We start from the raw sequence: 54,079 nt of genomic DNA, 5'->3' as shown, positions 1-54,079 counted from the left end.
CTAAATTAAAAGAAAAAAAAGCAAAAGCGAAAGCAAAAAAGGCGAAAAAAGCTAAGAAGAATAAAAATAAGAAAAAATAAGACACTTTATGTCATTAAAAAAGTCCCAATCCGAAATATCAGTTGGGACTTTTTTATTAGTTAAAAAATAAAATTATTTTTTAGCAAGTGTAGCGCTCATTTCCATAGAAATTGCAGAACGCTCCATTTTTAATTTTCCAGACATTGTTTCAATTACAACTGTAGTATCTGCAAGCTCCGAAACTTTACCGTGAAGTCCACTTTTAGTGATGATTTTATCACCTATTTTTAATGCGCTTTCAAATTCTTTTTCGTTCTTAGCTTTTTTCTGTTGTGGTCTGATCATAAAGAAATAGATCACTACAAACATTAATAAGAAAGGTGCAAATTGAGTTAACTGTTCCATAATTTTAAATTCTTTTTTTATTATTAGTGTTACATTAAACCGCGACCGGTTTTGTTTAATTTTTTATTGACTTCTAGCTCTTTAACTAAATTATCAAGAATTCCGTTGATAAAAATACTACTTTTTGGTGTAGAATACTCCTTAGCAAGTTCTAAATATTCGTTTAGCGTCACTTTTACTGGAATTGAAGGGAATTTTAAAAATTCACAAATAGCCATTTTTAAAATGATTGTATCTACTTCAGCAATCCTATCACTATCCCAGTTTGGCGTTTTGTCCACAAACTCTTTTGCAAGCTCTGCTTCATTCAAAATTGTTTTTCTAAACAAATCTTTAACGAAAGCCTTATCATCACTATCCTTGTATACTTTAGGCACGCTAAAATTATCATCCATGATAGGTTTCATTGCTTTTAACTGCTTAATGATTTGAGTGTTTACCAATGGTATATCATCAATCCAAGTCAGTTTATCATCTTCCAGATATTCGTACAATTTTTCATTAGGTACAATTACTTCAATGAACAAATCTACAATAAGCTGCTTGTCTTCCTCGAAAGAAGATGCTGGATTACTCATGTAATCCGCATAAAACTTACTTGCTTTTATAGCATTAAGCAACAACAAAATATAGTCGTCATTTAAAGTCCAAGCGTCAATCTTACGTGTTTCCATAGCAATGCTAAGAGAATTGTTTTCGGCAAGAATTTGAAAGATGCTGTTCTTAATGAATTTTTCGTTGGGTTTACGCTCCTCAGGAGTCGCAAGATGCTTAAGACTTGATTTATGTAAAAATTCGGATTCTTTTTTACATATTTCCGATAAGGAAGAAATCATTGTAAGGTATAAATCTTGAATATTGTCGATACTATAAAAAAGAAATTTTTCTTCTTTTTCTAGATTATCTGAACCGTTTTGATGCATTGCATAAATGGACTGCATGACTTTAACGCGAATGTGTCTTCTATTTACCACCTTGTAAGAACTTTTATTAAATTAGTTTGCAAAAATAAGCATTTCCTTTTTCAAAATAAAATTAAAACATCAAATAAAGATTTTGCTGCTAATTTTGTTTCCTTTATACTAAAAAAGTCACAGTTTCCGATGCTATCCTGAAAACTGTGACTATTAACATATTAAAAAAAATTACTTTTTACTGTTCTCTATTTTTCTTTGATCGATGCGGTTTTGGGCAATGGTAAGCGCCGCATGATGCGTCGTAATTCCATTGGCAACAGCATAATCTATAATTTCTAAGGTTGTATTGTAGATGTTTTCTGTTTTGCGCATGATTTCTTCTTTACCATAATGCGCTAATTCAGCATAAACATTAATGATTCCACCGGCATTAATCAAGAAATCCGGAGCATATAAAATACCACGCTCTTGCAAAATCGCACCATGAACATCTTCGTTTGCTAATTGATTGTTAGCAGCACCCGCAATTACTTTTGCTTTTATTTTATGAACTGTCGCGTCATTAATGGTTGCTCCCATTGCACAAGGCGCATAAATATCTACATCAGCTGTATATAAATCAGGTCCTGTGAAAATTTGAGCTTTGTACTTAGTTCCCATTTCATAGAGTTTCTCTTCATTGATATCTGCAATGGTGACAATAGCTCCTTCTTTAGTCAGATAATCTACTAGCGTTTCCCCAACATGACCAATTCCTTGAACCAATATTTTCTTTCCCGTAAGTACATCAGATCCAAATTTATGTTTCGCAGCCGCTTTCATTCCCATGTAAACTCCATAAGCAGTAACAGGTGACGGATTACCTGCTCCTCCTCTTTCTTCAGAAATCCCTGTAACGTAAGGCGTAACATCGCGCACGATATCCATATCCTTCGTCTCCATTCCTACATCTTCTGCAGTGATATATCTTCCGCTTAAACCGTGGACAAATTCTCCAAACTTACGCATCAATTCAGGTGTTTTCTGAGTTTTGGCGTCGCCCATAATAACAGCTTTTCCTCCTCCAATGTTCAGCCCTGTAATTGCTGCTTTAAAAGTCATTCCGCGAGAGAGACGTAACACATCATTCAATGCTTCCCACTCATTAGCATAATTAAACATACGAGTTCCTCCTAAAGCGGGTCCCATAACCGAATTATGAATACCAATAATTGCTTTTAAACCCGTATCTTTGTCGTTGCAAAATACAATTTGTTCGTGATCATCAAATGATAATTGTCCAAAAACGGGATCCATTTTTTGAAGTTCCTTTCCTGTTGTGAAAGTTGCATCCATAGTATTAATTTTTATAGTGATAAAATTATGAATTTGTCAAAAAGACAAGTCAAAATTACACAAAAAATGAATATATATTAATATTATTAATAAAATTTACTGATTCAATAATTCTCCGCAATAAAAGCAAATTGTACAATTAGTAAAAAATTAAAAAAAATCATAAAAATAAAACGATTACCATACAGAATATCTTAAAAAAATGAAAGAATTACTTTATTTAAACAAATACTTCGTCAAATATAAATACAGTTTTTTACTGGGTATTATATTCACAATCATCGCACAAATTTTCATGCTGTTCACCCCTAAATTGATCAGCAGTTCATTTAAAGTAATTGAAGCATTTTCTAAAGACAAGAACATCTCGGCATCTGTTATTCGGGAAGAGTTAATTTCGAACATTCTATTAATCATTGCCACCACTATAATTGCTGGTTTCCTGACTTTCCTGATGAGACAAACACTAATCGTTATGTCCCGTCACATTGAATTTGATCTAAAAAATGAAGTTTTTAGGCAATATGAAAATTTATCCCAGAATTTTTATAAGAGGAACCGCACTGGAGATTTGATGAATCGCATCAGCGAGGATGTTTCAAAAGTGAGAATGTATGTTGGTCCCGCCGTCATGTACTCCATCAATACGATTATCCGTTTTACTATCGTTATTGTCTACATGTATAACGTCTCCCCTCGATTGACATTATACACAATACTTCCGTTGCCTTTATTGTCGTATGGTATTTTCAAACTCAGTTCAGAAATCAATAAAAGAAGTACCATTTTTCAGCAATATTTATCGAAAGTATCGAGTTTCTCCCAAGAAATATTTTCAGGTATCCGAGTAATCAAAGCCTATTCACTAGAAGACCAACACCAAAACAACATGGTGTCCCTAGCTAAAGAAAGCAAAAGTAAAAGTTTAAATTTAGCCAAAGTGCAATCTTTATTCGGCCCATTAATGTTGGCTCTTATAGGAATTAGTAACCTAGTTGTAATTTACTTTGGAGGTTTGATGTATATTGATGGTACAATTAAAAGCATCGGTACAATCGCTGAATTTATTTTGTATGTCAACATGCTTACTTGGCCTGTAGCTTCATTAGGATGGGTTTCATCAATGGTTCAAGAAGCAGAAGCTTCCCAAAAGCGTCTGAATGAATTCCTAAAAATTGAACCGGAAATAAAAAACAACAATCCAAATAAATCAATCATCAACGGTTCGATTTCATTCGAAAATGTAAGCTACACTTATGAAGACACCAACATAAAGGCACTTAAAGGCATCTCTTTTACGGTAAAAAAAGGGGAAACATTAGCAATTCTTGGAAAAACAGGTTCGGGAAAATCAACCATTTTATCATTGATATCACGACTGTATGATGTAACTGATGGGAAAATTACCGTTGACAATCAGGAGATTAGCCTTTTAAATCTTAATGATTTGAGAAACAGTATTGGGATCGTTCCACAAGATGCTTTTCTCTTTTCAGACTCAATTAAGAACAACATCAAATTTGGCAAAGAAGACGCTACCGATGAAGAAGTTATGGCTGCCGCCAAGAGTGCTGTGGTACATGATAATATCGTAGGATTCAAAAAACAATACGATACTGTTCTAGGTGAACGAGGGATTACACTTTCCGGTGGACAAAAACAAAGGGTTTCCATTGCAAGAGCAATCATTAAAAATCCACCAATCTTACTTCTTGATGACTGTTTATCAGCTGTCGATACAGAAACCGAAGAAACTATCCTGAATAACCTAAACGAGATCTGTAAAGATAAAACAACCATTATTGTAAGCCACAGAGTTTCCTCTGCCAAGAATGCCAATAAGATTATCATTATAGACGAAGGTAAAATTATTCAACAAGGATCTCATAACCAGTTAGTAAATCAAGAAGGCTATTATGCTTCTTTATATTTAAAACAACTTTCAGAAAAAGAATTGCTGTAATTGTTGTTTAATACATATATTTTTATGATTTTTGATTGCGATTTAACAACCATAAATTGAGAGAAAGGATTATGAGAGAAAATGACATGTTAGAAAAAGAAGAGATATTTTCTAAAGTTTTACGTGCTGGAAGAAGAACCTACTTCTTTGATGTAAGAGCGACAAAAGCAGATGATTATTATATTACGATTACGGAGAGCAAAAAATTTACGGAAGAAGATGGATCGTTTCACTTCAAAAAACATAAAATATATTTGTATAAAGAAGATTTTTCTGCTTTCGCCGAAATTCTTGCAGATATGACTTCTTATGTTTTGAACCATAAAGGTGAAGAAGTAATTTCAGAGAGACATCAGAAAGATTTCAAAAAAGAATACGCTACTGAAAAAGTAACCGCAGATGAAGCGTTGCCAAACATATCTACTTTTACAGATATTGATTTTGATGATATTTAATTTATAAATATGAACTAAACACTTTACTTACTTAAGCAAAAAGTCCAAAAATCAAACGGTTTTTGGACTTTTTACATAGTTACAAAACCCTTTTACAACTAAAAAATTATAGTATCCATGCAGGAGATTTTAATGAAATACACAGACAAATACGCTGAACTTATCATCCCATGGCTATTAACCAGCGGACTTAAAATCGTATTTATTATCATAGGTTCTTTAATTCTAAATAAAGTTATTATAACCTTTATCGAAAAAGCAGTGCGAATTGCCGTAAGACCTGATGGAATTTCTTCTAAAGATGCCGAGGAAAAAAGAGAAAATACGCTAATCCAGATCTTTACCACTACCTCTAAAATTGGATTACTGACCATTTCTGGTTTGATGGTCCTTCAAGAATTTGGAGTCGAGATCGCCCCTATCTTGGCCGCAGCCGGAATTGTCGGCTTGGCATTTGGTTTTGGAGGTCAATATCTTATCAGAGATATTATTTCCGGTCTTTTTATTATTCTCGAAAATCAATACCGCGTGGGTGATATCGTGAAGTTTGACAACGCAGGTGGTACTGTTGAAGAGATCAGTTTGAGAAAAACAACTTTAAGAGACTTAGACGGAACCGTTCACCACATTCCTCATGGCGAAATAAAAAAAGTATCAAATCTTTCCAAGGATTTCAGTCGAATAAACTTAGACATTGGCGTGGGATATGGATCTAATTTAGAACACGTTATCGGAGTAATAAACAAAGTCGGAACCGAACTTTCCACTGATCCTTTATGGGAAAATTACATTATCCTCTCTCCCCAATTTTTACGCGTTAATGATTTTGCAGATTCTTCCATTATGCTAAAAATATTAGGAGAAACATTACCAAGCAAGCAATGGGAAGTGACCGGAGAGCTGCGCAAAAGACTAAAAATTGCCTTTGACAATGAAGGAATAGAAATTCCATTTCCGCAAGTGGTGATGCACCGACCAAAAGGTGTTGAAGAAGCCAAAGTTAAAAATGACGCCAACGAAATTCAAAAATCGTAATCGCATTCATTTAGGAAACTAATTTGACCCAATAAAAGCATGATTTTAAAAGTCTGAAAGTCTTATGATTTTCAGACTTTTTATTTACATTTATGCAACATAACTTTCAATCTCTCCTGTTTTGAAAAACATCAGTCGCACCGTCTGGATTTTATCTTTAATAAGCTTATTTACAGACACGGCCAGTGAAATGCTATATCCCATAATGCCGATTTATTTAAAGTCAATTGGTTTCTCCATTGTGCTTATTGGGATTCTTGAAGGTGTTGCCGAAGCTACTGCTGGATTAAGTAAAGGCTATTTTGGAAAGCGTTCAGATGTGAGCGGAAAAAGAGTTAAGTTTGTTCAACTAGGTTATACATTTAGCGCTATTTCAAAGCCTATGATGGCATTATTCGTTTATCCGCTATGGATTTTCTTTGCGCGAACAATCGACCGTTTTGGAAAAGGAATCCGAACTGGAGCAAGAGACGCCATGCTTTCTGACGAAGCAACTGCGCAAACCAAAGGAAAAATATTTGGTTTTCATCGTTCTATGGATACATTGGGCGCTGTCTTGGGTCCATCATTAGCATTGCTATACCTCTACTTTTATCCTGAGAATTACATTGCCCTATTTTACATTGCGTTCATTCCAGGACTTTTTGCCATAGGCGCTACCTTTTTGTTAAAAGACAGAAAAAGAACCAACACAATAGAAAAAAAAGCAACTCCTTTCTTCTCGTTTCTAGACTATTGGAAAGTAAGCCCTCCTATGTACCGCAAGGTCGTTATCGGACTTTTAGCTTTCACATTATTTAACAGCTCCGATGTTTTCCTTCTACTTAAAGCTAAGGAATCTGGATTAAGTGATACGCTGGTTATTGGTGTTTATATTTTTTACAATCTCGTTTATGCTTTATTTGCTTTCCCAATAGGAATCTTGGCCGATAAAATTGGGCTAAAGAAAATGCTGATTTTTGGAATAGGGATTTTCTCTATTGTCTATTTTGGCATGGGATTCAACCAAAATATTTATGTTTTCGCTGGACTTTTTGCGCTTTATGGAATCTACGCTGCCGCAACGGAAGGTATATCCAAGGCGTGGCTCAGTAATATTTCAAACGAAAAGGACACCGCGACCGCTATCGGAACCTATTCTGCTTTTCAAAGTTTTTTCACTATGCTCGCCAGTTCCATGGCGGGAGTTATTTGGTATCAGTTTGGAGCGAATGCTACATTTATAGTGACCGCATTTGCTAGTGTTTTAATTGGTCTTTATTTTTTTTTCATGACTACCGAAAAAGCATAATTTGAATATTTATGCTCTGATTACACTTTTTGTCTCATAAACCATTGTCTCTAAAAGGTATACTACAACTAAAAATCTTATATTTGAGTGGCAATATTTATTCACAAAACTATGTCTATAAAAATTAATATTCCCGATAACATCATCGGCTTGACTGATGAGGAAGTTCAAGCTTCAAGGAAAAAATTTGGTCAGAACAAACAAATTCACAAACAAAAGCACAAATGGTGGATAGCTCTTTTTGACTTGTTCAAAGAGCCCATGTTGCTATTATTGATAGCCGTAGCAATCATTTATTTTATCATGGGGCAAAATAATGAAGCTTATTTTATGCTTGCTGCAATAGTGGCAGTCTCTGGAATTTCTTTTTACCAAGATAACCGCAGTCGGATTGCGATGGAAGCTTTAGAAAAATTGAATGAGCCCCTGAGTACGGTCTTGCGAAATGGAGAACCTACAAGAATACCCACTGCAGCAATTGTTATCGATGATCTTGTAGTAGCTGCGGAAGGAAACACAATTAATGCAGATGGCGAAATTATACACAGTAATGATTTTTCAGTTAATGAATCCCTATTGACCGGCGAACCGTATGCTGTTTTCAAATCAGAAAAAACAGAGCTAAAATCTGTTTTCAGTGGTACCTTGGTCGCCTCTGGTTTAGCGGTTTACCGAGTAACCAAAATTGGCTCTAATACAGAAGTTGGTAAATTAGGCAGTTCGTTACAAAACATCAAAGAAACATCTACCCCATTACAAGTTCAGATTCAAAAATTTGTAAAAGTAATGGCCATTATGGGTATTGCTGTTTTCTTATTAGTTTGGGGCGTCTATTTTTGGAAAACACATAATGTATTAACCAGTTTACTTAAAGGACTAACCCTAGCGATGTCCATTCTTCCAGAGGAAATACCAGTGGCATTTACGACTTTCATGGCCTTGGGGTCTTGGCGATTAATGAAAGAAGGTGTTATAGTCAAAAAAATCAGAACGGTAGAAACCTTGGGAAGTGCCACTACCATTTGTACGGATAAAACAGGAACGCTGACTCAAAACAAAATGAGTCTGCAATCCGTTTACGCTTTTAGCAGCGGCAAATTATACGAAAATGAGCAATGGGATACGGAAGATGCTAAAAAAGTTATTGAAATTGCAATGTGGGCTAGCGAACCTGTGCCTTTTGATCCGATGGAAAAAACGGTGCATGAGGCATATGAAAAAACGACAACCATCGATACACGTAGACAATTTTCCATGGCACATGAATACCCGCTTGACGGGAAACCGCCGATGATGACTCATGTGTTTGAAAATAAGGAAGGGAAACGCATTATTGCAGCCAAAGGTGGACCTGAAACGATTATAAAGGTATCCAACCTCAGCACGGAAAAACAAGAACAAATTAATGATACAATTAGTACACTGGCATCCAAAGGGTATCGCATCCTTGGTGTTGCTTATTCTGATTATTCCGAAACCAGTTACCCAAATGACCAACAGGAATTACCTTTTCATTTCGTAGGGTTGGTGGTGTTTTACGATCCTCCTAAAGCGAACATAAACAGTGTCATTCAAAAATTCTATGAAGCGGGCATCCGAGTAAAAGTTATAACAGGAGATAACAGCTTAACCACAAAGGCCATTGCTGAAAAAGCAGGAATTAAAAATACCGAAAGTGTTATGGAAGGAGAGCAGCTCATGAAACTGAATGAAGTCGAAATGCTAAAAGCCATTCATGATACCACTCTTTTGACCCGCATGTTTCCAGAAGCTAAACTGGCCGTTGTAAATGCCTTAAAAAAAGACAAGCAAGTGGTAGCAATGGTAGGCGATGGCGTAAATGACGGCCCTGCATTGAAGGCCTCAAATATTGGCGTCGCCATGGGAAAAAAGGGAACTGAAATCGCAAAAGAAGCCGCAGATCTTATTTTGGTAGATGATGATTTATCAAAAATGATTATCGCGGTAGCTGCAGGACGTCGCATCTATTCCAATCTTAAAAAAGCTATACGGTATATCGTTTCCATTCATATTCCTATCATATTGACCGTGTCCTTACCCTTGTTTCTGGGATGGATTTATCCTGATATTTTCACGCCTGTTCACGTCATTTTCTTAGAATTAGTGATGGGTCCCATGTGTTCCATTGTGTATGAAAATGAACCCGCTGAAAAAAATAGTATGCAACAAGTACCTAGACCTATAGGCAGCACCTTTTTATCGTTAAAAGAATTAGGAATAAGCATCGTGCAAGGAATTGGGATTACCATAGGAATTTTATTTGTGTACCAATGGACCGTACAAAATGGAGGTAACGAACAACTGACACGAACAATGGTGTTTACCACTTTAGTTTTTTCGAATGTGATTCTGTCATTGGTAAACCGTTCATTCTATTATTCTGTTTTCGCCTCCTTGAAAAATAAAAACAACATGATGGTAATTGCCAATTCGCTGACCCTGATTTTCCTAGCCGTGATTGTATACATAAGTCCAATTGCCCGTTTCTTTGACGTTCTTCCGTTACAACCCCATCAAATTGCATTTTGTATTGGTGTAAGTGGCGTTTCGGTGCTTTGGATTGAGATTTGGAAATGGAACAAGCGAAACAATAACAAACAATCAAACGAAATATAAAAATGATGAAAAACCCAATAGTATCTGTAGCCTGGCTTCATGAACACCTTCAAGACCCTGAATTAATTATTCTGGATGCTATTTTGGAAATGCCACCTGAGGATATCCAAATAAAAGGAGCCAGAACTTTTGACATTAAAAACAAGTTTAGCGATACCAATAGTCCGCTACCCAATACAGTACCAAATCCAGAAGCCTTTGCGACAGCCTGCCAAAAACTAGGCATTCACAATGGCAGTAAAATAGTGGTTTATGATACCAAAGGGATTTATTCGAGCCCTAGAGCTTGGTGGCTTTTTAAAGTCATGGGACACGAAAAAGTTTGGGTTCTCGATGGTGGTTTACCTGCTTGGATAAAGGAAGGCTATCCCACTGAAAAAAGACAGGAAAAATCATATGAAAAAGGGAATTTTACTGCAAATTTCCAATCTCAGCTGTTTAAAACTAAAGAACAAATTTTAGAAAACATACAGTCTAAAGAAGCCTTGCTTGTCGATGCACGATCCACGGACCGCTTTTTTGCAGAAACGGAAGAGCCCAGAGCAGGATTGAGAAGCGGACACATTCCCGGTTCGATAAATATTCCCTATACCCAAGTCCTAAAAGACGGGAAATTTTTGCTCAAAGAAGAATTAAAAAAAATTCTCCCATTGCAGGACAAACCGCTATTGTTCACTTGTGGATCTGGTGTAACGGCTTGCATAGATTTGATCGCCTACGAACTGGTTTCAGATAACCCCAAAGCAATTTATGATGGTTCTTGGACCGAATGGGGACAAGAAGAAAATTTACCGATTGAGAAATAGAGAGTTAGAATTATGAGTGAAAAAGGCAGTAACAAATTAGACAATCCCATTTGGCATTCGTTATCAGAAAGTCACAAAGAATATGCAATAACCTATGACGATACTCAGTTTTACGATCCTGAATATTGCCCTTTTGGAGCTACACTAAATACTAAAAAGAGTTCCAATGCCATTGCCCAATATTCTAATTTATCCGATAATTTTTTTATTGTCGGCGAAAAGCCAGAAATCCCCGCTACTTTAAAAATAGCGAATGAATTGGTTTGTCTACAAATGATGATTAGGGAACCAATAGACATTCCGATTATCGACACTATTATAAAACTAGAAGAAAGTCACAGAGAAGATCTTCTCGGATTAGTCAAAATAGTCTATCCTGAATATTTTAAATCTAAAACAGCCACATTAGGGAACTATTATGGTATTTACAAAGACAGCCAACTGGTCGCTGTTACTGGTGAGCGAATGCAAATGAATACTTTTATTGAAGTCAGTGCGGTAATTACACATCCCAATTACCTTGGAAAAGGATATGCAAAACAGCTGGTAGCGCATACCGCAAATACAATTTTGAATCAAAATAAAACCGCTTTCTTGCACGTATATGAAAAAAACTTTGGCGCTATTAAATTATACGAAAAACTAGGATTTGAGACGAGACGAAAAATCAGTTTTTGGAACATCACTAGAAACGAATAACAGAAGTTGGCTAAACCCAACTTTGTTTAAAATTACTTTTTCTAAATTCGGCACTATTAAAAAGTATCAAACATTAAACACTATAACGCTATGAAAAGCATAAAAACCTTCCTTTTTCCTTTCTTATTAATTGTTCTTCTTCTTTCCGCCTGCTCTTCGAAGCAAATTTCTACCCGCGAAAAAGAGTATACCTACACTCCAGACGACCAAGAATTGTACGACGAAATTATCGGTATGGACAGTACTTTTTTCCATGCCTACAACAATTGCGACATGAACAAACAGGCAGCAATCTATGGGGACAGCCTAGAATTTTATCATGACAAAGGCGGTTTGATGACTTCAAAACAAGAAATTTTGGATGCCACGAAAAGAAATATCTGTGGCAAAGTAACCAGAGAACTGGTAAAAGGAAGTATTGAAGTGTATCCGATCAAAGATTATGGCGCCGTGGAAATAGGATTGCACAAATTTCACAACAATCAGGAGCTAACCGGAACTCCCTCAAAAGTAAGCAAGTTTATAATAATGTGGCAGCATAAAAATACGGAATGGCACATTGCAAAGGTGATTAGCCTACATTAACAACACAAAATAGCTGCCTTCATAAAAAGCAGCTATTTCGTTTTTTATAACCATCAGCTTATTTTTTATACAAGCCTATCAGTTCCCCAGAGGAAATAATATGTGGTTTCATTGCTGCCGTAAGTTCTTTTTCATTGGTACTTGGTGGCAACGCACTCAGTTTACTGTCCAAAGCATATACTTTAAAATGATAATGATGTGTTCCGCTTGGAGGGCAAGGACCTGTATATCTATTTTCTCCCATGGTATTTCTGCCTTGGATGCCTGGAACGCTATCTTCTTCAACAATTCTTTCGGGTAGAATATCCCATACCAACCAATGGCAATAGATGCCGGAAGGGGAATCTGGATCGTCCACAATGATAGCTAGGCTTTTTGTGTTTGCAGGAATCTCCTCGATCATCAGTTCCGGGTTGATGTTCAACCCATCACAGGTATATTGTGAAGGAATCATTTCGTTGTTATTAAAAGCAGCGCTTTTTACAACTAAGGTTGTACTTATTGTTGTTGCCATGATAAATAGTTTAATAAGGTTTATATCTGTTTTTTTGATCGACTGTCAATTACTGCCGTGCAGTGTATATTACAAAATGACAATACTACTCTCTATGCGCCAATTCATGTTCATGGCACATCTCTGCGCATTTACGGCAGGCCTCAGCACATTTTTTACAATGCTCCATTTGCGGGTATTTTTCGCACTCAGAGGCACATCGTTCACACATCACTAAAGTTGTTTTTAAAAAAATATCGATATTCTCTGATTTTCGTTCTAATACTTGTGCAGTCAAACGACATAAATCAGCACAATCCTGATCGTGCATCATACAGGCACTCATATCCATTTCCTTTTCTAATTGGCATGCATCATAACAATGTGTGCATTGTGCAGCACAAAATTGCAATACCTCAATCATTTTTTGCTTTTCCATTGTAATTGGTTTTTAGATTTATATTGTTCTTTCTATTTTATACTCCAAACGGGAATGTTTCCGGCATTTGATTTCCATCCGGTTTTGTGTGTAGCGGGTGCAATGCCGATGTTTCGTCCAAATAAATGAAGGCATTATAGCGATAGGGAATCTTGCTTGGTACATAATTGCCAAAATGCTCGTATTGTGGTCGATACACGACGCCTATGGCACGATGCCCAAATTCCCGCTCTCCAAGGTGCTCTTTCATTGATTCGGTCATGAACACAATCCTGTCTTTAGCCTCAAGTTTGTGTAATTCATATTCCCAACTATGCTTTACCGCTTCCGGAATCCTCATAACCTGCATGACATCGCCCCACTCCCGACCGGCAATAACAGTCCCCTGATAGGAGCCGAAGCCTACAGAAAACACCTCTTCCGGTTTGTGCTCTTCGTTTATGATTTGCCCTACATTTACTGTTCCGTCGTCAGCCATATCTGTAGCCCGCGCATCACCAATATGAGTATTGTGTTCCCAGATAATTCCTTTAGCCTCTGCGCCATGAAATTCCATGAGGTTTTCTAAAGTATGAACCATATGACGATCCCGAATATTCCAGGATTTTGGCCCTGCAGTTACCATTGCGCGATAGTACCGTTCTGCGTTAACAATTACCTGTGCATTTTGTCTGACGTTCATAATATCTTCGGGATCGCCATTATGAGTGGGAATATGCCTCCTTATTTTTGTCAGCAGATTAACCACTTCATCTTCGCAAGACAACGCAACCATCCGTGCCGCCCGTGCATATTCCTGCCCTTCGCCTCTGCTGTAGGGTTCAAAACAATTGAAGGCATCTAAGGCGGCCTTTCTAGTTGTGGGATCTTTTTCTTCTAAATATTTAATAACCTCATCAAAGGATTCCCAAAGACTGTAGACATCTAAACCATAAAACCCTACTTTATGCCCCTTAGACTGACTGTCATTATGTGCCCGAAGCCATTCTCCCAAGGCGACCGTTTCCCAGTTGGCCCACATCCAGGTCGGCCATCTATTGAAAGAGTGAAGAACATCTAAAGCAGAATCCCCAGAGTCAGGATAATTTTTTACATAGCGGTTCAGCTTATAACAATCAGGCCAGTCCCCTTCCACTGCAATAAATGAAAACCCTTTTTTTTCTATTAATTTTTTGCTGATTTTCATGCGCCAAGTGTAATATTCATGTGTTCCATGAGAGGCTTCCCCCAACAATACATATTTAGCATCGCCAATTTTTTCAATTAGTTTATCGAGATCACGCTCTTCATTTAATTCTATTGAATTATCAACAATTAACTTTCTCACATCGAGAATTTCAGGTGGTTTATGTTTTGAGTCAGACATTTCCATACTATTCTACATATTTAAGTCCTTTATTAGGATGGTTACAAATCAATTTCAGAAGCGTAAAAAGTGTAGGTAACCCTAATAGCAGTTAACGATAATTACTACTATTGTATAAATAACTCAGCTGCACAGCCGTTATTTTTATACCAAGGAATGATTACTCATCAGTCGATTGCTAATTAATTAAGCGAAAAAATATTTGGGGCGAAAAAAATACTAGATCAATCAAGTCTATAGTGAAGTTACAAATAAATTTTGATTCAAATAACTGATTAATAACATATTAACATTTTTATAATTAAAGTTTTAACTACAAAAATGTTAAGTATTAATAGAAGTAAGTAGGATGATCTTTACTATGTATTTTAAGATATACATTCGAAAGGAGGAATATAATTATTAACCTATTCGGAGCCCATTTTCAATTTTAAAGTCGGGAGCTAGAAGAATCACATCTCCTTCTTCTCCTACTGCGCCAAGCACGAGACATTCGCTCATGAATTTGCCAATTTGCTTTTTTGGAAAATTAATTACGGCAACAATCTGGCGGTGGAGTAAATCGGTATTGGAATAGCGCTTGGTAATTTGTGCCGAGGTTTTTCTTATTCCGATACTTTCTCCAAAATCTATGGTGAGTTGGTAAGCCGGTTTTCGGGCCTCCGGAAAATCATTAACTTCCACGATGGTGCCCACGTGCATTGCCACTCTTTCAAATTCTTGCCAAGTTAAATTATTCTCCATCTTAAATTTTGGTTTTATTCCAATGAATTATAAAAACTAAAAATAATCATTTCAGACTAAAAGCAATCCTTTTTTCTTAACTTTAAACCCTGTAATTATAAAAAAACATCAATGTCACGAACCCCATCAAATATGGTCGCCCTGGGAACGAAGGCTCCCGAATTTTATCTGAAAAACATGAAATCTGGAACAGAGTCGTTTTCTTTTTCCGATTTAAAAGGAGAAAAAGGAACGTTAATCCTATTCATTTGCAATCACTGTCCATTTGTGCTTCATGTGATTGAAGAGGTCGTTATGATTGCTAATGACTATCGTGTACAGGGACTTGGTGTTGTCACGATTTCGAGCAATGATGTAGTGAATTATCCGCAGGATTCGCCAGAACTTATGACGGAATTTGCTTTCGAAAATAATTTTGAATTCCCTTATTTATATGATGAAACACAGGAAGTAGCTAAAGCGTACCATGCTGCCTGTACCCCTGACTTCTTTTTATATGACAGCCAGGATAAATTAGTCTATCGCGGTCAACTTGATGACAGCAGACCAGGAAATGGTATTCACCTTAGCGGTAACGATTTGCGCGGGGCAATTGACAGCGTTATTTACAATCGTACGATGAACCCCAATCAGAAACCGAGCATTGGGTGTAATATAAAATGGAAATAAGGTTAGAGGTTAGATAAAAAATCGATAGTCACTTCTACTATTTTTGGTGTGAAAATTTAAAAAAAAAGATCCTATTTAGCTAAAAGATATCAATTAGCTTCGTCCTGTAAAATGGTTCTCGATACTTCGCAGCAGTTTTCTTTTGCGAACCGCTGCTCAGCACGAACTGAGGAATAGCAACATTTTATCGCATAAAAAAATCCCAATTATCTAAAATGATAATTGGGATTTTATATTATGTAAACTGACCACTAAAAAACGGATCACTAAACACTATATTACTTAACGTCCATTAATTCTACGTCGAAAATCAAAGTGGCGTTTGGTGGAATTGCTCCTCCAGCACCGCGAGATCCGTACCCTAAATGAGATGGAATCACAAAACGTGCTTTATCCCCTACGCGCAATAAAGCGATACCTTCATCCCATCCTTCAATTACATTTCCTTGTCCTAATGGAAATTCGATTGGTTTTTTTCTTGGATACGAACTATCAAAAACTTTTCCAGATTCTAAAGACCCTTCATAGTGAACCGAAACTGTTTTACCAGCTACAGCTTGTTTTCCTTCACCTCTTTGAATGAATTGGTAACGCAAACCGCTTTCTGTTTTTTCAAACCCAGCAGCTAATTTTTCCATTGCTGCTTCTGCATCTGCTTTCAAAGCGATATCACGTTTGTTACGCGCTCCCTTGAAAGTGATAAAAGCTTCGATAGCATTCCACTTTTCAGCTTCTTCTCCTACTCTTACGATTTCTACACTTTCTAGAACATCTCCTTGAGCGATAGCATCAACAACATCCTGTCCTTCTACCACATGTCCGAAAACAGTATGTTTACCGTCTAACCATGAAGTAGGAACGTGTGTAATGTAAAATTGAGAACCATTTGTTCCTGGACCTGAATTAGCCATAGCTAATATTCCCGGTTTATCATGTTTTAAACTTGGGTGAAATTCATCATCAAATTTATATCCAGGATCACCAGTTCCAGTTCCTTGTGGACATCCACCTTGAACCATAAAATCAGGAATCACTCTGTGGAATTTCAATCCGTTATAAAATTTTGTTCCTTGCGGTTTTACTTTATTTTCTAAGTTTCCTTCAGCTAATCCTACGAAGTTACCAACAGTTCCTGGTGTTAATTCGTGCTCTAATTTTACTAAAACCGACCCTTTTGCAGTGTTGAATTTAGCATATATTCCATTTTCCATTGTTGTATAATTTTTATTGAAATGCAAATTTACGAATTAATTTGTTATCCATTGATGCTTTCTAATGCTTTACGTTTGGATTTATAGGTATAGGCATACACAGAGAACGCTAATACTGATAATAATAAACACCCTAAGGTTACAGCATGCCAGCCACCCAATCGCCATAAAAACAATCCAAAGGCAGAGCCTGCAGCTGTTCCTAAAAAGCTAAAAGACATGAATACTGTATTCATACGGTTTCTCGCTTCAGGCATTATAGAATAAACACGAGTTTGATTTGATATATGCACCCCTTGCAAACCAATATCTATGAAAATAATCCCAAAAATGATTCCGACAACACTTGATCCTGAGAAATAGAAAATCATAAAACTAAAAGCAATTAACATACAGCCGTATCCTACTGCAATTCTAGAATTTCCTTTATCACTTAATTTCCCAACCAGAGGAGCTGCCAGTGCACCCGAAGCACCTACAATACCAAAAAGTCCTATTGTAGTACTAGTGAAATTGAAAGGTTCTGCCGAAAGTAATAAAACCATGGTAGTCCAGAAAGCGCCAAATTGAGCAAAACTGAATACATTAATTAAAGTCGCTTCACGCAATAAAGGTTGCTCCTTGATTAAGGTAAAAAGTGAACCAATCAGTTGTTTATAAGAGCCCTCAAAAACAGGTTTATTATAAGGAAATTGTTTTTTTATGATAAAAAATAATACCAGACATAATCCTGAGGCAATCCAAAACATGGCACGCCAACCAAGAAAATCTCCTATAAAACCACTTAAGGTTCTTGATAACAGAATTCCTACTAAGAGTCCGCTCATAATTGTCCCTACTACTTTACCTCGTTCTTCTGGTGCACTTAAAGAGGCGGCTAACGGTAAAATAAGTTGAGGAACAATAGAAGTGATTCCTATTAAAAGGGAAGCAATTTCTAAGATAAGATAACTTTGCGCTGTGGCTGCAATTATCAAAGCAATGACAGAGGCAAAAGTGGTATAAAGTATCTGACTTTTACGTTCTAACTTATCCCCTAGCGGAACCATAAAAAACAAACCAATAGCATAACCTGCCTGTGTGAGATAGGTTATTGTTCCAGCATCAGCATGGGGGATTTTAAATTCGTCTGCTATTAATATTATTAATGGTTGGCAATAATACAAATTAGCTACTATAAGTCCAGTAGCCGCCGCCATAAACAAGACATTCTTTTTTGATAAATTCATCGCGCAAAAATACGTTGTGTTTTTAGATTATTGTTTTAAACAAAAGCCAAATTTTAAGATGAAAATGGAAGTATATTAATTAAAAACACACTTAGAAGATTTTCTCATTTGAGGGTATTAAAAAATAGTTCAATTTAATTATTACTTTAGAGAATCAAGAGCTGCCAAGATATCTTTAGCCTCTGCTCTATTTCTATATTCAGCATCTAAAAACGTATAGACAATTACTCCTTTTTGATCAATCACATAAGTCGCCGCTAAGGGTAATTCATCTGATTCGTCACCATTAAAACCATGCAAATCAAATCCTTTTTGATATGTATCAGCAACAGCATCAGTCAATTTAAAAACGATACCATATTCCTTCGCTACTTTATTACCAACATCACTCAATACTTCAAATTGTAATTCGTGCTTTTCTACCGTAGACATAGATTTGTCAGGTAACTCAGGCGTTAAAGCCAATAAATTAGCTCCTTTTAACTGAATATTTGGCAATTGCTCTTGCAAATAATGCAAAGTCATATTGCAATAAGGACACCACCCGCCGCGATACCACGTTAAAACAACTGGCCCTTTTTTAAGATAATCACTTAATTGCACTTCTTTTCCTGTAGCGTTTGTAAGGATAAAGTTAGGTGCTATATCATGATTTTTCTTAGCGTTTACAACCACATTTTGACGTGTTACATCAGCAATTCCTTCAGCGTATATTTCTTTAATTTGTTCTGGTGCTTTTGCTTCCCACGCGTTTTTTGCATTATCTAAAGTTGCTTGTAGACCGTTTGTTATATTTTCTATACTCATAACTTATTGTTTTACTATTTCTCCAAAAATTCCGTTAGAGGCTCAATGAACTTGTCAAAACTTTCTATATGTGGCATGTGCCCAATATTAGGTATTTCAACAAGTTTTGAATTTGGTATTTTCTTTTGTGTTTCTTTTCCTAAAACAGCATACAATCCCATTGTTTTCCTAACCTCTTCATTAACTAAGGGTTTCCCCAAAGCGGTTCTGTCTCTGGTTCCGATGATTAATAAAGTAGGACATTTCAAATTCTGAAACTCATACACTACAGGCTGGGTAAAAATCATATCATACATCAATGCCGAATTCCATGCTACTTTTTTGTAATCAGAGTTCAAAGTCCACCCCGCCAAAAGATTAACCCATTTGTCATATTCTGGTTCCCATTTACCGTCATAATAACTGTCCATTTGGTATTTTCTGATTCCGTCATAACTCTGTTTTAATTCATTTTGATACCACCAATCAACGGTTTGATACGGCACTTTAAGCTTCCAATCTTCCAAACCTATCGGATTTTCAAGAATTAATTTCTCCGTTACTTCCGGATATAGTAATGCAAAACGAGTTGCGAGCATACCTCCCATAGAATGTCCTAAAACAGCTGTTTTATGAATCCCTAACGTATCTAAAATTTGTTTTGTATTTTGTGCTAATTGCTGAAATGTATATTGAAAATGATCTGGCTTATCTGACTTCCCAAAACCAATCTGATCTGGAACAATCACTCGGAAACCTTTTTTAGTTAAAGCAGTAATAGTCGTTTGCCAATAGGCTCCGTTGAAATTTTTTCCGTGAAGCAATAGAATATTCTTTCCATTATAATTGTCCGGCATCACATCCATATACTCCATTTTGAGTACTTGCTGTTGCACGTTTAAAGTTATAAAATGTACTGGAAACGGATACTCATAATTACTTAAATTGATATCCAACCATTTTAATTGGTCTTGTTGGGCAGAAGATCCTAGCGTTATAAGAAAGAGTCCTATCAAAAGTTTAAATTTCATTTTCAATATTTTTTATTAGAATTGTAAATTTAAGCAGAAGAATTCCTACTGGAAAACTATTAGGAAAACTTTACAATTTGGAAACCAAAACATAATTGCTAGTACATACGCTAGCCCAGATGGAAACGGCATCCTATTTTGTATCGTCTTTTTTTGGACGAGACACAATAGATATAGTGTACAGCTGGAAATTGCTCCTAAAAAAAATGGCATCCATTACGAATGCCATTTTAATTGGTAAAATTAGATTACTTATCAGAAAGTCCTGAATTTCTTAAATATGGTTCGATTTCCATATCGTGTCCTATGAATTGTTTGAAAGCTTCATTTAAATCTACACTGTTCCCAACTGATAAAATGTATTTTCTAAAACGCTCACTATTTTTTCTTGTTAGACCACCGTTTGCTTTCATCCAGTCGTACACATTATAATCTAAGGTTTTAGACCAAGTATAAGCATAATAACCCGCTGAATAACCTCCACTCCAAATGTGTGCAAAGTAAGGCGTGTGGTATCTTGTAGGCACTTCATTTACTAACAAACCATATTTTTCTAGCGCTTCGTTTTCAAAAATTAAAGCGGGCTTGAAATCTGCTTCGTTTTCAACACTATGCCAGTTCATGTCTAATGTGGAGGCCGCCAAAAGTTCAGTTACATCATAGCCTTTATTAAACGTTTCGGCTTTTTTAATTTTATCAATTAATTCCTGAGGAATCACCTCTTTAGTTTTATAATGAAGTGCATAATTTTTTAAAACTTCAGGATCTAAAGCTGCGTGCTCATTGATTTGAGAAGGAAATTCTACAAAATCACGTGGCACAGCCGTTCCAGAAAGACTCATATAATTTTGATTTGCAAATAAACCGTGTAAGGTATGCCCAAACTCATGGAACATAGTCGTTACATCATCGAAACTAATTAAAGAAGGGTTTCCGTTTACTGGTTTTGCAAAATTATAAACGTTTACAATTACTGGTTTTTGTTTTAAATAATGAGATTGATCTACAAAATTACTCATCCAAGCACCACCATTTTTATTGTCTCTGGTATAGAAATCTAAATAATAGATTGCCATTGATTTTCCGTCATTGTCAAAAACCTCATAGGCAACAACATCTGGGTGATAAACCGGCAAATCTTTGCGTTGTTTAAAGGTAATACCGTACATTTTTTTGGCTGCAAAAAACACTCCTTTTTCTAATACTGTTGTCAACTCAAAATAAGGTTTTATTTGACTTTCGTCCAAATCATATTTGGCTTTACGTACTTGCTCTGAATAAAAATTCCAATCCCAAGGTTCTAATTTAAATCCGCCATTTTGAGCATCGATTAATTCTTGTATTTCTTTTGCTTCAACTTTTGCTTTTGCAACCGCTGGACCAGCGATTTTTGCTAATAAGTTCATCGCTCTCTCTGGAGTTTGCGCCATTTGGTCTTGCAATTTCCACTCAGCAAAATTCTTTTTGCCCATCAAATTGGCTTTTTGCAAACGCAATTTCGCCATTTTTTCTAATACCTCGCGAGTATCGCCATCATCATTCTTTTGGGCACGTGTCCAAGACGATTTGAATATTTTTTCTCTAGTTGCTCTGTTAGTAAGACTTTGCAATAATGGTTGTTGGGTTGTATTTTGTAATCCTATTAAATACTGTCCTTCATGACCCGCTTCAGTTGCTTTTGCTTTTGCAGCAGCAAGGTCAGTTGCACTTAAACCATCTAAATCAGTTGCACTATCAAACAAAACGGCACCGTTTTTACGGGCAATCAATAATTTAGTACCGAAAAGCGTACCTAAACTGGCTAGCTCTTCATTAATTTTTTTCATTTTGTCTTTATCGGCATCAGATAAATTAGCTCCAGCAAGTTCAAATTCTTGCACATAGTACGTTGTTAATTTTTTATCCTCCCCTTTTAAAGTAGTAAGATCGATTGCTTTAAAGCGCTTGTACAATTTACTATTTAAATACATTTTATCGCTATGCGCCGAAAAGATAGGTGCATATTCCGCTTGTAAAGCTTGCAAAGTTGGATTGGTATTAGAACCAGTCAAATTATAAAACACACTTGTAGCTCTTTTTAAATCTACTCCCGAAGTTTCTAATGCTAACACAGTATTTTGAAAACTAGGTTTAGCAGGATTATCTGCTATTGCCATTATTTCTTTATCGTGAACTCCTAAACCATATTCAAAAGCTGGCTTGAAATCCTCCTCTTTAATTAAATTAAAAGGGGGTGCTTGATACTGCAGCGTACTTTTTTGTAAAAGAGGGTTTGTCATTTTAACCGAATTATTTTGTGCTTGAATCGTGTTTGTTTGTAATGAGGCCGCAAAAACAAGTATTGCGCTTGCCAGATTAATTTTTGAAAAGATTTGCATATTTTAAGATTGATTAATTTTCCAGCCATAAAAGTAGTTAAAAAAAACAGTTACTAAAACGATCTCATAACTATTGTTCGTCATTAACATACAATCCAATAGTCTATAAAGCAGTGAAAATCCCTTTCTTTTTTTCTCTAAAAAGAAAAAGATTGCTATCGCGCCTTTAGGGTGAGACTGCGATTAGCTTCTGAAAAAAAACTTTGTACCTTTGCGCCTTCAAACTTAGATATAAAATCATGCGCATTGATATTGTTACCGTATTACCTGAATTGCTAAGAAGTCCGTTTGAGGCTTCCATTATGAAACGTGCTATTGACAAAGGATTAGTAGAGGTTCATTTTCATAATTTACGGGACTACACAACTAACAGACAGAAAAGTGTTGATGATTACCCTTATGGCGGTGGTGCCGGAATGGTAATGACAGTGCAGCCTATTGATGCATGTATCACGCATTTAAAAAGCGAAAGAACCTACGACGAGATCATCTATATGTCACCTGATGGGGAAACCCTAAATCAAAAAATGGCAAATACCATGTCCATGTATGAGAATATTATCATCTTATGTGGTCATTATAAAGGAGTGGATCAACGCGTGCGTGACCATTTCATCACTAAAGAAATCTCTATTGGCGATTATGTTTTATCAGGAGGAGAACTAGGAGCATTAGTCTTGTCAGATGCTTTAATCCGATTGATTCCCGGTGTATTGAGTGATGAAACCTCAGCATTAACAGACAGTTTTCAAGATGGTTTACTGTCGGGACCTATATATACAAGACCTGCGGACTATAACGGATGGAAGGTACCTGAAGTTTTAACCAGTGGAAATTTTGCCAAAATCGACAAATGGCGCGAAGATATGGCTTATGAGCATACTAAAAATCGCCGTCCAGATTTATTGGAAGAGTAGTCCCTCTACCCCCAAAAGGGGGAACTTGAAAGCTACTAAGTAAATTGATTAGAACATTATAGAGGAAATGCTTTAAACTTTAAACTTTTTTAATTACTTTTGCGCCCACATTAGACTAACCTCTGGCGAGATCCGCGTATGTTGCTCTAATTCAAAACCATAATTAAAATTATCATGGCAGATTTAATGAAATTCGTTAAAGACGAATTAGTAGTAAGAAAAGATTTTCCTGTATTCGGAGCTGGTGATACTATCACTGTATACTACGAAATTAAAGAGGGTGAAAAAACTAGAACACAGTTTTTCAAAGGAGTTGTTATCCAAAGAAGAGGTTCTGCTAACACAGAAACTTTTACTATTCGTAAAATGTCTGGTGCTATAGGTGTTGAGCGTATCTTCCCTGTAAACTTGCCAGCTTTACAAAAAGTTGAAATCAACAAAAAAGGTGCAGTTCGTAGAGCTAGAATTTTCTACTTCAGAGAACTTACTGGTAAAAAAGCAAAAATTAAAGACAAAAGAAGATAGTAAAATATCTCTTTATCATAAAAGTCCTGACACTGTCGGGACTTTTTTTTTTGCTTTTATTTTGCTTTTATTTTGCTTTTATTTTAAACCTTAAATTCTGCCACAATCAATCATAAAAATAACATTTTGAGACCAACACGTTAGTTATCTTAAAAATCATAATTTATGTGTCAAACCGAGTCTGTTTTCGGTCTGATTTCCTTATATTTGCTATGCTTAATTTTTAAGCATAATATACATTTCACATCCTATTTAATAGGGATACGATTATAAAAATAAAAAAATGATACAAAAATCAAAGATTGTTTACACCTTGACTGATGAGGCGCCTTTGTTGGCCACTTATTCTTTTTTACCAATTGTACAAGCATTTACTGCAACTGCAGCTATTGAAATAGAAACGAAAGACATTTCACTAGCTTCTAGAATTTTATCTAACTTTCCAGAGTTTTTAAATGAAGACCAAAAAGTGAAAGACGCTTTATCTGAACTTGGAAAACTAGCCAATTCTCCTGAGGCAAATATTATTAAATTACCAAATGTTTCTGCATCAGTCCCTCAACTAAAAGAAGCTATTGCCGAATTACAAAAACATGGTTATAAAATCCCAAATTTCCCTGAAGACCCGAAAAGCGACGAAGAAAAGGAAATTAAAGCCAAATATTCAAAAGTATTAGGCTCAGCAGTAAATCCGATTTTACGTGAAGGAAATTCTGATCGTAGAGCTCCTAAAGCAGTAAAAAACTTTGCAAAAGCCCATCCTCACTCCATGGGAGCTTGGTCTGCAGATTCAAAAACAAAAGTAGAGGCTATGAAAGATGGTGATTTTTACGGAAGTGAAAAATCCATAACCGTTCCTGAAGCTACTGACGTAAAAATTGAATTCGTAGGAAAAGATGGCACGACTAGCATTTTAAAAGCTAGCACACCACTTAAAGCGGGCGAAATAATCGATAGTTCAGTGATGAACTTAAGAGCTTTAAAAAGCTTTGTTACTAATGCAATTGCAGAAGCTAAAAAAGAAAACGTTTTGCTTTCTGTACACTTGAAAGCAACAATGATGAAAATTTCAGATCCAATCATTTTTGGCGCTATCGTTGAAGTTTTCTTTGCAACCGTATTCGAAAAATACAAAACTTTATTTACTGAGTTGAACATTGATACCAGAAATGGATTAGGTGATGTTTATGCAAAAATTGCAGGTCAGCCACAACAAGCTGAAGTAGAAGCTGCCATTACTCAAGCAATTGAAAATGGTCCTAGTTTAGCCATGGTAAATTCAGATAAAGGAATTACAAACCTTCACGTTCCTTCAGATGTTATTGTAGATGCTTCTATGCCTGCAATGATTCGTACTTCAGGACAAATGTGGAACGCAGCAGGAAAATTACAAGACACTATCGCTTTGATTCCAGATCGTTGTTATTCTGGTGTTTATGAAGCAACTATTGATTTCTGTAAAAAGAACGGTGCTTTTGACCCAACAACCATGGGAAGTGTGCCAAACGTAGGTTTGATGGCACAAAAAGCAGAAGAATACGGATCACATGATAAAACATTCCAAATGACTGGAGACGGCGTTGTTCGTGTTACAGACACTAAAGGAAACATTTTAATGGAACAGCCCGTTGAAGAAAAAGATGTCTTCAGAATGTGCCAGGCCAAAGACGCTCCCATTCAAGACTGGGTAAAACTAGCTGTAAACAGAGCTCGCGCCACAAACGTGCCTACAATATTCTGGTTAGACGAAAACAGAGCACACGATAGAAAAGTAATTGAAAAAGTCGAAAAATATTTAAAAGAGTACGACACAATTGGTTTAGACATTCGTATTTTAAACCCTATTGACGCTACTAATTTCACATTAGAAAGAACTAAAGCAGGATTAGACACCATCTCTGTAACCGGAAACGTTTTACGTGATTATTTAACAGATTTATTCCCTATCCTAGAACTGGGAACTTCAGCTAAAATGTTATCAATCGTTCCATTAATGAGTGGTGGTGGTTTGTTTGAAACTGGCGCTGGTGGATCTGCTCCAAAACATGTTGAACAATTCACTTCTGAAGGGTATTTACGTTGGGATTCTCTTGGAGAATTCTTAGCCCTTGCCGTTTCATTAGAACATTTAGGCTCTGTTTATAATAATCCAAAAGCATTGGTATTATCAGAAACTTTAGATCAAGCTACAGAGCAATTTTTACAAAACGATAAATCTCCGGCCCGTAGAATAGGACAAATAGACAACCGTGGCTCTCATTTTTATTTAGCAATGTACTGGGCAGAAGCTCTTGCAAAGCAAACTAAAGATGCTCAGCTTAAAGCTATATTTGCTCCTATCGCAAAAGAACTAGAAGAAAACGAAGCGAAAATTAACGCTGAATTAATTGGAACTCAAGGAAGACCTCAGGATATTGGTGGGTATTACCAGCCTAATCCTGAATTAACAACTAAAGCAATGCGCCCTAGCGCTACATTTAATGCTATTTTAGCTAAAATTGCTTAATTCTATTTACTTGTTATTATATTTAAAAGGCAACCAGAAACGGTTGCCTTTTTTATTATTAATATTTTTTTAACCTTTGTTTAATAGCATTTCACTTACCGTTACTCCAAATTTGTAATTCTAAATAAATAGTATGTTTTTCAAGAAAATTATCATCTTAATTGTCGGATTCTTATTTACACTATCCTCCTATTCTCAAGATAAATTTACACTTAGCGGTGTAATTACAGATATAAAAAATAACGAAACACTTATTGGTGTGAATGTTTACATTCCTGAAATCAAATCAAGTACTACAACAAATGAGTATGGATTTTATTCGATAACACTTCCTGAAGCTACTTATACCGTTTTAATTAGCTACATCGGGTTTCAGATTGAATCTCAAAAAATAGAATTATCTGAAAATAAAAAAATGAATTTCAGTCTATCTGAAAGTGGTGAAATCCTTAAAGAAGTAATCATTACAGATAATAGTCCCCGTAGCGCTATTCGTTCTCCAGAAATGAGTCTCAACAAACTTTCCATTTCTGCTATCAAAAAAATGCCTGTTGTCCTTGGTGAAGTCGATGTCCTAAAATCACTTTTACTACTCCCCGGAGTAACGAACGCGGGTGAAGGAGCTTCTGGATTCAATGTACGTGGTGGTGGTGCAGATCAAAATCTGATTTTACTAGATGAAGCTACCATATTTAATTCCTCACATGTTTTTGGTTTTTTCTCCGTTTTTAATCCTGACGCCATCAAAGATTTAAAATTATATAAAGGAGGTATTCCAGCAAATTTTGGAGGTCGGGTTTCTTCCGTTTTGGACATTTATCAAAAAGACGGAAGCAGCAAAGGATTCCACATGAATGGTGGTATAGGATTAATCTCGTCCAGGCTTTTACTGGAAGGGCCATTAGTAAAAGACAAAGGCTCTTTCTTGATCGGCGGTAGAAGTTCTTATGCCCATTTATTTTTAAAACTTTCTGAAGATCAAAAAGATAATTCCGCTTATTTTTATGATTTGAATACAAAAATGAGCTACAAATTAAACCCAAATAACAACTTGTTTCTATCAGGATATTTTGGGAGAGATGTATTTTCATTAAATAAAAGCTTTACTAATATTTATGGCAATTCGATTTTGAATCTAAGATGGAACCACCTTTTCTCAGACAAACTGTTTTCAAACCTATCCCTTATCTATAGCGACTATTACTATGGATTGGATTTGGATTTCGTTGGATTCAAATGGGATTCAGGAATTAAGAATTACAATATAAAATATGATTTCAAAAATTATATTTCTGATAAATTCAAATTAAACTATGGTGTAAATGCCATTTACTATGATTTTAATCCAGGAACCATACGGCCATCTAATAGCGACTCAGGAATCAATTTCGACCAATTGGACAAAAAATATGCATTCGAACCTTCTATCTATATTAGTGCAGTTCAGGAAATTTCAACTAGGTTCTCTCTTTCCTATGGACTTCGATACAGTCAATTTTACAGATTAGGATCATCGACAGTGAACATTTATGAAAATAACAGCCCACTAAATTTCAATACGGATTTACAAATTTATGAAAAAGCAACACCTATAGGAACTAAATTCTACGACAAGAATGAGGTGATTCAAAGTTACAATAATCTTGAACCTCGATTCTCAGCTTCTTATCAGCTAAACGATGCACAATCAATAAAAGTAAGTTATAATAGAATGACCCAATATTTACAATTAATTTCCAATACGTCATCTCCTACCCCACTAGATGTATGGATGCCAAGTGATAATTTTATAAAGCCACAAATTGCAGACCAAGTGGCTATTGGTTATTTTAGGAACTTTAAAGAGGATAGCTACTCGCTGGAAGTAGAGACCTATTATAAAGAAGTCAAAAATAGATTGGATTATATTGATGGCGCTAATTTAATTGCAAATAAAGCCATCGAACAAATAGTTTTGAATGGTCAGTTAAGATCTTATGGATTAGAGCTCATGCTCCGTAAAAACGAAGGGAAATTAAACGGATGGATTTCCTATACTTTATCAAAATCAGAGCAACAAACTCCAGGAAGAACAGCAGAAGAGTCAGGTATAAACGGCGGTAAGTGGTACAATTCAACTTATGACAAACTACACAACATTGCGGTTACCGGTTCTTATAATCTAAATGAAAAATGGTCTTTTGGAGCTAACTTTGCACTTCAAACTGGGCAACCTGTCAGTTATCCAAATGGACAATACGAATACTTAGGTATTACTGTTCCAAGTTATGGACTAAGAAATGAAAACCGACTTCCTACCTATCATCACCTTGATATTTCTGCTACTTTGACCCCGAGAAAAAACGAGGGTAGAAACTGGAAAGGAGAATGGGTTTTTAGCATTTATAATCTATACAACAGGAAAAATGCGGCTTCTATTAATTTTAGAAGAAACGATGACACCGGAAATAATGAAGCTATAAAAACTTCTATTTTCGGGATAGTACCCGCCGTTAGTTACAATTTTAAATTTTAAGAACGGAAACGGAAATTAAAACAAATAACATGAAAAAAGCAATTCAATATACAGCACTATTATTATCCTTTCTCTTAATCAGTTGTGAAGAAGTTGTGGATGTAAATTTAGATACTGCCTCTCCAAAACTAGTTATAGAAGCATCTATCAACTGGCTTAAAGGAACCGACGGAAATTTGCAAACAATACAATTAACGACAACAACAGGCTACTTCAGCAATACAATTCCAGTCGTATCGGGAGCAACAATATTTATTACAAACAGCTCCAATGCCCAATTTAATTTTATTGAAACCCCTAAAACGGGAGAATACATTTGCAATAATTTTATACCCGTGATCAACGAGACCTATGTCCTAACGGTAATACACGATGGAGCTACTTATAACGCTACAGAAAAGCTAAAATCAGTATCCCCAATTTCTGAAATCGTTCAAAATAATGAAGGAGGATTTACTGGAAAAAATATTGAAATCAAAACCTATTATACGGATCCAGCTGACGAATCTAATTATTATCTATACAAATACATTTATTCAAACCAAAAAAAGAAAAATTATTATGCAGATGAAGATACTTTTTTTCAAGGAAATAAATTTTTCAGCATTTCACAAAGCGATGACTTAAAGGTAGGAGATGAAGTCACTGTAAGCCATTACGGAATTTCTAAAGCCTATTATAATTATATTAATGTAATAGTGAGCATTGCCGGAGGCAATGGCGGTGGACCTTTTCAGTCCCCACCTGCAACTGTTAGAGGAAATATTATTAATACCACTAATGCAGCTAACTACCCATTGGGTTATTTTGCTGTAAGTGAAACGGACACACGAACCTATACAATACAATAGTATCCTTAATCAGATTTTGATTAACTTTGCAAAACTGAAATTCGATTGCCTTTCAATCTAATTTTAAATTTTAAAAATAAAACCGAAATCTATTCTCTAAAATGTCCTCACACCACATCGTTCGCGACGACCAAGAACCCGCATTAATAATAGCAAATGGTGCTTCTTGCGATCCAGAATTACTCGGGCAATTATTAGAATGGTCACCACTAGTGATTGTACTAGACTCTGCTATGGAAAGAGTAATGAAACTCGATATAAAGGTCGATGTCTTATTAGGAGATTTTGACCGAAATTTTGATGCAGAGTCCTACAGAAAATCTCAGTATCCCATTGAAATCGTACATACCCCAGACCAAAGTAAAACAGATCTCGAAAAAGCCTTTGATTACTTGTATGAAAGAAAAATTCCTGCAGTAAATGTTGTTTGGGCAACCGGAAAACGCACGGATCATACGATAACAAATCTTACTAATATCGTTCGCTATCGCGAAAAATTAAAAATTGTAATTCTGGACGACCATTCCAAGGTTTTTTTATTATCCAAAAGATTCGAAAAATGGTACACTGCAAACACCCCTATTTCACTAATTCCAATAGGTCATGTTACTGGAATTCACTCTGAAAATTTATTTTATCCCTTAAAAGATGACAGTTTAACCATTGGTTATCGCACTGGTAGCAGCAACCACGTGGTAAAAGACGGGATTGTAATTATAGAACATGATGCAGGTGATCTCTTGATGATGGAGTGCAGTGATTAATTTTTAATTCCAAAAAAATAAAACAAATCTTTAGTAAATCACTAAAGCAACACTTTTTTACATAACTTGCTACAAATCTTGATTTTAAAAGAAATCGCCATATTTGCCTTGAAATAAAAGAAATGACACCTAAAAAGAATACTGAAAAAACAAATTTACACCCAAGAAATCAACACCGATTTCGATACGATTTTAAACTTTTAATAGAAAACTGCCCAGAATTAAAAGCATATGTTTCTATAAATGAGCACGATATTGAAACGATTGATTTTAGTGATCCAGAAGCTGTAAAGGCTTTAAATAAGGCATTATTAGTTAGCTATTACGATATTAATAATTGGGATATTCCCGCAAACTATCTTTGTCCTCCCATCCCTGGAAGAGCAGACTATATTCATTATATCGCTGATTTACTAGCTAGCAGTAATAATGGCATAATCCCAAAAGGCAATGCAATTCAAGGTTTAGATATTGGCGTTGGCGCTAATTGTATTTATCCAATAATTGGAAATGTAGAATATGGTTGGAGTTTTGTAGGAACGGATATTGATGAAAAAGCAATTGAGAACTGCAGTAAAATAATTGAAGCCAACCCAAAATTAGTTGATTTTATAAGCCTGCAACAACAAACTGAAGCTCGTTTTATTTTTAAAAACATTATTACACCTGAAGATAAATTTGCATTCACGATTTGTAATCCGCCTTTTCACAAATCACAAGAAGAAGCCACAAAAGCTTCTTTGCGAAAAGTGAATAATTTAGAATCTCGCGATTTTGCAAATAAAGCAACAAAGCCCATTTTAAATTTTGGGGGTCATAATGCGGAATTATGGTGCGAAGGTGGAGAACTAGGCTTCATTACCCAAATGATATATGAAAGTGCTAAATATCCTATGCAATGTTTTTGGTTCACTACTTTAGTTTCAAAGCAATCCCATCTTTCTAGTATCTATAAAACATTGAACAAGGTTAATGTTGTGGAAATAAAAACTATTGATATGGCTCAAGGCCAAAAAACAAGCCGCATAATTGCTTGGACGTTTCTGAGCGAAGGACAACAAAAACAATGGAAATTTGAATAATTAAAACTTTACCGATTAAAAACAAGCTTAAAACGACAAAGCCCTTTTTTACTATAAAAGGGCTTTGTCGTTTTTATTATATAAAAATTAAACCAATACGACCTACTCCTAAAAAAAAGATCAAATTCTACTACTAAAATGGAACTAAAAAGATTTATCCGCAAAAAAAAGACCGAAACAAAAGAATACAATAATACCCAAACTTAAAAATAACATAAAAATGCTGTTTTGTTAAAAATTAACATAAAAATAACATTTCCGCTATTTTAATTGTAAATTTGCTGTAAACTCAAACAATCCCAAACTATGAAAAAACTACTATTTATTTTAACCTTAATTTTTTCTGCAGGATTAACTGCGCAAGAGATTAAAGTTTCAGGAGTCGTAACAGACAACACAAAAGCCCCTTTACCAGGTACATCAATTCTGGTTAAGGGAACAACGAAAGGATCATCAACCGATGCCGACGGAAAATATGTAATATCTGCCGCTATCGGAGATGTTTTACAATTTTCTTTTATAGGATTTGAAAGTAAAAGTGTAAAAGTTACTGGAAGCACAGTAAATGTATCTCTAGCTGAAAGTGGAGAAACACTGCAAGATGTAGTGGTATTAGGATCGCGAAGTGCTGCAAGAACCGTTACGGAATCAGCTGTGCCTATTGATGTGATTAGTATGAAAGACATTGCTTCACAAGGACCACAAGCCAACTTAAATCAAATATTAAACATGGTTGCTCCATCTTTTACATCAAACACTACAACTGTAGCTGATGGAACGGATCATATTGACCCAGCTCAATTAAGAGGTTTAGGGCCAGACCAAGTATTAGTATTAGTAAACGGAAAAAGAAGACATACCTCTTCATTAGTAAACATTAATGGATCACCAGGAAGAGGGTCTGTAGGAACAGATTTAAATGCTATTCCTGCATTTGCAATTGATAAAATCGAAGTATTAAGAGACGGTGCTTCTGCACAATACGGATCTGATGCGATTGCTGGTGTAATTAACGTAAATGTTAAAAAAGCAACAAATAAGTTAGACATTAATATCTTAGGGGGAAGTCAAGTTTCTAAAGGTTCTAATGACCATAGAGGTGGTAACGATGGAAACAACTTACAAATAGATTTGAACTACGGTACGGGTCTTGGTAAAGAAAAAAGTTTCATCAACGCAACTGCGAGTTTTCAATTAAGAGGACAAACAAGTAGAGCAAATGATGTAACTGGTGGACTATTCAGTGCTTTTAATGCTATTGAACAAAGAGCTACAGAAGCTGATACTAATATCAATGCTTTATGGGGAAATATTAACAACACTCCTAATTCTGAACAAATACTTACTACTATTAAAACTTATGCACCGCAAATAAGTTATTTTACTGCAGGACAACAAGCATCAATTCTTGGTGCAACTTCGATAAGCTCTATGCAAACTGCATTAAACTTTGATGCAACTGCTGGAGAATTAGCTTATAGAAAATTAGAAAGAAGTGCTTTCAATATGAAGGTGGGACAATCATCATTACAAAGTGCGCAATTTTTCTTGAATGCTGCTTACCCTATCAACGAGAATCTTGAAGTATACGCTTTTGGAGGTACTAGTCATAGAACAGGTGAAGCTGCAGGTTTTTACAGAAAACCAAATCAATCAAGAGCTTACACAGCTTTATACCCTAATGGTTTCTTACCTGAAATTCACTCTACAATTAATGACATTTCTGCTGCTGCTGGACTTAGAGGTACAATCTTTAAAGATTGGAAATTTGATTTAAGTAATACTTTTGGTAGAAATGGATTTGATTATAACATCGAAAACACATTAAATGCATCATTGAGAGAAAACTCCCCTACTGAGTTTGATGCTGGTGGATTGGCTTTTTCTCAAAACACAACTAATTTTGATATATCAAGAAAAATTGACAAATTAAACGTTGCTTTTGGAGCAGAATTCAGACATGAAAACTTTCAAATTAAAGCTGGCGAGGAAGACTCATACAATCAATATGATATTAATGGAAATGTTGTAACAGGAACAACGCCTTCTAATATAAAAGTTACTGATTTTTACAACGGTGTATTAGGTGGTTACGCTGGAGCTATCTACGGATCAGCAACTACTGCTTACAACGGACAAAGAGCTGGTGGAGCACAAGTATTCCCAGGATTTAAACCTGTAAATGCAGTTGACAAAGGACGCAATAGTGGTGCTGTTTATGCTGACTTAGAATACGATGTAACTGAAAAATGGATGATTAACGGAGCATTACGTTATGAGAATTATTCTGATTTTGGTGGAACTACAAACTATAAATTAGCTTCTCGTTACAAACTAACAGAGAATATCAATCTACGTGGAGCAATTTCAACTGGGTTTAGAGCTCCTTCATTACACCAAATTTATTTTAATTCTACAGCTACTCAATTCGTAGGAGGTGTACCATTTGAAGTAGGAACATTTAGTAATGATTCACCTGCAGCAAAATTATTAGGAATTCCACAATTAAAACAAGAAGAGTCTCAAAGTGCAAGTATTGGTTTTACAGCTAAAATTCCTGAAACTAAACTTACGATAACAGCTGATGCTTATTTTGTTAAAATTGCCGACAGAGTTGTACTTACTGACCAATTTTCTAGACCTAGTTTATCAACTAGTAATGGAGGTGTTGCACCAAATTATTTTTATCCTACTGGAACTACACAAAGAGATTTGCAAAATCTTTTTGACAATGCAAACGCAACAGCTGCAACATTTTTTGCTAATGGAATTGACACAGAGTCGAAAGGTATCGATATTGTAATTAGTCACAAAGCTTCTGTTGGAAATGGATTAACATTAAAAACAGATTTATCAGGAACAATATCAAATACTCAAAAAGTAGGCGACATTCACGGTTCTCAAATATTAAAGGATAACGGACAAATTAACAGATATTTCTCTGAGACTAGTAGAATCTATTTGGAAGAAGCGGTACCTAGAGTAAAAGCAAACTTGACGAACTCACTTGCATACAAAAAATTCGATTTCTTTTTGAGAAACGTATATTTTGGTCAAGTAACAGATCCTAATATAGCAGATACAAACGGTGACGGGAAAATTAATGCAATTGTTGTAAATGGTTCTGCTGTTGAAAATGAACACCCAATTTGGTCTGGCAGAGTAATTACTGATTTATCTGTAGGATACAAAGTTTCAGAATCTACTAAAGTTGTAATTGGTGCCAATAACATTTTTGATGTTTATCCATCTAGAAATTTAGGACCGCAAACAATTGCTCAAAGAGCTTCTGGAGTTGACTCTAGTGGAAATGTTGTTTATTCCCCTACTACATCTTCAAATAATTCAATTGATCTATCAAACGCAAATCAATTTGTATATTCAAGAAACGTTTCTCAATTTGGACAAAACGGAAGATTCCTTTTTGCTAGATTAAGCTTTAGTTTCTAATAAAAAATATTTTATTTAATCAAAACCATCATGCGAACATGATGGTTTTTTTTTGGTTTTAACTTTCGATTAGAATGATTATAAACTTTGTAACTTTGCAGTTCTAAAACTTTTGTACCCCAATACCAATGAATTTCCAAGTAGTATCAGATTATCAGCCCAAAGGTGACCAGCCACAAGCCATTGAAAAATTAACCCAAGGGATCATTGACGGCGAGAAATTTCAAAACTTATTGGGAGTAACTGGTTCTGGTAAAACATTTACAGTCGCTAATGTTATTCAGGAAGTACAGCGCCCTACCCTAGTTTTAGCACATAATAAAACGTTGGCTGCGCAACTGTACTCTGAATTTAAGCAATTCTTTCCAAACAATGCAGTAGAGTATTTTGTATCCTATTACGATTACTACCAGCCCGAAGCTTTTATGCCTGTTACCGGAGTTTTTATTGAAAAGGACTTATCCATCAATGAAGAGCTGGAAAAAATGCGAATGTCAACCACTGCCTCGTTGCTTTCAGGACGAAGAGATATTTTAGTAGTTGCATCGGTTTCTTGTTTGTACGGTATTGGTAATCCTGTAGAATTTCAGAAAAATTTAATTCCTATTGAGAAAGGTCAAATCATTTCTCGAACTAAATTGTTACATCAACTAGTACAAAGCTTGTATTCCAGAACAGAAGCCGATTTTAATCCTGGAAGCTTCAGAATAAAAGGCGATACAGTAGACGTATATCCTAGTTATGCAGATGAAGCTTACAGAATTCATTTCTTTGGAGATGAAATTGAAGAGATTGAAAGTTTCGATACAAAAGATTCTAAGGTTCTTGAAAAATTTGACAAATTGACGATTTACCCAGCCAATATGTTCGTGACTTCTCCGGATGTACTGCAAGGTGCTATTTGGGAAATCCAGCAAGATCTAGTCAAACAAGTCGATTATTTCAAAGAAATTGGAAAACATTTAGAAGCAAAACGATTAGAAGAGCGTACTAATTTTGATTTAGAAATGATTCGAGAACTGGGCTATTGCTCTGGAATTGAAAACTATTCCCGTTATCTAGACGGAAGACTGCCCGGAACAAGACCATTCTGCTTGTTAGATTATTTTCCTAAAGATTATTTAATGGTGGTGGACGAAAGTCATGTAACCCTTTCTCAAGTTAGCGCCATGTACGGCGGAGACAGAAGCCGAAAAGAAAATTTAGTAGAATATGGTTTCAGACTCCCCGCTGCTATGGACAATCGCCCCTTGAAGTTTGAGGAATTTGAAGCGATGCAAAACCAAGTTATTTATGTCTCGGCAACTCCAGCCGATTATGAATTACAAAAAACGGATGGCGTAGTTGTGGAACAAGTCATTAGACCAACAGGATTATTAGATCCTGTAATTGAAATCCGACCAAGTTTAAATCAAATAGATGATTTGATCGAGGAAATTCATGCGCGTAGTGAGGTTGACGAAAGAGTTTTAGTAACTACCCTAACCAAGAGAATGGCAGAAGAATTAGCGAAATATTTAACAAAGGTTAATATTCGTTGCCGCTATATCCACTCGGATATCGATACTTTAGAGCGAATTGAAATCATGCAAGACTTACGAAAAGGAATGTTTGATGTTTTGATTGGGGTAAACTTACTTCGTGAAGGACTGGATCTGCCGGAAGTATCGCTTGTAGCCATTTTAGATGCCGACAAAGAGGGATTTCTACGTAGCCATCGGTCGTTGACGCAAACTATCGGTCGAGCCGCCAGAAACCTTAACGGAAAGGCGATTATGTATGCCGATAAAATCACTGCCAGCATGCAAAAAACAATTGACGAAACCGATTACCGCAGAACAAAGCAAATTATTTTTAATACAGAAAACAACCAAGTTCCACAAGCGCTAAACAAAAAAATTGAGAGCGCTTTTACTAAAAATCCTTTGGCGGATTACGAATTAGGACTCACTTTAAATGCGGCTGCCGAATCAGAAACAGAATATCTATCGAAAGCAGAAGTAGAAAAGCGCATTCGTGAAAAAAGAAAGGCAATGGAGAAAGCTGCAAAAGATTTGGACTTTATGCAAGCGGCTAAATTACGTGATGACATCAAAAAATTACAAGAACAGCTTACCTAGTTACGTTCTTCTCTAAAAATTCTCAATAACACATCAGCAGGAATGGCCGTATTGGGAGCTTTTTCTATTTTTTTTACCACAAGTTTGGCAGACTCAGGATTCAATCCCATACGTATTGCAATTTGTTTAACGGCCGTAGCTTCCTTACCGTGCAAAATCGCATCGCTATGCATTAATAATGCCAATCTATAAAATTGTTGAATTCTTTGAAGTTCATTCTTAATAGGCAATTTTGGTAATTCCTGATGAAATAAATCGTTAAATCCTCCTTTTTCGATATTCAAATCATTAGCAATTAGAAACAAAAATTCATATTCTTTTTTATGTAAATGACCATCAACTGTTGAAAAAGAAATCATTTCTAAAAGTAGCCTCTTTTTTTCTTCGTACATATTCATCAAATTATTAATTTTAGCTAAAATATGGCTTTTAAATTTAAAACCCTAAAACAAGCAGGCATTCAACAATTTATCCTAATTAAATTGTTTTTTTTGATGACTGTCAAATCATTTGTTTCGTAAAGTGTTCATCAAAGTATATTTCATTCAAAAAAGCCAGAAGGCCTAGAGACAGCTATAAAAACATCCTTTGATTCTAAACATCTATACCAGAACAACAATCGAATGAGGAGAAAGGAACAAAAAAAAAGAGAACCAAATTAGTTCTCTTTTTTACTATTTATCTGAAATAGGTATTAATCATCATACCTATCATCATGATCTCTTTCTTTATATTTTTTCCCTTTATGCCATTTTCCATGATGTTTTTTTTCGTCGCATCTTCTTTCATCATACCATCTATCTTCATCATAATCTCTATTGTCTACATAAATGACGCGCTCCTGTTGATATTCAACAGTTCTTCTTTGTGGTTCGTATCCACGCTCATAATGACCCGATAGAACTATTGAAGGCAATCCAATATTTACACCCACTGAAACTTGTGCATTTATTGTGCTTGAGGCAAAAAAGGCAATTCCTAGCATTGCGAGTATTTTTATATTTTTCATATTTCAAAATTTTAATTAATAACTATTATGGCTAAAGCCAATAACTGTGCCACTAAATGATTCTAAAACTACTACAGTTAACCAAAACAAATAAAAAAAATATACAATCACATTATAATCAATAAATTACAGCAAGTTAAAGTAAAGTAAAAAAGACAACCGAAATCCATTCCTTGGACAAAAACATTATTCAAAGTAATTAAAACTAACAAATAGAATACTCCGTATAAATAAAGTCCAGCATAAAAATCTACTAATTTGATTTATAGAATAAGAGCAATACTTAATAAAAAGCTATCGTATTTTAGCTTGATTCAAAATCAAATTATAAAAATAATTACTATTTTTAGCTACGAAATTGTTTCCAAATCAAAACACAAAATAATACTTAATGATTAACCGACTCTTCCTCCTTCTTGGATTATTTTTTGCTGTAACAAATATAACGGCGCAAGAAAGCACTACCTCAAAACAAGTTTCTACTTTTACGATTGAAGTCCCACAATTACAGACAACAAAAAAAATATGGGTTTACCTTCCAAAGAATTATGAAAACACAAAGAAGAAGTATTCCGTTCTTTATATGCACGATGCGCAGAATTTATTTGATACAAAAACGGCCTATGCAGGCGAATGGAATGTTGATGAAAAATTGGACAGTATCAATGCACAGCTAATTGTTATTGGCATCGAACATGGTAATGATAAACGCATGGAAGAGTTGACACCCTTCAAAAATGAAAAATATGGCGGAGGAAATGCCGATGCTTATCTTGAGTTTATTGTCAAAACATTAAAACCACAAATTGACCAAAAGTACAGAACTAAGACAAAAAAGAAAAATACGCTAATAATGGGCAGCTCTCTAGGTGGATTAGTGTCTTTTTACGCAATTTTGAAATACCCGCAAGTGTTTGGAAAAGCGGCCATTTTCAGTCCTTCCTTTTGGTTCTCAGATAAAATATATGATGTAGCCGAAAACACAAAAAAAATTAAAAGCAAAATATATTTTCTGTGTGGCGACAATGAAAGTGAAGATATGGTGTCAGACCTGAACAAAATGGAAAATCTCTTAAATACAAAGCGCTGTTATTGTTTAAACTTGAATAAAAAGAAAATCGTAGAAGGAGGCCAACACAATGAAAAACTATGGCGTGATGGATTTACAAAGGCCATTATTTGGCTGGGATATTAACTAATTCGTTATATTTACAAACCATTGTCACTACAGATTTACATAAAATTATAAATCCACAAAACCAATTATGGAATTAATAATAAGAGCATACGACCTTGAGTTAAAACATACGTTTACTATTTCGAGAGAATCAATCGATTTCCAACCTTCTTTAATTGTAGAATTAAAAAGTGAAGGATTTTCGGGTTTCGGTGAAGCAACATCAAATCCGTATTATAATACGACTGTACCCGTAATGACGGAAGATTTAAACAAAATTCGCAGCATTATCGAAGACAGCGATGGTGAAACCCCTGAGGTTTTTTGGAATAAAATGCACTTTCACTTAAAAGAGGACATGTTTGCGTTATGCGCTTTGGACATGGCATACAATGATTTGTACGCTCGAAAAAAAGGAAAAAAATTATATGAATACTGGAACTATACAACAGAAAACAATCCATTAACCGATTATACCATCGGGATTGCTTCTATAGATAAAATGGTTTCTAAGATGAAGGAATTGCCTTGGCCTATATATAAAATTAAACTAGGAACCCACGAAGACATCGCCATCGTAACAGAGCTTAGAAAACATACTAATGCTATTTTCAGAATTGACGCTAACTGCGGATGGGGAGTTGAGGAAACAATCAGAAATGCTATAGCATTAAAAAAATTAGGTGTTGAATTCCTGGAGCAACCTATGAAAGCGGATAATTGGGAAGGACATAAGGAAGTTTTCAAACATTCTGTGCTACCAATCATAGCCGATGAAAGTTGTATCATTGAAGAAGATGTCGCTAAATGCCACAACCATTTTCATGGCGTAAATATCAAATTAGTAAAATGTGGCGGTTTAACTCCGGCCAGACGCATGATTCAAGAAGCAAAACAACTAGGTTTAAAAACAATGGTGGGATGCATGACGGAATCTTCTGTAGGTATTTCAGCCATCGCTCATTTATTACCACAATTGAATTATGTTGACATGGACGGTGCCTTACTTCTAGCAGAAGATATCGCAAATGGTGTAACCATCAAACACGGAAAAATTACCTATTCTGAATTGAACGGTACGGGAGTTGTTTTAAAATAATTACAAATGAAAATCAATCAGTTTCCAGACAGAATAATTGAGGTTGAAAAAGAAAATTATTTATACTTTGGCGGAACAGCCTATTTAGGAATGCCTGCCAACCCAGAATTTCAACAACTGATTGTGAAAAACATACTACGTTGGGGCTCCGCTTACGGAAGTTCCAGGAATTCAAACATACAACTTACAGCTTATGAAAAAGGGGAACAGTTTTTAACGGAATATATTAATGCAGATGCTACAGTTACTGTTTCATCGGGAATGCTTGCCGCAAAATTAGTAATTGAAGAACTTACGTCACATACAGATATTTTCTTTAGCTTTCCAAATAATCATACGGCTCTAAAAGTCCCTAATAGTTTACCGTTTTTTATCGAAAACGAATTAAATCCCCGCTTACTAGACGATACAAATGAAAGAATAACTATTCTAACAGATGCCGTCGCTAGTTTTCAGATAAAAGAAGTTGATTTAGCCGCTATCGATTTGATTGCTTCGAATAAGGAAATTACTTTGGTTATTGATGAATCTCACTCTTTAGGTGTTTTAGGAAATAACGGATGTGGAATTTTTTCTACGATCCATCATAAAAATATTAAACGAAAAATTATGGTCGCATCGCTAGGAAAAGCAATGGGCGTTACCGGCGGAGTCATTGCATCTGATCAATCTTTTATTGATCAAATAAGGAATAATCCTTCATTTGTTTCAAGTGCAGGAATGAGCCCTGCGCTGATTGAGGCACTGGCAGAAGCAGGCAGAATCTACAAAAGCCAACATATAAAGTTAAAAAAAAATCTTAAATACATTGATAGCGAATTGGTGAAAAATGAAGCATTGGCATTTAACTCTGAATATCCTGTGATCTATCCCGACATAGATGGAATCAATGAAATGCTTAATGCCAATAAAATCATAGTTACTAATTTTAAATATCCTACTGGCGGCAAAGATTTGAACAGAATCATATTTACAGCTAATCATACAGAAGATGATTTAAACAAAATAATTAGCATTCTAAACCAATACCAATTCTGAACCTAAAATTACGACCACTTACTTTTTAAACGTACATTTGTAAAAAATTAGAATATGATGACAAATAACGATATCTTCAAAAAACTACGCGTTGCTTTAATGTTACGTGATGACCAAATTGTTGAAATATTGGAATTAGTAGACTTTAGAATTACTAAATCAGAATTAGGTGCTTTTTTCCGTGATGAAAAACATGAAAATTATATGGAATGTGGCGACCAAGTGTTGCGCAATTTCCTGAATGCTTTAGTTATCCATTTACGTGGAACGAAGGAAAACCCTAAAAATCCAAATGACGTTTTAGCAAAACATAAAGCGCAAATACCTGCAAAGGAAGGATCTAAAGACAGACCTGAATTTAAAGCAAAACCAAGAGATGAGGAGAAATCAAGAGGTGATGAAGCTCCTTCGAAAACAAAATCTGCGACAAAAAAACCGTCTAAGAAAGATTACCCTAAAGGAAATTCAAAAACGCAGGTAGTAGAAAAAGTAAAGTACAATTTCGGAAAGAATAAAAAATAAATCGACCTTGAAAACTGCATTAATTATTGGTAGCACTGGATTAATTGGTTCCCAATTATTGGATATTCTTTTAGAAAGTCCAACCTACGATGAAGTAATTTCTTTTGTGAAAAGAGATACTGGAAAGAAACATGCCAAATTAACACAACATATTATAGATTTTGATAAACAGGATACCTATCAAAATTTAGTTGTTGGTGATGATTTTTTCTGCACCATTGGTACTACAATCAAAAAAGCAGGAAGTAAAGAAGCCTTCAGGAAAGTAGATTTCGGTTATCCGAAGCAGTTTGCCACTTTCGCTCTAAAAAATGATGTTAAGCAATTTCTGGCGATTTCATCGCTTGGTGCTGATAAAGCTTCGGGGAATTTCTATCTGAAGACTAAAGGAGAAATAGAAGACTTTTTGAAAAATTCGAGTTTTGAAAGTGTTGCAATTTTGAGACCTTCTTTACTTCTAGGAGACAGGAAGGAATTTAGACTGGGAGAAAAATTAGGTTCTGTTTTTATGAAACTATTTTCCTTTATATTTATTGGAGGACTAAAAAAATACAAACCCATAGAAAGTGACGCCGTAGCAAAAGCCCTTTTTAGAATTGCACAAAAAAATAAAAAAGGTTTTGACATCTATGAATCCGATGAAGTTCAAAAAATCGGAAACTAATAAAAACAAAAAATCCTGAGCTTTCACTCAGGATTTTTTTATATCTACTAATTTTCTAATTAAGAAAGAGCTGCTTTTACTTGGTCAGCTGCTTCTTGGAATTCAACAGCCGATAAAATTGGCATTCCTGAATTATCAATTAATTCTTTTGCAATTGCTGCGTTAGTACCTTGTAAACGAACAATGATTGGCACTTTAATAGCATCTCCCATATTTTTGTAAGCGTCAACAACTCCTTGTGCCACACGGTCACAACGAACGATTCCACCAAAAATATTAATTAAAATCGCTTTTACGTTTGGATCTTTTAAGATAATACGGAAAGCAGTTTCAACACGTTTTGCATCAGCAGTTCCACCTACGTCAAGGAAGTTTGCAGGCTCAAAACCAGCATACTTAATTAAATCCATCGTTGCCATTGCTAATCCAGCTCCGTTCACCATACATCCAACTGTACCGTCAAGATCTACATAGTTTAATCCTACTTCTTTTGCTTCTACTTCGATTGGATTTTCTTCAAGAATATCACGCATCTCAGCATATGCTTTTTGTCTGTACAAAGCGTTATCATCAATATTAACTTTAGCATCTACAGCTAAAATTTTATTGTCAGATGTTTTTAAAACTGGGTTGATTTCAAACATTGATGCATCAGATCCAATGTATGCATTATACAAAGCATCAATGAATTTCACCATTTCTTTAAAAGCATTTCCAGAAAGGCCTAAGTTAAAAGCAATTCTTCTTGCTTGAAAACCTTGAAGTCCTACAGAAGGATCAACCTCTTCAGTAAAAATTAAATGCGGAGTATGTTCTGCTACTTCTTCGATATCCATTCCACCTTCAGTAGAATACATGATCATATTGCGACCTGTCGCTCTATTCAATAAAACAGATACGTAAAATTCTGAAGTTTCACTTTCACCAGGATAATAAACATCTTCAGCAACTAAAACCTTGTGTACTTTTTTACCTTCTGCAGAAGTTTGAGGCGTAACCAATTGCATTCCAATAATTTGACCTGCAATTTCTTCTACTTGTTGTAAATTTTTGGCAAGTTTTACTCCTCCACCTTTTCCACGTCCACCTGCATGAACTTGCGCCTTAATTACAAACCAACTTGTCCCTGTTTCAGTAGTTAATTGTTTTGCAGCAGCAACAGCTTCAACTGCATTATTAGCAACGATACCGCGCTGAATGCGAACTCCGTAACTAGCTAAAATCTCTTTTCCTTGATATTCGTGTATGTTCATAATATAGAATTTGTCTGGATCCTGAATTTATTTCAGAATATAAGTGGCACAAAAATAGCAAAATTCATGGTAACAGAAAAATCTTTTCCCTATTTAAATTTCTTATAGTACAAGTTAAACAATAAATTCAAAATTACAAGGAAAAGTAAGTTATGAGAAAAGTAAAAGTCGAGTAAAATATTGGAGTAAAAGCTACTATATCGTTTGAAATTTGATGCGAAAATTTAGTGGTATCTACGATATATTACAATATATCTTCATTACAAATAAGTCAGGCTGTCGATTTTGTAATTCACGTCCACCTAAATATAATTATTATCATTTATTAAACGTTATTCTAATTTTACTGTAAAAATATTTCGTTTTAGCTCTGTTTCATACATTATATTTAATGAAATCGCTATTTTTGTATAAAAAAATTATAAAGCATGAAAATTAAAGAACAAGGCCTTTATTTGCCTGAATTTGAACATGACAACTGTGGCGCAGGATTTATTTGTAATTTAAATGGAATTAAATCTAATGACATTATTCATAAAGCACTCGATATCTTAATAAAATTAGAGCATCGTGGTGCAGTGAGTGCAGATGGACGAACCGGAGATGGAGCAGGAATTCTTTTTGATATTCCTCATGATTTTTTTAAAAAAGTATGTGACTTCACTATTCCAGAAACGAGAGAGTATGCAGTGGGAATGGTTTTTTTACCAAAAAAGAAAAACCAAGTTGAATTTTGCAAAACTACCTTTGAAACTGCTATTCGCAATCAAAATTTGAATATAATCGGATGGAGAGATGTTCCTGTAGATGTATCCAACCTTGGACAAATAGCCGCCGAAAAAGAACCAACAGTAAAACAAGTATTTATTGGAAAGAATGGATTGGAATTAACCGAACAACAATTCAATGCCAAATTATTTGCAGCCAGAAAAATAGCAGAACACGCTATCCTGAATTCAAAGATTTCAGAAAGCCACATGTTTTATTTCTCTAGTCTGTCTACTACGACTATTATATATAAAGGTCTATTGATGCCAGAAGATATCAGCAGATACTATACTGATTTAAAGGACGATGATTTAGTAACTCGACTAGCTTTAGTTCATCAACGCTTTTCTACCAATACATTTCCGTCTTGGGAATTAGCACAACCGTTTAGGTACATGTGCCATAATGGAGAGATCAATACCCTTCGTGGAAATGTAAGCAGAATGCGTGCCCGTGAAGAATTGATGCAAAGTGATGTTTTTGGCGAAGACATCAAAAAACTATTCCCTATAATATTAGACGGAAAATCAGATTCTGCTTCTATGGATATGGTTGTCGAACTATTATTAATGACAGGACGTTCCTTACCGGAAGTTATGATGATGGTCGTTCCTGAAGCATGGGAAAAACACCAAACCATGTCAGATGATAAAAAAGCATTTTATGAGTACAATGCTTGTATTATGGAGCCTTGGGATGGCCCTGCATCTATCCCATTTACAGATGGGAATGTGATTGGTGCACTTCTTGACAGAAACGGTTTACGTCCCTCTCGTTACACACTCACCAAAGATGGCTTTGTAATTATGGCATCTGAAATAGGTGTTCTGGATATAAAACCAGAAGATGTAGTGCAGCATGGTAGATTAGAGCCCGGAAAAATGTTCTTAGTTGATATGAACGAAGGTCGAATTATTGAAGATGATGAGATTAAGAATGCAATTGTAACCAAACGTCCTTATAGAAAATGGTTAGATGACAATTTATTAAATTTATCACAAGTACCATATACCAATAATAGCACTCCTACTGAAAATATAGATTATGAAACGAGATTGCGTTTGTTTGGATATACTATTGAGGATTTAAAGACAATAATTATCCCAATGGGAGCTAAAGGTGCTGAAGTTATTAGTTCGATGGGTAACGACACTCCATTAGCGGTATTATCAGATAAACCACAACTGCTATATAATTATTTCAAACAATTATTTGCTCAGGTTACCAATCCACCACTGGATGGAATTCGTGAAGAAATTATTACAGATGTCAGTTTGGCGATTGGTGGAGATTATAACATTTTTGACATTGTTCCAAAACATTGTAAGAAGTTAAAAATTCAGAATCCGGTAATTTCAAAAGAGGATCTGGATAAAATAAGAAACATTGACCATACTGATTTTAAATCACAAACCATCTCTACCTTATATGAAATAGAAAAAGGAGCAAATGGACTGGAGCGTGCATTAGAAAAATGTGTTCAAGCAACCTTTAAGGCAGTACAAGAAGGACACAATATTATTATCCTTTCTGATAGAGGCGTTAGTGAAAAAATGGCCCCGATACCAATGCTACTAGCTTGTTCTTATATCCATCATTCGATGAATATTCTAAAGGTTCGTTCTAAATTCGGAATAATTATTGAATCTGCCGAACCGCGTGAACCACATCATTTTGCCTTATTATTTGGTTATGGCGCAAGTGCTATTAACCCATATTTGGTAAATGAAATCATTCGTGACCAAGTAGATAAAGGTTTCATTACAGGAATAACACCTGATTATGCTATTGCAAATTACAATAAAGCTATAGCAAAAGGAATCCTGAAAATCATGAATAAAATTGGGATCTCTACTTTACATTCGTATAGAGCTGCTCAAATTTTTGAAATTTTAGGTTTAAACAAAACTTTTACTTCAAAATATTTCCCATATACCCCTTCTCGAATTGAAGGAATTGGTTTAATGGAAATTGAAAAAGAAGTTAAAAAAAGATACCAGAAAGCATTTCCAAATTCGACTGTTGCCAGCTTATTATCTCTAGAAATTGGAGGTATTTATAGATGGAGAAGAACCGGAGAGAAACACATGTTTAACCCTACTACTATTGCTAAATTACAACAGGCAGTACGTTTGAACAGTCCAGAAAGTTATAAAGAATATTCCACTATGGTCAACGACCAAAGTAAAAACCTAATGACAATTAGAGGGTTATTTGAATTCAACAACTTGGATCCTATTTCAATTGACGAAGTAGAGCCTTGGACAGAAATTGTAAAAAAATTCAAAACTGGAGCCATGTCTTATGGATCTATCAGTCAGGAAGCCCATGAAAACTTGGCAATAGCCATGAATAGAATCGGAGGAAAAAGTAATTCTGGAGAAGGTGGAGAAGATCCAAAACGTTTCCAAAAAGAATTAAATGGAGATTCAAAAAATAGTGCGATTAAGCAAGTTGCCTCTGGACGTTTTGGTGTATCTATCAATTATTTGACAAGTGCCAAAGAAATCCAAATTAAAATGGCACAAGGTGCTAAACCAGGAGAAGGTGGACAATTACCTGGTGAAAAAGTAGTGCCGTGGATTGCAAAGGTTAGAAATTCAACTCCATATGTTGGATTAATTTCTCCTCCACCGCATCACGATATTTACTCTATTGAGGATTTATCACAATTGATATTTGATTTAAAAAATGCCAATCGTGAAGCCCGTGTAAATGTTAAGTTAGTTTCTGAAGTAGGGGTTGGAACAATCGCTGCCGGTGTTGCAAAAGCAAAAGCAGATGTGATTTTGATTTCAGGTTACGACGGAGGAACTGGTGCTGCACCTTTAACCTCATTACAACATACTGGTATTCCTTGGGAACTTGGACTTGCCGAAGCACAGCAAACTTTAATTCTAAATGACTTAAGAAGTCGTGTAGTATTAGAATGTGATGGACAATTAAAAACAGGACGTGATGTTGCAATAGCAGCTTTATTAGGAGCAGAAGAATTTGGTTTTGCCACTGCACCTCTAGTCGCTTCAGGTTGTATCATGATGAGAGCTTGTCATTTAAATACCTGTCCAGTTGGTATCGCTACTCAAGATCCTGAGTTAAGAAAAAATTTCAAAGGAACTCCAGAGCACATCATTAACTTCATGTATTTTATTGCTGAAGAGTTGAGAGAAATCATGGCTCAGTTAGGCTTTAGAACCTTGAAAGAAATGGTAGGACAATCACAAAAACTGAATGTCAACAAAGCCATTAAGCATTATAAAGCAAGTGGTTTAGATTTGTCTACAATTTTGTATAAACCTGAAAAAGCAAAAACAGTACCGAATTACAATACAACAACTCAAGACCACGCATTAGAGAATGTGCTTGATTTCGCAATCATAAAAGAAGCAATTCCTTCTATCTATAGAAAAGAAAAAACAAGAGTAAACTTTAAAATTAAAAATACAGATCGTTCTGTAGGTGCCATTTTAAGTAATGAAATCTCAAAAATATACGGTGCCCAAGGATTACCGGAAGATACTATCCTTGTTGACTTTGAGGGTTCTGCCGGACAAAGTTTTGGTGCTTTTGCTACTAATGGATTGTCATTTAAAATTCGTGGGAATTGTAATGACTACGTGGGAAAAGGACTTTCAGGAGCAAAATTAATCATCAAAGTCCCTCCTACCGCAACGTTTAAACCAGAAGAAAACATAATTATCGGTAACGTAGCATTGTATGGTGCCATTACTGGTGAAGCATATATTAACGGTATGGCTGGAGAACGTTTTGGGGTAAGAAATTCTGGAGCAACAGCAGTTGTAGAAGGAATCGGAGATCACGGATGTGAATACATGACTGGAGGTATTGTAGTGGTATTAGGTAAAACAGGAAGAAATTTTGCTGCTGGTATGAGTGGTGGTGTTGCTTATGTTTTTGATGAGAAAAAACAATTCGAAAATGGATTGTGCAATATGGAAATGGTCGCCTTAGAAACATTGGAACAAGATGACTTGGAAAAACTGAGACGTTTAATCAAGAATCACTCGATGTACACTAATAGTCCATTGGCAACAAGAATATTGGAAGATTGGGAAAACCAACAAAAACATTTCATCAAGGTAATGCCTAAAGATTATAAAATAGCATTACAACGATTAGCAGAAGAAAAGAAAATTGAAGAACTAATAGCATAGTCATGGGAAAGATAGGTGGATTTAAAGAATACGATAGAACTAACGAAAGTAATGTAGCAGTAAAGGAACGTGTCTCAAATTACAGTGAGTTTACAATTCCTTTAGCAAAAGATAAAATTAAAGAACAAGGATCGAGATGTATGGACTGTGGAATTCCATTTTGTCATAGTGCATGTCCATTAGGAAATTTGATTCCTGACTTTAATGATATGGTACATCAAGAAGAATGGCAAAGTGCCTTGGAAATTTTACAATCAACAAATAACTTTCCTGAATTTACAGGTCGCTTATGCCCTGCCCCATGTGAAAAATCATGTGTGTTAGGTATTATCGAAGAGCCTGTAGCAATCGAAAATATAGAAAAAAACATTATAGAAAGAGGATTTGCTGAAGGCTGGATCAAACCACAAACTCCGCTAGAGCGAACAGGTAAAACAGTAGCCGTAATAGGTTCTGGACCTGCCGGATTAGCAGCTGCTCAACAATTAAACAGAGCGGGACACACCGTAACTGTTTTCGAAAGAGACAATGCTATTGGAGGACTCTTGAGATATGGAATTCCAAACTTTAAATTAGAAAAAGGAATTATTGACCGACGCGTACTAATATTAGAAGCGGAAGGAATTGTTTTTAAAACCAATGTAAATGTTGGGGCAAACTATAGTGTAGAACAATTGAATGCTTTTGACTCTATCGTATTGTGCGGAGGAGCTACAACTAGTAGAAGCCTACCGACGAAGGGGATTGAAAGCAACGGAGTGGTTCAAGCGATGACTTTCTTGACTCAACAAACAAAGTCGTTATACGGAGAAGAAATCCCTAACCAAATACTGGCTACTGGTAAAGACGTTATTGTTATTGGTGGTGGAGATACGGGTTCTGACTGTGTAGGAACTTCTAACAGACAGGGAGCTAAATCGGTTACCAATTTTGAAATTATGCCTAAACCACCAGTTGGAAGAAGCGAAACAACACCTTGGCCTTTCTGGCCTTTGCAATTAAAAACATCTTCGTCACATGAAGAAGGATGTGATAGAAATTGGCTAATCAACACCAAAGAATTTATTTCTAATGAAAAAGGGCAATTGATAGGTTTGAAAACCGTAGAAGTAGCCTGGAAAATGACACCGGGACAACGACCTGAATTAATCGAAAAAGAAGGTTCTGAGAAAATATGGCCTTGTGATTTAGCACTTTTGGCTCTTGGTTTTACAGGCCCTGAAAAAACATTAAGTGATCAATTGGGTTTAGAAACAGATATGAGAAGCAATTATAAAGCGACTAATTATCAAACAAATGTACCACACATTTTTACTGCTGGAGATATGAGAAGAGGACAATCATTGATTGTATGGGCAATCTCCGAAGGTCGTGAAGCGGCAAGAGAAGTTGATAATTATTTAATGGGATATACAAATTTACCAACGAAGGGCAATGGAGACTTACCTGGTTTATAAATCATAATAATACTGAAAAATGGCTGTCAGAATAGTTTTTCCGACAGCCATTTTCTTTTGGGGGTGACCACGCCTCCACTCTCGTTCCAGCTTGGTCGGGCTATCCGCTACAAGTCCTCGTCACTTTCGCAAAAGCTCTAGTGTCTGTGGGCTATTCGCTCTTATCCCTCACCCAATAAAAACAACCTTAGAACAAAACATCTTTTTTGTTCAATTTATAACTTTTTGTTATAAATTGTTAGGAATTAAAAAATCCCTTGTGAAATCAATAAAGAATAATAAATTTGCTAAAAAATAATCACGATGCAATCAAAAGACCTACTTCAATTAGCCGAACAGTTTGGAAGTCCAATATATGTTTACGATGCCGAAAAAATAAAATCTCAATACAATAGATTAACCAAGGCATTTTCTAAGGTCGAAAATTTGCGTATCAATTACGCTATGAAAGCACTGTCTAATGTTGCCATACTTCAACTTTTAAAAGAAATGGGATCTGGTCTAGATACTGTATCTATACAAGAAGTTCAACTAGGTCTTCATGCCGGTTATGATCCAGAAAAAATATTTTATACGCCAAACGGAGTCTCTCTTGAAGAAATTGAAGAAGTACATGCGATGGGAGTACAAATCAATATTGATAATTTATCAATACTAGAGCAATTTGGAGCCAAACACCCTAATGTACCAGTTTGTATTAGAATCAATCCTCATGTAATGGCAGGTGGAAACACTAACATTTCTGTTGGACACATTGATAGTAAATTTGGAATCTCAATCCATCAATTGCCTCATTTAGTTCGAATTGTTGAAAATACAAAAATGAACATCGTAGGTATTCACATGCATACAGGTTCAGATATCTTAGATATTGAAGTGTTTTTATATGCTGCCGAAATTCTATTTGATGCTGCAAAAAACTTTAAAAATCTTGAATTCCTAGATTTTGGAAGCGGATTTAAAGTTCCGTACAAAAAAGATGATATCGAAACGGATATCGAAGAGTTAGGTAAAAAACTATCCAAAAGATTCAATGCCTTCTGCGTTGAATACGGTAAAGAGTTAACCTTAATCTTCGAACCAGGTAAATTCTTAGTGAGTGAAGCAGGATCATTCTTAGTAAAAGTTAATGTAATCAAACAAACTACCTCTACTGTTTTTGCAGGAGTTGATAGTGGTTTCAACCATTTAATTCGTCCAATGTTATATGGTTCACAACATCATATTGATAATATCTCAAATCCTAAAGGAAAAGAGCGCTTCTACTCTGTCGTAGGATACATTTGCGAAACAGATACTTTTGCAAATAACAGAAGGATTTCAGAAATTAAAGAAGGAGATATACTAAGTTTTAGAAATGCTGGTGCCTATTGCTATTCAATGGCTTCTAATTACAATTCAAGATATCGACCAGCTGAAGTGTTGTGGATGAATGGAAAAGGTCATTTAATACGTGCCCATGAGACGTTTGAAGACTTACTAAAAAATCAGATTCCATTACCAATAGAAGGAACAAAAGCATAACAAAAAAGTCCCATCTCAATAGAAAAGAGATGGGACTTTTTTTAGTATAAAAGCTATTTTACTTATTATCTAAAACTTCTTCTAGAACATTTGCTTCAGTACCATTAGGAAATGAAACTTTTATCTTCTGAGCGATTGTAGGAGCTATTTGTGTAATCACTTTTTTATTAAAAGACTCTCCTTTTTTAATATGCCAACCGTAAAAAATAGCGGGCACGTGTGTGTCATAAGAATAAGTTGTTCCGTGTGACGTCCCAGTACCTTGATATTCTATATATCCTGGCTTATCTAAAATCACCAAATCTCCATTTTGAGTTACATCATACCCTTTAGCAATGAAGTTTAAAAAATAATCATTACCCGTTGAACTTAAAACTTCTTCTTCAGTATACACCCTCTTTACGTAATCTTGAGTCATTAAGTAATTCTTAAATGCACCTTTAACTTTAACCAAGTCCAATTCTTTACTTTTAATTATTTCTCTATTAAAAAATAAATTAAAATTTGAATAATTCAAAACTAAATCAGCACCAAAAGTTTTCATAGAAAAGTCCTTTAGGTTATTTCTGATATCTTTTGGACTAACACTATTTACATTGTATTTATGATCTTTTAAATAATTTACGTTTTCTGCACCAGCATGATCCGCAGTCATAAACAATAAATAATTATCCTTCCCTACTGTCTTGTCTAAGTAATTTAAAAAATCAGCAATAGTTTGGTCTAAACGTAAGTATGTATCTTGCAATTCCATCGATCTTGGCCCTAATAAATGTCCAACATAATCAGTAGAAGAAAAACTAACAGTTAAGAAATCAGTAATATTATCTTTCCCTAACTCCTCTTTCTCTATCGCTTTCATAGCAAATTCTGCTAATAGATCATTCCCAAATGGAGTTGAACGTATTACCCCAGCATCATTCTTGGCATACATATCTTTTAAATCATATGGGAAAACCGGAGCTGCACTATTATATAATTTACCTTCATAAGGATTATTATCTTCTAAGCTTTCATTGTAAGTTGCTTTAGATTTTAATAAATCCCATCCTTTATTTATGTAAGGCATATAATGTTTCTCATCATTAAATTTTTGAACCCAGTCCGGTAATTTTTCACCATAAAAAGAACTAGAAATAAACGATCCCGTTTTGCTATACCAAAAAGCCCAGTTTGCAAAATGACCTGCTGGTAAAATTGCGCCACGGTCCTTAAGACTCAGACCAACTACTTTCCCTTGAAAATTAGTACCCATTCTTAATTCATCAGTAATAGTAGTGGTTAATAAATTTTTAGGGGACATTTGACCCTCCTCTTTAGTTCCATCACCCACGGTGCTTACACTAGCATCATCAGTACAGTACATTTCTTTACCTAACTTTCTACTAAACCAATCATTACTTACAATTCCGTGAATTGCTGGCGTAGTTCCTGTATAAATAGACGCATGTCCTGGAGCAGTATACGTTGGCATATAATTAAAATGCATATTTTGAAACGTATAACCGTTATCCATTAAACGTTTGAATCCATTAGCAGAGAAATCGTCTGAAAAACGATATAAATACTCCATCTTCATTTGATCCACTACAATACCAACTACTAATTTTGGTCTTTCTTGTGCTTGTAAATTTGACATAATAAGTACTGTCAAAAACAAAATGATTTTTTTCATCTTAAAATATATTTTTAAAGCAAAAATACACATTAAAGAACGAACTCATTTAAATCTATCGACGGAAAGTTAAAACACCAAACTGATTTAACATTTAATTAAAGCTAAGCTACATTTTACAACAAGAATAAAGAACTTCACTAAACGAAAAAGCGATCTCAATTTAGAACTGTGAGGAACATAGACTTTTTCCTTTTTAGGTTAACTAATATTTACGTCTAATTTTTGCTACTCCACAGGTTTTCATTATGATCCTAGATTTCTTTCTATTCAGATTGTCTAATATTTTCGGCTAATTCCCAACTTTTGCAACTGATCCAATATTTTTGCTACTCCACAGGTTTTCGTTGTAATCCGTAATGAGCTTAAAAACAAAAAACCCCGTTCTAACGAACGGGGTTTTTAAAGAAAGGCGACGAACCGAGCCCGAAGGGCGAACAGCGTTGTACCAAATAAACAAAAAAAGCCTGTCTTTTCAGACAGGCTTTTCAAA

The 54,079-nt window shown here is 35.2% G+C and carries 42 protein-coding genes; 26 read left to right on the top strand and 16 right to left on the bottom strand.

Going from position 1 to position 54,079, the window contains the following annotated elements; genetic code table 11:
- Nucleotides 1–153: 153 nt before the first annotated feature.
- The 3 genes from yajC to AC4PRO_RS08395 form a co-directional block, all read right to left on the bottom strand.
- The gene (yajC, locus tag AC4PRO_RS08405; protein WP_492117025.1) at nt 154–426 is read right to left on the bottom strand and encodes a preprotein translocase subunit YajC; all 273 of its coding nucleotides are present in this window, start codon (nt 424–426) and stop codon (nt 154–156) included.
- Nucleotides 427–455: 29 nt separating this feature from the next.
- A complete protein-coding gene (gene nusB, locus AC4PRO_RS08400) occupies nt 456–1,367 on the bottom strand; it encodes a transcription antitermination factor NusB (protein WP_492117096.1) in 912 nt (303 codons plus the stop codon).
- A gap of 204 nt (nt 1,368–1,571) precedes the next feature.
- Nucleotides 1,572–2,678 carry a Glu/Leu/Phe/Val family dehydrogenase gene (locus tag AC4PRO_RS08395; RefSeq protein WP_492117024.1) on the bottom strand — a complete coding sequence of 369 codons (1,107 nt, stop codon included), beginning with the start codon at nt 2,676–2,678 and terminating at the stop codon, nt 1,572–1,574.
- Nucleotides 2,679–2,880: 202 nt separating this feature from the next.
- Between AC4PRO_RS08395 and AC4PRO_RS08390 the strand changes: the two genes are divergently transcribed.
- From AC4PRO_RS08390 to AC4PRO_RS08355, 8 genes are all read left to right on the top strand, one after another.
- Entirely contained in the window at nt 2,881–4,641 is a 1,761-nt protein-coding gene (locus tag AC4PRO_RS08390; protein ID WP_492117023.1) for an ABC transporter ATP-binding protein, read from the top strand.
- Between the two features lie 71 nt (nt 4,642–4,712).
- Complete coding sequence (locus AC4PRO_RS08385) at nt 4,713–5,096, top strand: PUR family DNA/RNA-binding protein (RefSeq protein ID WP_492117022.1); 384 nt, start codon at nt 4,713–4,715, stop codon at nt 5,094–5,096.
- A 117-nt stretch (nt 5,097–5,213) separates the two neighbouring features.
- The gene (locus AC4PRO_RS08380) at nt 5,214–6,131 is read left to right on the top strand and encodes a mechanosensitive ion channel family protein (RefSeq protein ID WP_492117021.1); all 918 of its coding nucleotides are present in this window, start codon (nt 5,214–5,216) and stop codon (nt 6,129–6,131) included.
- Nucleotides 6,132–6,252: 121 nt separating this feature from the next.
- A complete protein-coding gene (locus AC4PRO_RS08375) occupies nt 6,253–7,422 on the top strand; it encodes an MFS transporter (protein WP_492117020.1) in 1,170 nt (389 codons plus the stop codon).
- 111 nt (nt 7,423–7,533) lie between these two features.
- Nucleotides 7,534–10,059, top strand: a complete 2,526-nt coding sequence (locus tag AC4PRO_RS08370) for a cation-translocating P-type ATPase (RefSeq protein ID WP_492117019.1) — start codon at nt 7,534–7,536, stop codon at nt 10,057–10,059.
- A gap of 2 nt (nt 10,060–10,061) precedes the next feature.
- A complete protein-coding gene (locus tag AC4PRO_RS08365) occupies nt 10,062–10,865 on the top strand; it encodes a sulfurtransferase (protein WP_492117018.1) in 804 nt (267 codons plus the stop codon).
- A gap of 12 nt (nt 10,866–10,877) precedes the next feature.
- Nucleotides 10,878–11,564, top strand: coding sequence for a GNAT family N-acetyltransferase (locus AC4PRO_RS08360; protein ID WP_492117017.1), 687 nt, complete (start codon nt 10,878–10,880; stop codon nt 11,562–11,564).
- 90 nt (nt 11,565–11,654) lie between these two features.
- Nucleotides 11,655–12,149 carry a nuclear transport factor 2 family protein gene (locus AC4PRO_RS08355; protein ID WP_492117016.1) on the top strand — a complete coding sequence of 165 codons (495 nt, stop codon included), beginning with the start codon at nt 11,655–11,657 and terminating at the stop codon, nt 12,147–12,149.
- A 58-nt stretch (nt 12,150–12,207) separates the two neighbouring features.
- Here AC4PRO_RS08355 and AC4PRO_RS08350 read toward each other — a convergent pair whose 3' ends face one another.
- The 4 genes from AC4PRO_RS08350 to AC4PRO_RS08335 all read right to left on the bottom strand — a co-directional run bounded on the left by AC4PRO_RS08350 (nt 12,208) and on the right by AC4PRO_RS08335 (nt 15,191).
- Nucleotides 12,208–12,663: a YbhB/YbcL family Raf kinase inhibitor-like protein gene (locus tag AC4PRO_RS08350; RefSeq protein ID WP_492117015.1), complete on the bottom strand. Its 456-nt coding sequence runs from the start codon at nt 12,661–12,663 to the stop codon at nt 12,208–12,210.
- Nucleotides 12,664–12,748: 85 nt separating this feature from the next.
- Nucleotides 12,749–13,081 carry a four-helix bundle copper-binding protein gene (locus AC4PRO_RS08345; protein WP_074723938.1) on the bottom strand — a complete coding sequence of 111 codons (333 nt, stop codon included), beginning with the start codon at nt 13,079–13,081 and terminating at the stop codon, nt 12,749–12,751.
- A 37-nt stretch (nt 13,082–13,118) separates the two neighbouring features.
- Entirely contained in the window at nt 13,119–14,453 is a 1,335-nt protein-coding gene (locus AC4PRO_RS08340; protein ID WP_492117014.1) for an erythromycin esterase family protein, read from the bottom strand.
- A gap of 396 nt (nt 14,454–14,849) precedes the next feature.
- Nucleotides 14,850–15,191: a tRNA-binding protein gene (locus AC4PRO_RS08335; protein WP_074723939.1), complete on the bottom strand. Its 342-nt coding sequence runs from the start codon at nt 15,189–15,191 to the stop codon at nt 14,850–14,852.
- A gap of 111 nt (nt 15,192–15,302) precedes the next feature.
- Between AC4PRO_RS08335 and AC4PRO_RS08330 the strand changes: the two genes are divergently transcribed.
- Nucleotides 15,303–15,860: a thioredoxin family protein gene (locus AC4PRO_RS08330; RefSeq protein ID WP_492117013.1), complete on the top strand. Its 558-nt coding sequence runs from the start codon at nt 15,303–15,305 to the stop codon at nt 15,858–15,860.
- A gap of 278 nt (nt 15,861–16,138) precedes the next feature.
- Here AC4PRO_RS08330 and AC4PRO_RS08325 read toward each other — a convergent pair whose 3' ends face one another.
- The 5 genes from AC4PRO_RS08325 to AC4PRO_RS08305 all read right to left on the bottom strand — a co-directional run bounded on the left by AC4PRO_RS08325 (nt 16,139) and on the right by AC4PRO_RS08305 (nt 22,495).
- Complete coding sequence (locus tag AC4PRO_RS08325; protein WP_074723941.1) at nt 16,139–17,071, bottom strand: peptidylprolyl isomerase; 933 nt, start codon at nt 17,069–17,071, stop codon at nt 16,139–16,141.
- A 44-nt stretch (nt 17,072–17,115) separates the two neighbouring features.
- Entirely contained in the window at nt 17,116–18,300 is a 1,185-nt protein-coding gene (locus AC4PRO_RS08320) for an MFS transporter (protein WP_492117012.1), read from the bottom strand.
- Nucleotides 18,301–18,441: 141 nt separating this feature from the next.
- Complete coding sequence (locus AC4PRO_RS08315) at nt 18,442–19,107, bottom strand: peroxiredoxin-like family protein (protein WP_492117011.1); 666 nt, start codon at nt 19,105–19,107, stop codon at nt 18,442–18,444.
- A 14-nt stretch (nt 19,108–19,121) separates the two neighbouring features.
- A complete protein-coding gene (locus AC4PRO_RS08310; protein ID WP_492117010.1) occupies nt 19,122–20,117 on the bottom strand; it encodes an alpha/beta fold hydrolase in 996 nt (331 codons plus the stop codon).
- 248 nt (nt 20,118–20,365) lie between these two features.
- Nucleotides 20,366–22,495 carry a M3 family metallopeptidase gene (locus tag AC4PRO_RS08305; RefSeq protein WP_492117009.1) on the bottom strand — a complete coding sequence of 710 codons (2,130 nt, stop codon included), beginning with the start codon at nt 22,493–22,495 and terminating at the stop codon, nt 20,366–20,368.
- Between the two features lie 239 nt (nt 22,496–22,734).
- Here AC4PRO_RS08305 and trmD point away from each other — a divergent pair, with 239 nt between their 5' ends.
- The 9 genes from trmD to uvrB all read left to right on the top strand — a co-directional run bounded on the left by trmD (nt 22,735) and on the right by uvrB (nt 37,225).
- The gene (gene trmD / locus AC4PRO_RS08300) at nt 22,735–23,412 is read left to right on the top strand and encodes a tRNA (guanosine(37)-N1)-methyltransferase TrmD (RefSeq protein WP_074723946.1); all 678 of its coding nucleotides are present in this window, start codon (nt 22,735–22,737) and stop codon (nt 23,410–23,412) included.
- A 174-nt stretch (nt 23,413–23,586) separates the two neighbouring features.
- Nucleotides 23,587–23,937 (top strand): 50S ribosomal protein L19, encoded by a 351-nt coding sequence (gene rplS, locus AC4PRO_RS08295; RefSeq protein ID WP_074723947.1) that lies wholly within the window; start codon nt 23,587–23,589, stop codon nt 23,935–23,937.
- A 283-nt stretch (nt 23,938–24,220) separates the two neighbouring features.
- Nucleotides 24,221–26,443: an NADP-dependent isocitrate dehydrogenase gene (locus AC4PRO_RS08290; protein WP_492117008.1), complete on the top strand. Its 2,223-nt coding sequence runs from the start codon at nt 24,221–24,223 to the stop codon at nt 26,441–26,443.
- 133 nt (nt 26,444–26,576) lie between these two features.
- The gene (locus AC4PRO_RS08285; RefSeq protein ID WP_492117007.1) at nt 26,577–28,958 is read left to right on the top strand and encodes a TonB-dependent receptor; all 2,382 of its coding nucleotides are present in this window, start codon (nt 26,577–26,579) and stop codon (nt 28,956–28,958) included.
- 29 nt (nt 28,959–28,987) lie between these two features.
- Nucleotides 28,988–29,809 carry a DUF4249 family protein gene (locus AC4PRO_RS08280; RefSeq protein WP_492117006.1) on the top strand — a complete coding sequence of 274 codons (822 nt, stop codon included), beginning with the start codon at nt 28,988–28,990 and terminating at the stop codon, nt 29,807–29,809.
- A gap of 101 nt (nt 29,810–29,910) precedes the next feature.
- Entirely contained in the window at nt 29,911–30,573 is a 663-nt protein-coding gene (locus AC4PRO_RS08275) for a thiamine diphosphokinase (protein WP_074723951.1), read from the top strand.
- A 122-nt stretch (nt 30,574–30,695) separates the two neighbouring features.
- The gene (rlmF, locus tag AC4PRO_RS08270; RefSeq protein ID WP_492117005.1) at nt 30,696–31,655 is read left to right on the top strand and encodes a 23S rRNA (adenine(1618)-N(6))-methyltransferase RlmF; all 960 of its coding nucleotides are present in this window, start codon (nt 30,696–30,698) and stop codon (nt 31,653–31,655) included.
- A 306-nt stretch (nt 31,656–31,961) separates the two neighbouring features.
- Nucleotides 31,962–35,105 carry a TonB-dependent receptor gene (locus AC4PRO_RS08265; RefSeq protein WP_492117004.1) on the top strand — a complete coding sequence of 1,048 codons (3,144 nt, stop codon included), beginning with the start codon at nt 31,962–31,964 and terminating at the stop codon, nt 35,103–35,105.
- Nucleotides 35,106–35,233: 128 nt separating this feature from the next.
- A complete protein-coding gene (gene uvrB / locus AC4PRO_RS08260) occupies nt 35,234–37,225 on the top strand; it encodes an excinuclease ABC subunit UvrB (protein WP_492117003.1) in 1,992 nt (663 codons plus the stop codon).
- On the opposite strand, the gene AC4PRO_RS08255 is transcribed toward uvrB, so the two are convergent.
- Together AC4PRO_RS08255 and AC4PRO_RS08250 are read right to left on the bottom strand one after the other, a co-directional pair.
- The gene (locus AC4PRO_RS08255) at nt 37,222–37,623 is read right to left on the bottom strand and encodes an excinuclease ABC subunit B (RefSeq protein ID WP_492117002.1); all 402 of its coding nucleotides are present in this window, start codon (nt 37,621–37,623) and stop codon (nt 37,222–37,224) included. The two genes, uvrB and AC4PRO_RS08255, sit on opposite strands and share 4 nt — an antisense overlap.
- 296 nt (nt 37,624–37,919) lie before the next feature.
- Nucleotides 37,920–38,210 carry a hypothetical protein gene (locus AC4PRO_RS08250; protein WP_492117001.1) on the bottom strand — a complete coding sequence of 97 codons (291 nt, stop codon included), beginning with the start codon at nt 38,208–38,210 and terminating at the stop codon, nt 37,920–37,922.
- Between the two features lie 415 nt (nt 38,211–38,625).
- Between AC4PRO_RS08250 and AC4PRO_RS08245 the strand changes: the two genes are divergently transcribed.
- The 5 genes from AC4PRO_RS08245 to AC4PRO_RS08225 all read left to right on the top strand — a co-directional run bounded on the left by AC4PRO_RS08245 (nt 38,626) and on the right by AC4PRO_RS08225 (nt 42,734).
- Nucleotides 38,626–39,429 (top strand): alpha/beta hydrolase, encoded by an 804-nt coding sequence (locus AC4PRO_RS08245; protein WP_492117000.1) that lies wholly within the window; start codon nt 38,626–38,628, stop codon nt 39,427–39,429.
- Nucleotides 39,430–39,499: 70 nt separating this feature from the next.
- Complete coding sequence (locus tag AC4PRO_RS08240) at nt 39,500–40,510, top strand: dipeptide epimerase (protein WP_492116999.1); 1,011 nt, start codon at nt 39,500–39,502, stop codon at nt 40,508–40,510.
- Between the two features lie 6 nt (nt 40,511–40,516).
- Nucleotides 40,517–41,548 carry an aminotransferase class I/II-fold pyridoxal phosphate-dependent enzyme gene (locus AC4PRO_RS08235; RefSeq protein WP_492116998.1) on the top strand — a complete coding sequence of 344 codons (1,032 nt, stop codon included), beginning with the start codon at nt 40,517–40,519 and terminating at the stop codon, nt 41,546–41,548.
- Nucleotides 41,549–41,605: 57 nt separating this feature from the next.
- Complete coding sequence (locus AC4PRO_RS08230) at nt 41,606–42,070, top strand: DUF1456 family protein (protein ID WP_339919842.1); 465 nt, start codon at nt 41,606–41,608, stop codon at nt 42,068–42,070.
- Between the two features lie 7 nt (nt 42,071–42,077).
- Nucleotides 42,078–42,734, top strand: a complete 657-nt coding sequence (locus tag AC4PRO_RS08225; protein WP_492116997.1) for an NAD(P)H-binding protein — start codon at nt 42,078–42,080, stop codon at nt 42,732–42,734.
- A 59-nt stretch (nt 42,735–42,793) separates the two neighbouring features.
- Here the strand turns inward: AC4PRO_RS08225 and sucC are convergent, their stop codons facing one another.
- Nucleotides 42,794–43,987, bottom strand: coding sequence for an ADP-forming succinate--CoA ligase subunit beta (gene sucC, locus AC4PRO_RS08220; RefSeq protein ID WP_074723963.1), 1,194 nt, complete (start codon nt 43,985–43,987; stop codon nt 42,794–42,796).
- Nucleotides 43,988–44,415: 428 nt separating this feature from the next.
- On the opposite strand from sucC, the gene gltB reads away from it, so the two are divergent.
- The 3 genes from gltB (at nt 44,416) to lysA (ending at nt 51,911) form a co-directional block, all read left to right on the top strand.
- Nucleotides 44,416–48,930: a glutamate synthase large subunit gene (gene gltB, locus AC4PRO_RS08215; protein ID WP_492116996.1), complete on the top strand. Its 4,515-nt coding sequence runs from the start codon at nt 44,416–44,418 to the stop codon at nt 48,928–48,930.
- 2 nt (nt 48,931–48,932) lie between these two features.
- A complete protein-coding gene (locus AC4PRO_RS08210; protein ID WP_492116995.1) occupies nt 48,933–50,387 on the top strand; it encodes a glutamate synthase subunit beta in 1,455 nt (484 codons plus the stop codon).
- A 303-nt stretch (nt 50,388–50,690) separates the two neighbouring features.
- Nucleotides 50,691–51,911, top strand: a complete 1,221-nt coding sequence (gene lysA, locus AC4PRO_RS08205) for a diaminopimelate decarboxylase (protein ID WP_074723966.1) — start codon at nt 50,691–50,693, stop codon at nt 51,909–51,911.
- A gap of 58 nt (nt 51,912–51,969) precedes the next feature.
- Here the strand turns inward: lysA and pafA are convergent, their stop codons facing one another.
- Complete coding sequence (gene pafA / locus AC4PRO_RS08200; RefSeq protein ID WP_492116994.1) at nt 51,970–53,586, bottom strand: alkaline phosphatase PafA; 1,617 nt, start codon at nt 53,584–53,586, stop codon at nt 51,970–51,972.
- Nucleotides 53,587–54,079 lie beyond the last annotated feature (493 nt).

The organism is Flavobacterium sp. DW-iso2 (genome assembly GCF_058725285.1).
This window is presented reverse-complemented; position numbering and strand designations above follow the sequence as displayed.

What these genes read in the sequence shown, in the direction of transcription:
- yajC (WP_492117025.1), bottom strand. Translation starts at nt 426, where the DNA reads ATGGAACAGTTAACTCAATTTGCACCTTTCTTATTAATGTTTGTAGTG.
- nusB (WP_492117096.1), bottom strand. Translation starts at nt 1,367, where the DNA reads ATGCAGTCCATTTATGCAATGCATCAAAACGGTTCAGATAATCTAGAA.
- AC4PRO_RS08395 (WP_492117024.1), bottom strand. Translation starts at nt 2,678, where the DNA reads ATGGATGCAACTTTCACAACAGGAAAGGAACTTCAAAAAATGGATCCC.
- AC4PRO_RS08390 (WP_492117023.1), top strand. Translation starts at nt 2,881, where the DNA reads ATGAAAGAATTACTTTATTTAAACAAATACTTCGTCAAATATAAATAC.
- AC4PRO_RS08385 (WP_492117022.1), top strand. Translation starts at nt 4,713, where the DNA reads ATGAGAGAAAATGACATGTTAGAAAAAGAAGAGATATTTTCTAAAGTT.
- AC4PRO_RS08380 (WP_492117021.1), top strand. Translation starts at nt 5,214, where the DNA reads ATGCAGGAGATTTTAATGAAATACACAGACAAATACGCTGAACTTATC.
- AC4PRO_RS08370 (WP_492117019.1), top strand. Translation starts at nt 7,534, where the DNA reads ATGTCTATAAAAATTAATATTCCCGATAACATCATCGGCTTGACTGAT.
- AC4PRO_RS08365 (WP_492117018.1), top strand. Translation starts at nt 10,062, where the DNA reads ATGATGAAAAACCCAATAGTATCTGTAGCCTGGCTTCATGAACACCTT.
- AC4PRO_RS08360 (WP_492117017.1), top strand. Translation starts at nt 10,878, where the DNA reads ATGAGTGAAAAAGGCAGTAACAAATTAGACAATCCCATTTGGCATTCG.
- AC4PRO_RS08355 (WP_492117016.1), top strand. Translation starts at nt 11,655, where the DNA reads ATGAAAAGCATAAAAACCTTCCTTTTTCCTTTCTTATTAATTGTTCTT.
- AC4PRO_RS08350 (WP_492117015.1), bottom strand. Translation starts at nt 12,663, where the DNA reads ATGGCAACAACAATAAGTACAACCTTAGTTGTAAAAAGCGCTGCTTTT.
- AC4PRO_RS08345 (WP_074723938.1), bottom strand. Translation starts at nt 13,081, where the DNA reads ATGGAAAAGCAAAAAATGATTGAGGTATTGCAATTTTGTGCTGCACAA.
- AC4PRO_RS08340 (WP_492117014.1), bottom strand. Translation starts at nt 14,453, where the DNA reads ATGGAAATGTCTGACTCAAAACATAAACCACCTGAAATTCTCGATGTG.
- AC4PRO_RS08335 (WP_074723939.1), bottom strand. Translation starts at nt 15,191, where the DNA reads ATGGAGAATAATTTAACTTGGCAAGAATTTGAAAGAGTGGCAATGCAC.
- AC4PRO_RS08330 (WP_492117013.1), top strand. Translation starts at nt 15,303, where the DNA reads ATGTCACGAACCCCATCAAATATGGTCGCCCTGGGAACGAAGGCTCCC.
- AC4PRO_RS08325 (WP_074723941.1), bottom strand. Translation starts at nt 17,071, where the DNA reads ATGGAAAATGGAATATATGCTAAATTCAACACTGCAAAAGGGTCGGTT.
- AC4PRO_RS08320 (WP_492117012.1), bottom strand. Translation starts at nt 18,300, where the DNA reads ATGAATTTATCAAAAAAGAATGTCTTGTTTATGGCGGCGGCTACTGGA.
- AC4PRO_RS08315 (WP_492117011.1), bottom strand. Translation starts at nt 19,107, where the DNA reads ATGAGTATAGAAAATATAACAAACGGTCTACAAGCAACTTTAGATAAT.
- AC4PRO_RS08310 (WP_492117010.1), bottom strand. Translation starts at nt 20,117, where the DNA reads ATGAAATTTAAACTTTTGATAGGACTCTTTCTTATAACGCTAGGATCT.
- AC4PRO_RS08305 (WP_492117009.1), bottom strand. Translation starts at nt 22,495, where the DNA reads ATGCAAATCTTTTCAAAAATTAATCTGGCAAGCGCAATACTTGTTTTT.
- trmD (WP_074723946.1), top strand. Translation starts at nt 22,735, where the DNA reads ATGCGCATTGATATTGTTACCGTATTACCTGAATTGCTAAGAAGTCCG.
- rplS (WP_074723947.1), top strand. Translation starts at nt 23,587, where the DNA reads ATGGCAGATTTAATGAAATTCGTTAAAGACGAATTAGTAGTAAGAAAA.
- AC4PRO_RS08290 (WP_492117008.1), top strand. Translation starts at nt 24,221, where the DNA reads ATGATACAAAAATCAAAGATTGTTTACACCTTGACTGATGAGGCGCCT.
- AC4PRO_RS08285 (WP_492117007.1), top strand. Translation starts at nt 26,577, where the DNA reads ATGTTTTTCAAGAAAATTATCATCTTAATTGTCGGATTCTTATTTACA.
- AC4PRO_RS08280 (WP_492117006.1), top strand. Translation starts at nt 28,988, where the DNA reads ATGAAAAAAGCAATTCAATATACAGCACTATTATTATCCTTTCTCTTA.
- AC4PRO_RS08275 (WP_074723951.1), top strand. Translation starts at nt 29,911, where the DNA reads ATGTCCTCACACCACATCGTTCGCGACGACCAAGAACCCGCATTAATA.
- rlmF (WP_492117005.1), top strand. Translation starts at nt 30,696, where the DNA reads ATGACACCTAAAAAGAATACTGAAAAAACAAATTTACACCCAAGAAAT.
- AC4PRO_RS08265 (WP_492117004.1), top strand. Translation starts at nt 31,962, where the DNA reads ATGAAAAAACTACTATTTATTTTAACCTTAATTTTTTCTGCAGGATTA.
- uvrB (WP_492117003.1), top strand. Translation starts at nt 35,234, where the DNA reads ATGAATTTCCAAGTAGTATCAGATTATCAGCCCAAAGGTGACCAGCCA.
- AC4PRO_RS08255 (WP_492117002.1), bottom strand. Translation starts at nt 37,623, where the DNA reads ATGAATATGTACGAAGAAAAAAAGAGGCTACTTTTAGAAATGATTTCT.
- AC4PRO_RS08250 (WP_492117001.1), bottom strand. Translation starts at nt 38,210, where the DNA reads ATGCTAGGAATTGCCTTTTTTGCCTCAAGCACAATAAATGCACAAGTT.
- AC4PRO_RS08245 (WP_492117000.1), top strand. Translation starts at nt 38,626, where the DNA reads ATGATTAACCGACTCTTCCTCCTTCTTGGATTATTTTTTGCTGTAACA.
- AC4PRO_RS08240 (WP_492116999.1), top strand. Translation starts at nt 39,500, where the DNA reads ATGGAATTAATAATAAGAGCATACGACCTTGAGTTAAAACATACGTTT.
- AC4PRO_RS08235 (WP_492116998.1), top strand. Translation starts at nt 40,517, where the DNA reads ATGAAAATCAATCAGTTTCCAGACAGAATAATTGAGGTTGAAAAAGAA.
- AC4PRO_RS08230 (WP_339919842.1), top strand. Translation starts at nt 41,606, where the DNA reads ATGACAAATAACGATATCTTCAAAAAACTACGCGTTGCTTTAATGTTA.
- sucC (WP_074723963.1), bottom strand. Translation starts at nt 43,987, where the DNA reads ATGAACATACACGAATATCAAGGAAAAGAGATTTTAGCTAGTTACGGA.
- gltB (WP_492116996.1), top strand. Translation starts at nt 44,416, where the DNA reads ATGAAAATTAAAGAACAAGGCCTTTATTTGCCTGAATTTGAACATGAC.
- AC4PRO_RS08210 (WP_492116995.1), top strand. Translation starts at nt 48,933, where the DNA reads ATGGGAAAGATAGGTGGATTTAAAGAATACGATAGAACTAACGAAAGT.
- lysA (WP_074723966.1), top strand. Translation starts at nt 50,691, where the DNA reads ATGCAATCAAAAGACCTACTTCAATTAGCCGAACAGTTTGGAAGTCCA.
- pafA (WP_492116994.1), bottom strand. Translation starts at nt 53,586, where the DNA reads ATGAAAAAAATCATTTTGTTTTTGACAGTACTTATTATGTCAAATTTA.